Source organism: Nitrospira sp. (genome assembly GCA_029194535.1).
GTDB lineage: Bacteria > Nitrospirota > Nitrospiria > Nitrospirales > Nitrospiraceae > Nitrospira_C.
In genome coordinates this window covers 1727506-1783085 of record JARFXR010000001.1, presented here as the reverse complement: position 1 = coordinate 1783085, position 55580 = coordinate 1727506, and the positions used below count along the sequence as shown (strand labels likewise).

The window sequence follows — 55580 nt, the reverse complement described above, 5'->3', positions numbered from 1 at the left end:
GACGCTGGGCTATGTCAGTCCCATGCAGTTTGAGGCGAGGCGTCTACCTTAACTCGGTGTCCATGAAATCGGGGTCACCTCAGGCTGTCCCCTTTTAACCCTTTTAACCCTTTTAACCCACAAGTGACTTGGTATATGTTCGGCGCCTGTGGTTTCTGCAAAAGACTTCAGAGTGGGAAGGAGACTTACGGTGAACATCAGATTGCTGATCCTGTTATTGGCGCTAGGGCTACTCGCGGCTGGAGGCTGCTCGAAGCTGAAGGCGATGTACGAGGATAAACGGTACGAGATCAAGGTGCGCACGAATTTCGACGAGTCCGTTGACTTCTCTTCGTTTCATACCTTTGCCCATTCGGGGATGACGGATAGAGGGCGACAGATCGCGGCCACTGACGACAAATCGCCCTTGAGGACAAGGGTCAAGGAAATCGTCAACAAGCAACTTGTCGCCAAAGAGCTTCGGCAAGTCGGCTTGGAAGACCGCCCGGACCTGTTAGTACACTTGCAATTCGGCATGATGGATGCCGATAAGTATCAGGAAGCCACCTTGGTGGTGAATCTGGCTGAATCGTCAAAAAAAGAAGCGGGTGTGGCAGGCCGTAATCACCGAAACCGTGGGAGAGAGCCTGGAGAAGAACTTTGAATCGGTCGACAAGGGAGTCGCCAAGGCATTCAAGGACTATCCCTCGGCCAAATAAAGGGATAGGGTCAGATTGAGGTGGCCTCGGGGAAAAAACGGGGACGTTCGAAATTTCCCGGCGCCGGGCGGGCATTTCCGTTCAGGCACAATTGCGGGTGGCTAGCCCTTCGACTCGAGTGCCTTCAGCATAGTGAAGTACGATACGTCCTCTCCGTAATGCTTGCACAAGGATTCCCATAGCACCATATGGGGTTGCGCTTCTGGATGTTGATCACTAATGGTCCGAAAGGCATCAATGATGCTCAAACCCTCTTCCTGTTTTAGGGCCGCGATGGCGAACACGACTGACCGACTCTGCCCGGCACCACATGCAATCAGAACCGAGCGTCCAGCCTGTTTTTGCCGTGAAACGAACTCAAGGCCACGCGTTAAGAGGTCGCCGCCAAGTGGACAACCATCCTCAAACTTCAAATAGAGGCTCGCAATGCCAGGATAATCCATGGGCTCCGCGAATAACAGCATCGCACCCACCTTGTGGGCCTGAAACCGAGTCGATTAGTAGACCCATCAGTTGCAAGCAGAGCAAACAATGACAGCTCCTCTTCGACCTTGAGGGATATTGCCACGGCAGTCACGTCTTCCGGCTTCGAGACTATTGTGGCCGGCGGATCGATCATTCAACGCCCCTCCCCTCTGTATGCGCAAACGTCATGCCTTCCCATTCATTGAAAAAGCTCATGATTTTAATGGCGCTCCGAAACCGAAACACAGACGGGCGTCTTAAGGTGAATCCGAAGGGGTTCTAACGCGGAGCAAAATGATTCACAGAGGGATTAAACAATCGGGCACAAGGGATGTCAGGAACCCGTTCGCGGCGCGCGGCCGTTCGTACTCATGCTCACCATCCGGGAGAACGTGCAACACCGGCTCCAGTGTCAGAAACGGATCTCTCTTCGTGATGTAGGAGAGACAGCTGGGTCGGAAAGTCAGCTGGGGTGAAGCCATGCAAATCCACATTCCCGGCTCGCCGAGCCTGTCTGTGCCGAGCTTACCGACGGGATCCTGTCAAAGGGTGTCCGACTGACGTCTCCTAAAATGAGCCGCAGTTTAGGATAGGTTTTCCGCCATTCCTCCAGCTCCCTCAACTCATTCAAGCCAATTCCATTCACGGTTCCAACAACCCAATAGTGGCATTCGGTCATAGGGGGCACGACACCTCCCAAGAAGTTCGTCCCTCATGTCGCGAAGATCCATGCCATCTGGACTGGCCTCGATGAGTTCATTCGCACAGTCAAACGCGTCGTACCACAATCCGGCTTTCCTAAGCACTCGAACGTGGTCATGCGTACACGGCCCACCATAGTCATCCAGGTACTTCGGAGAAATACGTACAATGTCTCCTCCTGCGACCATTGCGACCCTTAGCATTGCTCCTAGCATCGGTCCTGTTATCTCTTTGGACAAGGCCAATTCCCAGTTCACAATTCCTGATATTGACCATTGATAGCGTGTTTCTGACTTGAGCTCGATGCCATAGTCTGCCAGGTTAATCCGCTGGAGGCCCGGGTACCCCGAGAGCTGCAAAGGAAGTTCAGCCAGTGGCTGCCCTGAACGTCCATCTGTCAAGATAAACCGAACAGAGATGAACTGGGACCAGGCGCCTAACCCGTCGTGATAGAAGTAGAGCGAGGGGGATTTCTGAACCGTCAAGCCATGCTGATCATGTAAGCCAAACTCTAACTCAAGGCTTACTCGATCCATGTGGCGATTCATTTCCTTCGAGAGAACGAGCCAGCCTGGCCATTTTTGTTTGATCTGCGCATTGCTCTCAGGTGGATCACTAGCCGAGCTGAGGCCGTGCGAAGAGGTTCGGGCGTACACTGGGAGTCGGCTGGTGCTGGCTTCACAGCCAATCATTGATAAGCATGACGCCAGCACGGTTACGAGGAGACTGAAGCTCATCGGTGACACAGAGCTTCCTCACATCTTGCAACGGTACAGCTAGATAGTGAGCAAGTGGCATACCCAGGGTGCTCGTCCGGGAAAGACCACAATATCAAGCAGGTATTGATTAAGAATGCCGAACACGATGCTGCCCTTGAATCTTATGAGGTACTAGGGGGAGGGCTAAAAGGATTCAGGCGATGGAAGATCAACCGTCACCCGGAACCATCTCGCGGCGCGTGATGGGTCGACCTAGTTTAGGACTTTTTCAACATCTTGATGATCCGTTTGGCGAGATGTTCGTTGGTCTCGGTATGGCAAGAGACGGACTGGGAAACTTTCGTGATGGGGTCGTGATACAAATCGTGCCTCCCGCTGTGGCGAAACCAATATACAGCCATCAGCTTCACGCTGTCGGATACGATCTTCGCGCTTCACTTGAGTTATGGTCGGAGAACGGACATTGTCCATTCGATGCTTCGCCGGGCGTCGAGATCATCGGGAGAAAGGTTCTCGATTTGCTGTTCAATGCCTTCTTCTTTGTTCACGTCTCACCAGGCAAGAGAAATCTCTACCCATCCCAGCCTTTTGCTAATAACCCGTCCATCTGGCCACTGAAGTCATATCACCGGTGATAGCGGCGCAAATGCGTCGTCAATAGCCACGGCATCCAGAGACTCAGATCTCCATCGCGGTAGAGCCACAGGGCGGGATGGAAATGATTTGGGATCAGACAATATCCCGGCACACGCATCGGCGTCCTTTGGGATGCGTCATCCAGTAGCGCGATGAACGCCTGGTAGTTGCATCGCCATGAAACACTTGAGCCAGACCATTACCTCAATTGATGATGTGATAGCTGTAGTCCCCAACGGAAACCCATGCAGTCGTCGGGGTATAGACCTTTCCCCCTTACTGATTGTGTCGCATTTTCGGTGCGTGCTCCTACCCGGCATCCGTCGCCCGATCGCGCAGAAAGGAGAGAAGACGAATGACAGCACTGTTGATATGCGAGCATTTCGTCCTTAATTCGAACCATACGTATGGCGAAGAAGTCGAGCCAGGGCATTCCAAGAAAATCGAGCGGCTCCGCACGGCCGGCACTGTGCAAGTTGACACAGTTCTCGTCCCGGATGTGCGTAACCAGACGCTTTACAAGTAAAGTGACATGGTACGAGGATTGCCTGCAAACTCACTATGCGAGGATGGAGATCCACAATCGGGAGGCATCTTTCCTGACGACCTGATCAAGCAAGATTCTTCGAAAAGATAGAGCAGGGTGATGGAGTTCACCGCGAACCGTCCTCCTTCGACATCGCAGGACTGATAACTCCTACTGGAAACAATCTGGTAGGAGTTTTTTATTGGGCCTGCAGCGCTACTCGCCGCCCCTCCTACCTTAACACCTGAGTTCGCGTTACCACTGGCGAGGCCTCTGTTCGCGCATGTCATAACGTCGGGCACAGTTCCAGGTGCTGCCATGTAGTTCTAGCGCACCGATGCGAGTTTGACGGATCAGAAAGGAGGACATGATGGATCTCAGAACCGTCATACTGGCCGTTACTTTAGCGGCGATATTGATTCTCTTTGGCATCGGCATGTTTGGGGTCGGTTTCGGAGAAGAGCGAACCCCCGTCGTAGGCATGCAGGAAGCCGTTCGTATCGTGCTGACCCAGTTCCCGAACGCCCGCATCAGCGAGATCGAATTGGAGACGGAAGACGGAACTAACCTCGCAGGCCGCAGCACTACTATGGATCGGCATGGCCCTGGTAGTTTCGCTTCTGTCGGTCCGGCTCGGCGGGCCGGTGGCGCTGTTTGAGATTTGCGTCGGGATCGCCGCCGGCAATCTGGGCAATCTGATGGATCCGCACGCCACCACATGGATCGACTTGCTGGCGGGTGGGTGCCTGTCGCGAAGGAAGGAGCGGTCATGAGAAATCGCATCAAGAGTGTCCACGCGCTGGAGATACTCGACTCCCGCGGGACTCCGACCCTTCGGGTCATCATCGGGCTGAACAGCGGTAGAGTCCTGACCGCCTCGGTCCCTTCAGGGGCATCCACAGGACTGCACGAAGCGGTCGAACTCAGAGACGGAGATATGGCGCGGTACGGAGGTAAGGGCGTGCTCAGGGCGGTTGCGCATGTCAATGAGCGGATTGCCCCACACCTCATCGGCCGCGACCCGACCAGTCAAGCCGATATCGACCATTTACTTCAAGAATTGGACGGTACGCAGGCGAAATCCAACCTCGGGGCTAATGCGACGCTCGGGGTATCGATGGCGGTCGCCAGGGCCGGTTCGGAGGCTACGGGTCTGCCGCTGTACCTGTATCTATCCGGCCAGAAACCAGGACCGCTGCCGGTTCCGATGATGAACATACTCAACGGAGGGCGGCATGCCGATAATACCCTCGATTTCCAGGAGTTCATGGTCATGCCGGTCGGAGCGCCTACCTTTGCTGAGGCCCTGCGATACGGTACGGAGACCTTCCACGCTCTCAAGCGAACGTTGAAGACGAAGGGATATTCAACTGCCGTCGGCGACGAGGGTGGCTTTGCGCCGGCGCTCGGGGGTCATGACGAAGCCTGCGAGCTAATCGTCGAGTCGATCGAGTCCGCCGGCTACAGGCCAGGACGGGACGTCGCGATCGCATTGGACCCGGCCGCGAGCTCCTTTTTCGATGGATCACACTATGTTCTGTCGAAGTCCGGAAGCGGGGCGAGGACGAGCGCCGAGATGACGGCGCTTTACGAACAATGGATCGCACGGTATCCCATCGTCTCCATCGAAGATGGGCTCGCAGAGACCGACTGGGACGGCTTCCGCGTCCAGACTGCGGCGCTCGGGAATCGTCTCCAGATCGTCGGCGATGACATCTATGTGACCAACACGCGCTTTCTTGCGCGGGGTATTCAGGAACGAACCACCACTGCAGCGCTGATCAAGCTCAATCAAATCGGGACGGTGACGGAGGCCGTGGAAGCGGTGGCGCTTTGTCGAAAGGCCGGGTGGAATGTCGTCGTCTCACATCGATCAGGCGAGACCGAGGATTCGTTCCTGGCCGACTTCGCCGTGGCAATGGGCAGCGGACAAATCAAGGCGGGATCGGCTTGTCGTTCCGAGCGCATCGCGAAGTATAACCGCTTGCTGGAGATCGAAGCCGAAATGGGAGAGACCGCCTGCTTTGAAAATCCGCTGGCACGCTATTAATCGCCGGCAGTTGAATGCGCGTGCTGCGACTCGGTTCGCGGGGAAAGGAGCCCGAACATGGCCTTTCTCGAGAAAGGAATCATGGATGGCGCAAGGGAGCGTGCGCTGCGCATCAATCTTCTGACGGCCACGTCTCCGGCCGCCGGTTTGAAGTTTGTCGTCCTCATCGGGATCGTCAGCCTGTTTGCAGACATGACCTACGAAGCGGCCCGAAGCATTACCGGTCCCTATCTGGCGCTCCTCGGAGCGAGCGGCACCATTGTGGGAACGGTTGCAGGATTCGGCGAACTGATCGGGTATGGTCTTCGACGGGCATGGTGCTGTGGGGGATCGGCATGGGCGCTCAGGACTCGATCATGAGGGCCGCGATAGCCGGCATGGTGTCGGCGGACCGACGCGGTTCCGCCTACGGTGTGTTCAATACCGGATTCGGTATCTTCTGGTTCTTGGGGAGCGCGACCATGGGATGGCTGTACGATCTGTCGGTACCGATGCTCGTGGCATTTTCCCTTGGTGCACAGATGCTCGCCGTCGTTCTGCTCCTCTTCATCCAGCCGCCGCGACCAAACTATAGGATATCTCATGAATCGTAGACACGAAGAACTGATTAAGAAGTGCGGGAGATTTATGCGACGGGACCGGGTCGGAACGAGTCAATTCCTGGTCGATTCATCCGACGATGCCCAAACCAACGATGTGCTTGAAGGGTGGCATGAAAGACTTGCGAAGGGAATGTTCGCCTTCGTGGGTATTCTGTGCTTTTTGGCCGGATGTGCGGCTCATCGAGATCAATCCCCGGACACCCTCATGAAACTGGCCGCCAGCGAACGTCGCTGCGATCCGCCTCAGGTGTCTCAAGCGACGACGGGCCGAGCCATCGTCCGCGATGCGGTGGACCGCACCATGTCTAAGATCCTCAACGAGGCCACGTTGCTTGAGCCAAGCGGATTTTCTCCTCAGGCCTTGGACATCGCCGAGACCATCGGAGCCAGAAATCTCGTGGCGCAGCTTCCGAGGCTGACGGAGGAGGACGCCCGGAATGCGGAAGGGGCCGCGGTCCGGCTCCTTCGGGTGCGCCAGCAACTGTCCGATCGCATCGTCATGGCCATTCTCGAAGTCGCCCGCACGGCGGCGGAAGTCGACTGCGAAGAGGAACGGGCCGACCAGTTGGCGGATCGTCTGCAGGAAGTCCGTGACCAAAAGATCCGATATCGGACGTTGATCGCGATCGTCGGAGATGCAGCGGTGGGCATCTTGGCCGGCGCCTTCGGGCTCGCATTACAGGAAACCGCGGTCGCCGCGAGCGACATTTTCGGCGGCACGATTGCCACCGTGTTCGGTGTGGCGGCGGCCTTCACCGGAGGGGAACATGAATTCCGGCATTCCCGTAATCTGTTGAAGGAGGTCTGGGAAGGTCCCGATCAGTCCGCGTTGATGCCCGCTTCGGTCTGGCGGTTTCTGAACCGGCCGTTCGCCGACGATCCCGAAGGTCGATCGTTTCGGGAGACGCTGATCTCGCGATGGTACGAGGACGGCCGGCTCGGCACGCCGGGGTCGGATGAGGAGCAGCAACGGATTGCGCTCCTGTTCGGCTCGGGAGGAACTTATGAGATCGAAGACCTGCGCGCCCGCGCCTCCATGTTGGATCTCCTGGAGGCCGATGTGAATCTCATGAACGAGCATCTTCATCTCCTCATGGAGGAAGTCATGAAGCATGAGCTTGCTCATGATCCTGCATCTTGAGATGTCATGCGTAGATGACGGCGGGGCAAGATGGAGGAAAGGCTTCTCCACCATCCTCGGCGCCGCGGCGTCCGCAGCATCGCCATATCGGATGAAGATAGACCGATGGAAGAGGAATCCATGACTCTTCAAGGACGCGAGCGCTTACGAGGGTGGCGGTTCACTGTCTTCAACATGATGCTGGGGTCGGGGCATATGGTGGTGCTGTTCAATGCCGGAGCCTACACCGCCTTGTCGCCCCATACGGCGGGGGATCTTGAAGGTGTTTCGACCAGCTTCGCGTCCTGGGCCACCACGGATTTCATGATCGCGCTAGCGTTGGGATTCCCGCCCGCGCGATGGCTCGCGCAACGGTACGGGGACCTCCGGGCCTATGTCGTCGCTTTCATCGTGTTCGCGGACGCGTCCCTGGCCTGCGCCCTGAGCGAGAGCCTCCGGCTCTTTTTGCCAGGCCGGATGGTCTTGGGATTCGCGGGCGGCCTCACTCTGCCGCTCGGGCAGTCGCTGTTCCTGGAAGAATATCCCGACCGACTCAAATCGGTCGGCTTGGGAGTCTGGGGATTCTTTGCCCTGCTGCCGTTCACTATCGGCCTTGGATTGGGCGGTTGGATTGCGGACGAGCTCGGATGGCGGTCCTTGTTTCAGCTCGACGCCGTTGCGGGGCTGGTCGTCGCGGCGATCGTGGGCGCCCTGCTGTACGGGCGCTTGTACGAGGCTCGCGAAACACCGTTTGATGTCGTGGGATTCCTCCTGTTGGGCGTCGTGCTCGTCGGGATTCAAACGATTCTCAACCAGGGGAATGATTTCGATTGGTTCGATTCTCCCTTCCTGGCGACCGTCTTGGCGATCGTGGTCGCGGCAATTCCGGTCTTCATCATCTGGGAGCTCGGAACGCCGTTCCCAGCGGTCGATCTCCATCTGTTCCGGCGACGAAACTTTGCGATCGGGACGTTGGTCCTCTGTGCGGGCTTCTTTTGCTTTCAGGGCCTGCTCTCGATGTTCGTCGTCCAATTGCAAATCTTGCTGGACTATTCGGCCTGGCTCGCCGGCAAGGAGTTCTTCTCGATGATGCTCCTCGGGATACCGATGCTGGTCCTGACGCACATCTACTCCGTCTCGCATGGATTCGACGCGCGAATATTCGCCTCCGTGACCTGTCTCGGCTTTGCCGGGACGTTCTATTGGCTGGGTCTGTTCGACGAGTCCCATTCCTTCGATCAGTTGTTCTGGCCGATGGTGGTGGAAGGACTATTTCTTGGTTCGTTCTTCATCCCGTTGAATATGCTTACGCTTCATGGTGTACCGGAAGAGCAGGTTCTCCAAGGGGCGGAAACCGCGACTCTATTCCGTATTGCGGCAGGGGGATTGGGCATCAGCGGGCAAGGGGTCGTCGTGTTTCGTCGTACGCCGTTTCACCAGCTTCATTTAGCGGATCATTTCGGCGGACGCGTGTCGGCGTCCTTTGACCCCCTCCACGAGGCCGCGGCGGCTCTGCGAGAGACGGGATTTGATCAGACGACGCTTCCAGCGAAGCTCGTCGGATTGATCAAGCAACAATCCGCCATCTTGTCCATGAACGATGCGTTCCTGTTCTCCGCATATGTTTTTCTGACGTTGACGGCCCTGGTTTGGTGCGCGGCTCCGACGCGCTTGGGCGGCACAACTGGTCGCGACGACTGGCGCGGGCGCCAGGCAGAAGAGCTCATGGAAGAAGTATGAATCACCACATTCTCCGGACAGCGTTCGTTTCCATTTCGGTGTGCTTGCTGTTCTGGAGTAGTTGCGCCTGGATTCCGCCGCGGGAACATCAGACAGAATTTCTGGAACCTCCACGGATGGCGGAAACGCTCGCGGAAGTCAAGGATCGGTTGGCCCATTGGCCGGACGAACAATGGTGGGAACAGTTCGGCAGCCCGGAGCTGAATCACATCATGACGGTGGCGCTTAGGGACAATCCCAACCTCCACATTGCAACTGCGCGGTTGCGGGAGGCTCAAAGCATCGTACGTGTCGAGGGGGCGCGGTTGCTGCCGTTTTTAGACGCCGACGCGTCGCTGACGAATGAACGGATCTCGCAACACGGGGTCTTCGATGCACTCAGCCATGGAACGATCTCAGGCGCGAACGTGCTGTTGGGCATTATCAATCCCCTGAGCTTTCGATACGAGTTCGATTTTTGGGGAAAGAACCGCGCCTTGTTGCATGCGGCGCTGGGACAAGCCGCCGCCGAGGAGGCTGAACGAGCTGAGGTGCGGCTCCGCCTGACCGCCGCTGTGGCCCGGGCCTATTTCCGCGCCCTGGCTTTCCAGCAGCAGTTGGATCTGGCCGGAGAGATGGTCCGCATCCGTCAAGACCTGCTGCGGCTGGTCGAGATTCGATTCCGATTCGGCCTGGACGATGAGCTGGCGGTGCAGCAAGCGGAGGTAGACCTGGAGGCGGCCAACAAGCGGGCGGCCGGCGTTCGTGATCAATTCGATGTACACCGGTACCTGTTGGGCCGACTCAGCGGCGCCGGCCCGGATGCCGTCCGACGGCTGATCATCCCAACGACGGCGATTCGAGTCGGGATTCCGTTGCCCGAGCATCTGCCGATCGGATTGCTGGCGCATCGGCCCGATCTCGCGGCGAGCCTCTATCGAGCGCAGGCGGCGGCACAACGGGAGAAAGTGGCCAGGACTCAGTTCTTGCCCAGCATCGACCTGACCGGCTTCGTCGGCTTCAATGCGGTGGTGTTCACGAAAGGTGCGAATCAACTGGCTAATCTGCTCTTTTCAGGACAGAGCTTCGCTTATGGCATCGCGCCGGGCCTCCGCCTACCGTGGTTTGAAGGGGGACGATTGCGCGGCGAGTTGGCGGCGCGGCGTGCCGAGTATGAAGGGGCGGTTGACTTGTACAACCAAACACTGTTGGACGCGATGCGCGAAGTGGCCGCCAGTTTGAGCGCCTGGCAGGCAGCGCGGGATATCGTGGCCGCCCATCAACGACTCCTGGCGTCGGCCGGTAGGGATTGGCGCTTGACCAAGGTTCGTCTCGTCGGCGGCCTGGACGACAACCGCGACCTGTTGAAGCACCACCATCCCGTGATCGAGCAGGAATACGCTCTGAGGATTCTCGAAAGCGACCAACTGGTCGCGATGGTGGACCTCATCGAGGCCTTGGGGGGCGGCTATCAGAACCACGATGTCAAGGTAGACCGGAAGACCTATGACCAGTGAAGAACAAACGATTCCGTCCGATCCGACCCGCGCGCGCCGCAATCGATGGCTCCTGCTCTGGGGACTCGTCTTTTCCCTGATGATGGTTTCTTACGGAGTCCATTGGTGGATGGTGGGTCGGTTCCGGGTGGAAACCCACAACGCGTTTGTCGCCGGCAATTTGGTGCCGGTCACCGCTCAGGTCTCCGGGATCATTACCAACGTACTCGCCGAAGAGACGCAATTCGTCAACAAGGGCGATTTGGTGATGACATTGGAGGCCAACGAAGCGGCTGCGAAACTCGGGCAGGCGAGAGGCCATCTTGGGGAGACGGTGCGGCGCATTGCGGCCCTCTTTATCACCAAGCTTCAGCTCACGGAAAGACTGGAGGCCCGCCGCGCCCGTCTGGACATCGTTCGCCACGATATGGATCGTTACCGGCACGTGTCGCCCCATGGCGGGGTCGCCAAGCAAATCGTTCAAAATGCGGAAGATGAGTTGCGAGCGCTGGAAGCGGAGGTGCGGGAATCGCAAGCCGAGGCCGACACAATTGAGGTGCAGGTCGGGAGCACCACGGTCATGGAGCATCCGGCCGTCGAGTTGGCCAAGCATGAATTCATTGAGGCGCACCTCTATTACAGCCGGCAGCAAATCCGTGCTCCGGTCTCAGGCTCTGTGGCCAAGCGAAAAGGCCAAGTCGGGGATCGTGTTGCACCGGGCTTCACCTTAATGACGGTGGTTTCGTTGGAGCACCTCTGGGTGGAGGCCAACCTGCGGGAGACGGAACTGGCCCATGTTCGCCCCGGTCAGCAGGCCTTAATCTCAGTCGATATGTATGGAAGGCAGTACATTTATCATGGCACCGTGGAGGGGCTGGTCCCAGGAGCCGGCAGCGTCTTCGCGACCCTGCCGCCCGACAATGCCACGGGGAATTTCATCCATATCGTGCAACGGGTCCCGGTCCGGATCGCCCTTCCCAAAGAAGAACTCCTGGCGCAACCGATTCGGCCCGGCCTTTCGACGGTGACTCGGATCGATATCCGCGAGATCGGACAATCCATGTGGACCTCGCTCACGGAGACCGCTTCCGAGGAATATCACACAGATCTCTTTGAGGACGAGCTGCAAGAGGCAGAGGCGCAGGCTCAAGAGGTGATCCGGAAGAATCTGCCTCATGGACAGCGCGACCGCCTCGTGCCCGAATGAGAGAAATTAGTGGCAAGGTCGTGCGCGTCCACAGACCGGACGTATTTCATGGGAGTCGTTGCCGGTTCCATTGCACAAATCCTGGTCCTGATTGATCGCGCGGACTTCGCGCGCGTCGCGCGGTAGCCTGCCGCCGAGCAAGTCGCCAAAGAGTTCAGCTGCAGGGATCACTCGGTAGCCATGCTGTTCTGTCAGATGGGCAGCGCGCACTCGCTCCGAGAAATCTGCGGCGGCCTGGCCATGCCTGAGTCGCGTGGGGGCGCCGCCTCCCTGTTGCGAATCCGACGCCATGGAGCCTAGAATTAGACTCCCTGCAAAGCGTTCATGCCCTGATGTGAGACCACGCGTACACTCCGCGACGACACGCAGGAGCAATGATGACAAGAAAAGCGCTCATCCTGGTTCTCTGCCTGGTCGGTTCGTTCGTACTCCTCTCATTCAATCTGATGCGAAGCCAAGCCCACGCCGCAGGCGGAGGTCAGACGAAGTTCCAACGCAAATCAACGCAGTTCATCGCGGCGTTAGGCGATCCAGGTGCGACCTCCGGGAGAGGCGCGCAATCGTGGGGGCTGTGGCCTCTGGACCCGGGTCCCCGGGGCGTCGAGTTGAAGAACTATCAACGGTTGAAGGATGCAGGTGGAATCGCCCCGGCGCGCTGGAAATTCGACGGTGCGGACTGGTGGCTGGAGGAACACGGCTTGATCATGGAGCAGCCGACCTTTCCGCTCCCTCCCGGCACATACCTGGTCACGGGTAACCGCAAGGTGACGGCTGCGCTGACCATTCATCCCCCCGACAAAAATGGCGACAGGCGCTGGGAGCTCGATAAGGGCGCGACCCTCTACGACGTGACGCATCTGGCCTGCCGCTCCGGGCGCTATACACCGGCAGCCGTTGATACTTCATGCTCGCCGGCCAACGCGCCGAAGAGTGCGTTTCCGGTTGCGCCAGGGGGAACGATGCCCCCGGTCGAGGGCTGCACGAAGCGGGATTATGCGGTTCTCATCGTGATCGGCGTGGGCGTGGAAGACTGAACGCCGGTGATGACGGACGACAAGGAATGCCACAACACCTCCACGGGTGATTGTCCCCTTTTTGAGGTGTCCACGAAAGTGGGGCTAGCTCAGCCTGTCCCACTTTCCATTCCCAGGAGGCACCGTGAAAGAAGGACGGATCGAAATTCAAGGTGATCACCGTGACACCGTCGCGAGGATCTTGGCCAACGCGGGCTTCCGTCCTGTCTTCGCCGGTGGCTGAATCGCTATCCCCTACTCCTCTCGCGAGCCAGAACCCAGGACAGGCCGGTTTCCAAGCTCCTTCGCCCTGCTTGCCGGACAGAAATTTTCCTAAACGACACCGCCGACCATCAGTTTCCTTCTATTGACTCACACAGATTAAGCGCTTACGCTTCCCTCCCCACACACTTGCATAACGAAAGGAGTGATCATGATCCAACGGAACTTCGATTGGGTGCGGGGATTAGGTTTGGTAGCGACAGCGTTTGCCCTGTCTGCTCTGGTGATCGCGAATGGCCTGCAATGGACGTCGGCGCCGGCCTATGCCACCGATCGCGGTGAGGAGCGGAGAGATAAGCGGGATGACCGACACGATGACCGGAGAGATGCGCGGGACACGCGACAAGAGGGCCGTGAGGCAGCCAGGGAGGCAAAGGAAGAGTGCAAGAAAGCAGAGGGTAAGAGTAATGCAGAATGTCGGCGGGAAAAGCGAGATGCCAAGGACGATGCACGCGACGCCGCCAGGGACATTAAGCGGGACTAAGTACAACGTTGGACGAAGGAACGCAATTTACAAAAGAGCGTACGAGAGCGGTTTCCTCCTGAGTCAGTGCTTCGAAATTCTGGGGCGTAGGGTTTTACGCATTCCCTACGCCCCTACCACTGGACTAGGAACTATCTCACTCGATCGGACGCTACCGCAGCCGTGAGCCGTCGTGAGGGTTTCCACAGCCGCACCGCCTCGACTTTGAACTCGTTCGTGAAGTGCTGTCGCTTCGCCATCGGACAACTCCTGTGCACCAGTTCCCCTTTTTGAAGGGTTCATGAAATCAGGCCCGGCTCATCCCGCCTCCCCGTTTTCGGCTCGGACATCCCCGCCTTTCACGCGATCCGGATCCGTCTCGTGATCTGCCCGTTGCTTTCCCAGTAGGTGTGCTTTTTCGTCAACAGCGGGTCATCCGCCCCAGGCTGTATCCCTCCTCCCGTGGCGACCGCGCGCGACGTGATCGTATGCTCGCCCGGCGTGGCATCCGTCCAGTCGAGGGTCCAGAATTTCCACGCAAAGCGCTGCTCCTTGCCGCGGGTGATGGTCGCCGGTCTCCAGGGTCCGTCATCCACGCGGACCTCGATTCGTTCGATTGGTCCTCCCCAGGCCGCGCCTTCGATCTGATAACGGCCGCCTCGCGAGACGACCCGCGCCGTCAAAGACTTGAGGCGCGCCGGTCCCACGACTTTTTGCGCCCAGACCGTCCTTCCGTCGGGTTGCGCCTCCTCACGAATCGTCACATAGTCGCGCGTCATGAACCGGCCGGCCCACCGCCTGTCCGTTACGTCTATTTGTGACAACCACTTGACGTTCGCCACGCCGTACCAGCCCGGTACGATGAGCCGAATCGGAAACCCGTGCTCCTGCGGCAGCGGTTCGCCGTTCATTTCGTAGCAGAGGAGCACTTCGGGACGCATGGCGTCAGGCACCGACAGGCTGCGGCTGAACTGCTGACTCATCTTGATGTTCCGAACTTCCTCTTCTCCCGCATCGGCTCCAAAGAAGACCGCTTCGATACCCTCTGGTCTGAGACCGGCTTCCTGGAGCAGCGGGGCAAGCGGCGTCCCGGCCCATTTCGCCGTGCCGATGCCGCCCGTAAACCAGTCGAACCCGTGGTTCCCTGCACATTCGATGGTGAACACCACTTCCTGACGAGGCCGCCGCTTCAGGTCGGCCAAAGTGTAGACCTTCGGATTTCGGACCAGTCCGGTGATCTCAAGTCTGTACTCCTCGGGGCGGATCACCGGACGATTGTAGTGGCTCACACTGAAAAACTGATCGTTCGGCGTGATCCAGTTATTCAGGTCCTGCCAATCCATCCGGTTCAGCTCCCCGTATGCTTTGACCGCCGCTTCCGGCGGAGCGGGCGGCCGATCCAGGAACGGGATGACCTGCCCATCTTCAGCCGCACCGGCCATTCGCGCGAAGCGCACAGGATCCATCATCGCCAGAAGGACCAGAGCGGATCCTCCCTTGATCAGAAAATCCCGGCGAGACAGGCCGGCGCCACGTAGCGGTTCCTGATTTCTGTCGCGTTCATTTTCTAGTGCCATGGTTTCCTCCCTTTGAGATGCGGTTTTGTTGAGACTTGCCAAATCGTTCACTGTCACGGTCTGCTGGTACGTTGTGTGAGAACGTTTAGTCATGATCTTCCTCCTGATGATGCCGACTACCGCGTCCTGTCTGCCCTCACTATACGGAATAGACCTGCCGGCGTCTTATCCGCGCGTCTGGCTCTCTTATCAGGAGGATGAGCGAGAATGGCGAGTGGCGGCGAGGAACAAACCGGGAGACCTATGAAAAAGGCTGTCAAATTGCACGACGACGCTCTCCAGTCGAACGAAATCCAAGGCGGCAGGCACCGGAGGGGGAACACCGCCAAAGGTCTTTGCCAAAACCGCCAACGAGGCGACGTCGAGAAACTCGCCGTAAGGATGACACCCCGGCATGTCCGCGAGCCATTGACGAGATCTGCCACTCGGCGTAGCGTACGGAGGGCGACTCGATGGCAAGTCCTGTGTCGCGGCCTCGAAGGGAGGACCTCATGATGCGAGCGGCTGGTACGCTGTGCGGGGTGTCTCTGCTGGTTCTGTTGGGAGTCCGGCCTGTGGCTCCCACCGTCTGGGCCGGCTCGGTCTCTCCTGTACTTCCCGTCGCTTCGGCGCCGGATTGCAAGAGTCTGGACAATGCAGCGGCCAGCTTCGCGCCACGCGCCTACACCCTGACGTCCATGTATGTTCGTGCGAAGGCGCCGGAATACTCTTTCGTCAAGGGAAATTGGGTCCTGGGCGAAACGCAGGGAATCCTGCCACCGAACAGCTGCTTGGATATTCTCAAACGGGAAGAGATCGGGGTCATTCAGATCTGGTTTTGGGTCCGGTACCTCGACGCTGCGAGGCAGATTCGCACCGGCTGGGTCTGGGGAGGGACGAAGAATAAGGACGAGGGCAGCTATGTCGGTGGAGATACGGCGCCGCATGCGACCAGCCGGCACTTCCCGGACACCCCGCCCGTCACCGATCCACTCGCTCTGCTTGCGTCAGCGGCCTACGCCCAAGGAGACACCCTGCCCCCGCCCGCGACAGCGCGCGATGAGAGCGAGGTCGCCCTCCCCAAACCTCCGGTAGTGGATATGGACTATTTAGTCGCGCTTCCGATCCTCAACTTCCAAATGACCGTCGGGACAATCTCCGCCTTGGTGCTGTTTGCGGTCATGCTGATGGGAATGATGGCCAAAGCCGTCTGGGACCAAATCGACACCGACGGAATGTTGCAGCCGACCAGGGGAAGGATCGTCCGCCCGCTGCTCGTCTCGCCGATCGCGTTTTCAGCGTTCTGGGGGCCGATGTACGTGCAGCAAGGAGGAGGGGGGTTGTCCCTCACCATGGCCCTCTACGCCTTTCAAATCGGTTTCATGTGGCAACATGTGCTTGAAAAGAAGGCACCCGGAGGAGGGAAGGGTTAGTCCGTGGATCTGTCGTCAGTGTGGGCAAGGGAGGGCGGGAGGGGGAACGAGGTATCCAGTTCGTTCATTCCTCCCAGAAGAACTTTTCCCAATCTACGGTCTTGTCCCACCATTGTTTATGCCGCTTCACGTCGTGTAAGGCGGGCGGGGTGACTTCATAGCAGAATTCCCACGTCGCATCGGCGGCCTTGGCCGGGATGCCTCCCTCGCGGACCTCCAGTAGATCCATGAAACGGTTCATAGCCGCGTACGTCCCTCTCCAATCGCCGCGATCGTAGAGGCTCCGAACAAGAAGGATCTGGCCGACATAGGGATCGAACGAGCCCGCCTCGCCTTTGGCCGAGGCGAGCCCTTCTTGCACAATAACGAATCCCGTTAATTGCTGCTCCCAGCCGTCGGAGCCGCTGTACATGGCGACCAAGGTGGCGACTCTCCAGGTGACATCGTGAGGACGATCCACCCAATTCTCTGGGATACCATTCCTGGCGGTGGCGGCGCATGGAATCGACGCCACGATCAGTACACACAGCACCAGCACGATCGCCTGTCGGAAGCGAATAATCTGGTTCATGGTTTCCCCCTGTTCGCTCTACGTCAGGGCACCACCCGAATTGTGCTCCGCAACGCCTGCTCAGCCCCGTGCAACGGACAGAAGAACGGGCAAGTTTGAGTGCCCGACACATCCGGTTCCGGCTCGCCCCTCAGCTGTTCTGTGCTCACGTGAACCCGTACGGTTTCCTCTGGCGCGACATAGACCCGTAGCGGTTTCACGGTCGGAGCCTCGGCTCCCTCCATAATCTGCTCGAACAGACCTGGAGCTTCAAACACATGGGTACGCGACGTCGGATTCTCCAAGACAAAGATCAATCCTCCATCGAGATCGCTGCGCTTGTGAATGACCACCTCGCGCGGAGACCAGGCTGCCGCATCGCTTTCCAGATCCTGGATGACAAAGTGGAACTCTCCACCGAGACCCGTTGGAGGCGTCGCACCGCTCATCGCGATCAACAGGAGCAGACCGATTACTGATTTCGACATTCGGCAGTGACTTCTCATCATGCTGCTCATCTCTTGTGTCATCGTCCATCCGGCTTCACACTGATCGAACCTACGGCACCACGCGGATCATCCCCCCCGCGTGGGCATCTCCCTTGTGAAGGGGACAGAAGAATGGAAACTCTTCGCTTGCCTCATCCGTGCGTCGCTCAAATTGCGCCGTGCCTATCTCTACTCGGACCGTATCGTCCGACGTCACATTGACCCGTAACGGCTTCCTGACGACTTCCCCGCCCGCACTCACCGCCTCCTCGAACAGTCCGTAGGCCGCAAACGCATGGGTACGATCCGTCGGGTTCTCCAGAATGAACGCCAACCCGTCCTGCATTTCGGTGCTGCGGTGAATCACCACCTCCTGCGGCACCCATAGGGCCCGCTTGTCTCCGAGGTCTTGCACCACAAAGTGAAACTCCGCAGCCCCGACCGGAATCCAGTAAATCAGCGCACCGATCAAGGCTGCGGTCGCCAGCGCACTCACACGGTGGGACCGCTTCCTGCTGCTCATCATGTTAGGCCTTCCGGATTCGGCAGAACGGCGCGATCATCGATTCGATGTCAACTGCCCGGTTACCCGCCTCGGCACTCGGTGATGAAGCACTTCCCTTTTACGGCTGGGTGCAGGTCTCACCACATGACATGCTGCATGAGCAGACTCATCATCGTGAGCGCGACTTCCCCCCGCCTCGTATGAACTCGTATGCAATGGCCCGTCATGGTCCTGCCCGAAGCCACGCGAAACGCTGGGCCAGCGCCGCCTCATGTCGCCTACGGCCCACATCGAGTCCTCCGCTCAAGTCCTGCGCGTACCGTTTTCATCACGCCATCTGCTGCGTTACCCTCAGCAATGTCCAGTGCGCCATCCATTTCCCTGCTTGCATTTCCCTAGTTGAACGTTACTCCCCCCGACACCCTCGAACAATGAGTTGGATGCATCATTTTGGCGGTGGGTTAGTCTCACCAGGGCGAGCCGTGGGATTCGCTTCAACGCCGCTGAAACAACGAGCTGAGCGGGAGGCGTGCCGAGATAGTCGAATCGCTGATGGAGAGAGGTCCGAACCTCGCTGACGGAGAACGGCTCTCACCCCATCCGGGGCCTACTTCTGAGGAGAAAATCCACCAGGAGGAAATGCGAGGGCGAGGGCCTGGAGGCGGCTATGCGCTCCGAGCTTTTCGAGAATATGCTGGATATGATTCCGTACCGTTACGGCGCTGATATACAGCATGTCGGCGATGTCTTTCGCAGTCTTCCCTGCGGCCAGCAGGCGCAGCACTTCTTTTTCTCGAAGACTCAAGGGCAGGGTGCTGGAAATGGTTGGAAGCTCGCCGGTCTCCTTTGGAGTCGACCGTCTCCGTGTGGTTTCAGAGACCGGTTTCCCTCCAGGGATCGACAGCAGGGCGTGGAGATCGTCGGCCAGCCGCGCCATCTTGAGCTGTTTCGTGATGTCGCGAAAGAGATGCATAGCCAGAAACCTGTGCTTTTTCCGAGAAGGAACGGGAAGCGAACTGATATTGATCCAGACGACACGGCCGGATTTCGTGTGAGTTTGCATATCGTGGTTGCGCACCCCAACACCGCCGGCCAGCTTGCTGCCGATCGCGCAGGAGGGCGAGCACAGCGGTTGGCCGCCCAATGTGTCGCCACACAGAACCTCGCGGCAAGGACGCCCGATCACGTCCTGAGCGCGAAATCCCAATAAGCGCTCGGCAGCCTTGTTCCAGAAGATCACCTTGCCGTCTTCATTCACCAGCATGGCGCCATCAGCAGTTCGGGACAGCATCATCATGACCGTGCGGTCCATACGTCCTCACTGGTGTCCTATCCCGCTTGCCGGCACATTATAATACCGATTGTCCGCGGAAAAGAATGTCCGGGAGTGGCTCAGACAAAGAAGGTGAGCTGCCGAAGGAGTGTGATCTGGGCCTCTTAAAAAAATCCTTGGATCAACACCCTAGAGTTTGTGACGTCCATGGGGAAGATACTCCCTGGCAGGTCGTTCGACTTATCCCAACACCCAGATAGCGACTCCAGTCATTTCCCGCAGCAAGCGATCGACGATACTGTTACCGAGGAACCGCCTGGTGCTTGCAGTCCCATGACGAGTGACCACAATGGTGCCATACCCTCCGGACTTGCCCTCATCGATAATGGTGTCTGCAATATCACGTTCATGGCCGAACTTGAGCGTCACGCGATCAAGAGGAAACCCCGCCTGTCCGAGCGGCCCCAGCGCTTTCTGGAGGATGGGATATTCGATGGCTGACTCGGTCCGCACCCACTCCTCCTGGTCTTTCCGCAACTGCGCTTCGAGACGGTCCTCAATCTTCGGATCCTCGGAGCCGCCGTGCTCCATCAACTCACGAGGCATGGGCTTCAACACATGAAACAGAGTCACGCTGATGTCGTGGGTGTCGCGCAGCAAGGATCCCACGTATGTCGCGGCCTGAGTAGCCTGATCCGAGTCTTCCACGACGATAAGAATCTTCTTCGGAATCACTCTGGTTGTGGAAACCTGTTCGCCTGTGGAAGTCAATATGGCACCCCTCCTGTCCGAACAATGTGCGCTCGACCGGACATGGCACGGCATTAAGCCTATTCCCGAGGGGGGAAGTAAGTCAACGCTCCGGGAGGGACGGAAGTGGGTCGGCTGGCCATCAGAATCACTGATGGTTGTTATCTGGCGAAGGAGAAAAGGCTAGCGGCCTGAGCCTGGTGAGCCCTCACTGTCTGTCCGATGAGGTCCTGACCTATACAACTCAGCAGACACGGGGACCAATCTCACAACTCGTTGCCCATTCGCTTTTGGTCGGCCTGGTGCCGCTCAGCGAGCTTCTTAGCGACTCGTACGATGTGGTCGTGCGTCGTGTGCGGACGTCGTGCGCAAGCCGAGGCGCGTATTTTTCTGAATACACCCCTACAGGGCGCCGAAACACCGTCCATTCAAGTTTCAAGAACTTGCGAACCAATTCGCCGGCGGATGAACGGCATGAGGTTTGCTGTTTTGTGTCTCTTCACCACAGAGCACGACTCTCGACGCGCGTTGGGACACGGCCAAGGCTCGCTGCCTCTGGACGGAGTACGTGCGAGCTTGATTGTATCGAATGGATGAACATGCCACCTTCAGCCTCGGAGGTTTTTATGAAATGTCCTGACTGTATGATGGATAACGCGAAGGAAGCGAGATTCTGCAGGTATTGCAACCTGCATTTTGCGACACGCACCAGGTCCAAGCCGCCCGGTGCCGGCTCGGTCGGGAATTACTTTGGGTTCAGGCAGATGGTCACGCCATTTTGGATCCAAATCTCCTATGTTCTTGGAATCACCATCATCGTGACAGTGGCGGCGGTGGCCATCGCCTTTCCGTACCTCTTTGCCACTGCCTCCGTCGAAGACCTGTGGGTTCGGGCGGGCGGGGTTCTCCTCTTGTTGGTAGGGAATCTGATCTGGCGGGTGTTGTGTGAGGGGGCGATTGTCGTCTTTCGGATGTATTCGCTCTTGATGAGCCTAGACGATCGGGCCCGCTGGATCGGTGAAATGGAGGCGGTGCAACAGTATCGGAGATGAAGTGGAGGGAACTACAAGCGAGAGCGGGATAGAGAGCGGCGCTGACCGGCGCCCCTCGTGCTCGACAACCACGCATCCGAATGTGCGACAATCGCACATAGTTGATTCCCCACGTGCCGCGCAGCCACCTCAGAGGGAGGCGCGTATGTTGGTCCACATTGTCGCCGATTACGGAATGGGAGATTTCGCCTTTGCCGAAGTCGTGCAACGGACCAAGGTGCATCCGCCGGACGTGGAACCGCTATCAACGCCGGCACCGGCAGGTCGCCTTCTCATTCACCTGCTCTCCACTCGGGAACCGGCTGGTGACGCGCCTCGCCGAATGCATCTCAGAACGGAGAGGCACGGATTCAATCCATTGACAGAAGGGATTGAGAATTGAAAGGAGAAGAGGCATGCCATTCGTGAATGTCGGAAAAGAAAACTCCGGAGACATCGAGCTGTACTACGAAGACCACGGCGCCGGCAAGCCGGTGGTGTTGATCCATGGATATCCGTTGAGCGGCGCATCGTGGGAGAAGCAGGTTCCGGCGCTGCTGAAGGCTGGATACCGCGTCATCACGTATGATCGGAGAGGTTTCGGCAAGTCCAGCCAGCCGACCGAGGGCTACAACTACGATAGGTTCGCCGAAGACCTTCACAAGCTCATTACGCACCTCAAGTTACAAGGCTTCGCGCTGGTGGGATTCTCGATGGGCGGCGGTGAGATCGCCCGCTACTTCGGGAAATACCGCTCGAACGGCGCGAGCCAGGCGGTGATCATCGGCGGCATTCCTCCGTTCTTGCTGAAGACGGACGACAACCCCGAAGGCGTGGACGCGAGCGTCTTCGAAGGCATACAGAAAGCGGTGGCCGCAGACCGCTACGCCTTTTTCACCGAGTTCTTCAAGAACTTCTACAACACCGACCTGCTTCTCGGGAAGCGCATCAGCGAGGATGCCGTGCGCGCCAGTTGGCAGATCGCTACCGGCGCATCCGCGACGGCGAGTCTGGCATGCGTTCCAACCTGGCACGAAGACTTCCGACAAGATCTTACTCATCTGAACGTGCCGACCCTTGTCATCCACGGTGACAGTGATCGCATAGTCCCGATCGAGGTCGCAGGACGACGAACAGCCAAACTCGTCAAAGGGGCTCGGCTGGTGGTGGTGAAAGGAGGCCCCCACTGCATCACCTGGACCCATGCAGAGGAAGTCACTGCCGAACTGCTGAGCTTCCTTGGCGGACAGGCCAACCGCAGCACCTAGCGGACTCGCCTAAGACCCGGCGGTCAGCTCCATTCAGTCGGAATGCCTGCTCCATGTCGGGCCGATCAGTCGGTGGATCAGACGCCAGCCACCCCTGCCTGATGGGACTCACTCGTTGGGTGGTAGCGGGTCAGTTTCCTCTTCCGTCATGCCTGCGAAGGCGAGCGTCCACTCCTTGATTCAGACTCCATGCTGAGGAGAAGGGCGGGACCGGATTCCCGCTTCCGCGCGAGTGACAGACTGCAGTGCTGCTGATGGCAATCTGACCCACGATCCGTTGGTTCTGCGTTGGGTTTAAGGTCAACCCTGTAGCCGGCCACCTCTCATGACATTTGCCGCAAGCTGGATGACATCCCCAAGAACGAGATTTCCAACCATCCACCAGGACATCCCGGCGCCAATTGCCAGTGCTGCCTCAAGAAGAACCTGCAAGAGATTGTGCGTCTTTTCTAGTTTCATCGGGTCGCCTTCGTACGCTGCTGTGTGATCCTCAATGGCTTCTCACTTCCTACACAGTGCATAAGCATCACTCATGCCATAGCTGGGTCCACCTCTTCGCATCCTCCAAACCTTCTGAAGCGTTTGATTCGAGGGAGAATTGTCTTTCTACAGGCAATGAGACTCACAGAGATCTTGATTTGCTGGGCGGGACGAACGGAATAGAAGAGATGCGCAGAGGAATCTAATTGGATTCACCCAATACCTTACCTCTTCTATGGCCATGGGTTAGGGCTTTTCGCTGTGGACTTTTGTTCAAGGCCGCGGCGGCCGGAATGACAAACCTCAGTGCCTCTCCGGGCAAACTGACCCACTACTCCAGACTTTGATAAATGGACATGCCTGTATCAACAACGTAACATGGGTGGACTCCTCATTCGACACCGCGAGGTGTTACCTGATGCCCCTTGTTGTCGGCGTTCTCCTCGCGATTGCCATCGCCGCCCTTGCCAAGTTCACACGCTTCGATGAGGAACGCAGCTTCTATTCCACTGTACTCGTCATTATCGCGTCATATTATGTGCTGTTCGCTGTTTTAGGCGGTTCCAGTCACGCGTTGGTCTGGGAGTTGGTCATCGCCGTCGCGTTTTCAACAGTCGCGATCATTGGAGCACTTTTTTATCCCACGCTCGTGGGGACTGGGATTGTTGCACATGGTCTCTTTGATCTTGTGCATGACAGTCTCATTGAGAACGCTGGCGTCCCGACATGGTGGCCGACCTTTTGCGGCAGCATTGATGTCTTGTTGGGGCTGTGGGTGATTGCCCTTACCCGTTCCCGACCGAATGGTATGTTCCGACTACAGTGATCTCCCATGTTCAAGGCGCTGGAACTGAAAGTACCCCCGTTGGCGCTCGTCTTTCTCTTCGGCGCTGTGATGCGGCTCGTCTCTGCCTATTCTGCGTTCACCCTCTCACTGCCGTGGCGTGCGGCGTTCGCTCGTACTGTTTTCACCGTGGGGCTCGCGATCGCAATTGCCGGCGTCTTGGCGTTTCGACGGGCGAAGACCACCGTCAATCCGCTTACACCGGACGCGACCACGGCGATGGTCACCTCGGGGATTTACCGCTTCACCCGTAATCCGATGTATCTTGGCTTCCTCCTTGTTCTTGCCGGATGGGCGGTGTATCTCTCCGATTTGCTGGCCTTCGCACTCCTTCCCCTGTTCGTCTGGTACATGAATCGATTTCAAATCGTACCTGAGGAGAGAGCCTTGTCGGCCAAATTTCCGGAGGCATTTACGGCATACAAGCGTTCGGTTCGCCGGTGGTTATGATCACGGGGCGTGGCGGGCCCGGCGAACCATCCATTCCACCGCGCCCCGCGATAGACCACGCCGGCGATACACAGTACAATGGCCTCGGTTCTTCGTTTTCAGTTTCATGAAGTCGTCATCGGTCTGTGAGTGCCGCCTCGACGAGCGAGGAGAGACCGGTACCACGAGGAGCACGCATGCAAAAGACTCGGATTATCTGCACGATCGGCCCGGCTACGGAATCCTTTGAGATGTTGCAGAAGATGTACGAGGCCGGGATGACTATTGCGCGACTGAACATGTCCCATGGCGACCACGACTCCCACGCCAAGGTCATTCAGCACATCAAGACCCTCAACAAGAAGGTCAAGTTTCCCATCCCCATCCTACTGGATACACAAGGCCCGGCCATCCGCACCGGGAACCTCTCCAACGAACTCGATCTGCGCCAGGACGCCATCGTATCCGTTACCACGCGCGGACAGCTGGACGTTGAAGAGAGCTCCATCCACATCGACTATGAGGACTTGCTTGAGCAGGTCAACGTTGGGGACAAGATCACCGTGGATAACGGGCTGATCAATTTGGAGGTGCTGGAGAAGCACGAGCGCGTGATGCGGTGCCGCGTCTTGGACGGCGGGCTCTTGAAGAGCAAACGGCACGTCAATCTTCCGGGTATCCGTGTCAATCTTCCGGCGATCACCCAAAAGGACACCAAGGATATCCTGTTCGGCCTGGAACGGGATGTGGACTTCATCGCGCTGTCTTTCGTCCGTGAAGCCGCGGATATTCAGCAACTCAAAGCACTCATGGGTGAAAAGGTCGGGCGGGTGAAGATTATCGCAAAGATCGAGGACCAGGAAGGCGTTCGAAATCTGGAAGAGATCATCAAGGAATCGGACGGCATTATGGTCGCGCGGGGGGATCTGGGAGTGGAAATCAACATCGAGGATCTCCCGAATGTCCAGCGCAGGATCGTCCAACTCTGTGCCGAGCACGGAAAGCGGGTGATCGTCGCAACCCACCTGCTCGAATCCATGATTCACAATCCGCACCCCACGCGTGCCGAGGTCACCGACGTCGCCAACGCGATCTATGAAGAAGTCGACGCCGTCATGCTGTCCGGCGAAACCACGGTCGGGAAGTATCCGGAGAAGTGTGTCGAATACCTGCGCAAGATCGCGCTGAAATCCGAGACGATCCCCGGATTGCGATTTGCAAAACAACTGCGCGATGCGGGCAATAAACAACAATTAGCGGCGGCGGCCGTTCAGCTCGCCGAGGGAGTCAACGCCAAGGGAATCGTCGTGATCACCAGACGAGGACTCATGGCGGATCTCGTCGCAAACTGCCGTCCCTTCTCTACCAATATCTACGCCTTTACGAACATGAGCCAACCGCGACGGACCATGATGCTCAATCGTGGAGTTTTCCCTTTCAAGATCGATTTCAGTTCCGACCCTGAAAAGACACTGCAGACGGCGTTCCGCATCCTGAAGGACCGAGAACAGTTTCAAGTCGGCGACAAAGTCGTGATCATCTCGGATGTTCTGGCTCAACAACGAGTCGACTCGATTCAGATTCGCGACGTCCCCTCCGACGACATTGTGTCCGACACAGCTCCCGCCGCAGGTGCGGTCTCCTCATCGCTCGGGTAAGCCATCTGGAATCGTCCGGAATTTCTGGATATTGACGACATCGGCCTGTCGGTTCTGCTGAAGGAGGAGGATTTCTACGATCTCACATGGGCATATCTGCCGCGGGCGCGTCAGGACAAGGTGGTGCATGAGGAAATGTTCATTGATCCGTATCCACATCTCGCGCGAGGGAGTCAGTCTGAACGGCTTCGGGCTGGATTTTTCGGAGATGGGCCACCTGCCGAAACAGTTCGCTCGGGTGTTCGCCAAATGCAAGGAACTGCCCATCACCCGGAAACACCTCTACGACTTGGTACACAATGCCTTTGAAGAGGTCTGGGTGAGTCAAGTGGTGCAGGCCCGATACCTGAGCGGACTCAAGCGACCGTTTGCGCAGTCAGAGCCTTCCTCTCGTGTCCATGGGCGAACCACCATTTCGGCGCAATGCCCGGTGGCCCGTCCCCTCTTCTCCCCTTCTTCAGCATAGACGGCATGCCGTGGACTCAGTAGAATGTGCCGCGCTGCTTTCAGACTGAAATCAAGGGCCTGCCATGATGACCGCCTACAACCGTCTTCAGCGATGGACTGGGTCTCTGGTATTGGCAGGCTGCTGTACATGCGAGGCTGAGAGACGAGCGGGAAACATCGCATTTGGGAGAACATCAATCCTCAATATGTCCCGTCGGTTCCGGTGTCCGTCCACTGAAGCATTGTGATGATCGGGCTGTCAGCAAGGCTGCTGGCCAGATGCGGCGTCCACTTCACTCAAGAAAGGGAACAGTCCCATGAATCCAAATCAAGCACTCTGGGAAAAGGGCGACTTTACTCGGATCGCGGCAAGCATGCGCGAGAGCGGCGATGCGCTCGTGAAGGGCCTCGGCGTCACGAAGGGTGTGAAGGTCTTGGATCTGGGCTGCGGCGACGGTACAACGGCATTACCCGCGGCAAAACTCGGCGCGGAAGTGTTGGGCGTCGATATTGCGCGCAATTTGGTTGAGGCCGGAAACAGGCGTGCCCAGCGGGAGGGACTCACCAACTGCCGGTTCCAGGAAGGGGACGCATCCGCGCTACGCGAGTTGAAAGACCAGTCGTTTGATCTGGTCGTGAGTATGTTTGGAGCCATGTTTGCCCCCAAGCCGTTTGACGTGGCCAAAGAAATGGTGCGCGTGACCAGGGCAGGCGGTCGGATCGTGATGGGGAACTGGATCCCCAACGATCCCACGCTGGTCGCACAAATTCTGAAAATCAGCTCGGCCTACTCGCCGCCACCACCCGAAGGCTTCGTGAGTCCGATGACATGGGGGATCGAGAACAACGTGATCGAGCGGTTTGCCAAGGCAGGGATTGCTCCGGAGAAAATTTCCTTCGCCCGAGACACATATGCCTTCAACTATCCCGGCACGCCCTCGGAGTTCGTCGAGGCATTCAGACAATACTACGGGCCCACCATGAACGCCTTTGAAGCGGCGGAGAAGAACGGCCGAGCCGGCGATCTATTGAAGGAGCTCACCGCCCTGTTCAACAGCCACAACACGAGTCCGGGCCGGGAGGTCACCTCCATTCCTGCAACCTTCTTGCGTGTGACGGTGTCGATGTAAGGCCCGACGACCCAGCCGGATTCGGACAAACACAGGAGGAGAAGAATAGGTCGCGACACAACACGCAAGAAGGTTGCTTCTGCTTTGCGGATGACATGAGGTGCGATGTGTAGCGATTACATTCCTCACGACCTCAACACCCATGCCTGGGGGAAGCAACATGGTACGATCATGGTCTTGGCGTCGCTTTAGAAGCTTCCGGCGATGGAAGAAATGCACCACCCCCATGTTAATCAATGTCGAGACAGTCGAACTGATCTCGTTCTCCAGCGATACCGCGCGCCCGAACGGCAAGTGGATGCTTCGCCGTCCACTGACATTGCCGGGCAGTCCAGTGCCTCTATTCCTCGAAGCTACTGGGATCCCTTCGCGGACCGAATGCAGCAACGCCAAATCAGCCGCGCCAAACGCTGAGCCCACGGCATAGCACAGAGACTCTCTCCTCTACTCTGCCCTACGACCTCTCACCGACGTTAGTTCCAATTGTCGATCTTGATGTCGTATGGCGAGGGCTTCCCTTTCCCTGTCTCAACCAGATCTCTCAGACTCAATAGGAACGTGGCCCATTTCATGCTGCAATGGGCGGTGAATGGGCCTGCCTCGCGCCAGTTCTTGTGTGCGAAGAGCACGATCGTGCAATCGCCTTCCTGGGACAGGTTGAAAATCACGTCGGTCCCCATCCATTCCTCTGGACCTGACACCACGCGCCAACGCACTGCCTTGTCGGCATCGAGCGCTGTAACTTCCATGACCATGCCACCGATCTGTTTTCCATCCGTAGAACGGAAGCGCGCTTCAATCGTTCCTCCGATTTTGGATGAGCCGGACGTATGTGTTGTCCACCAACCGGCGACGCCATCGACCGTCGATAACGCTGCGTACACTTTCGCAACCGGCGCCTTGATTCCAACCCTGTGCATGATGTCGACCATCGCGGCCTCCATTCAGTTGTGACAAATTTTCACGTCGTCCCCATAGCCGATCCATCGGCAAGGACTCCCGTCGGCTTTCGCTATTTAGTCGTTCAGAGACGTCAAAATCGACAATTCGGAGGTGCGGACAAGACAAGGACACAGTCGCTCCTACCCAGGTGTATCACCTGCTCGACTTGCAACCGAGCCAGAAGCATGCTGTTGAGAGGGCGCCGAAGATGGCGAAGAAGACCATCGGTTGCCACGTCCCGTGGAGAAGGCTGAGGGCGGCAAGGGCAACGACGAGCGACCAGCCTTTGCCGAATTTGAATAGACGCGCTTGTACTGAGGCCTCCCCCGGCTTTCCCGATGTCCGTCCTACCGCCAGCGAAGCGACTAGTCCAATGACGACCGCTACGTACAACCACTCCTCGATCTCTGACATCATCGAGAAAATGAGGACGAGGGCGATTCCCAAGGGGGTCCATACCATCAGTCGGGCAGGACTTACCCCTGTTTGCTCTGTCATCTGCATCTCGGTTCACACCCTTCTGCCACGAACCATGTGCGGGGTGACGTCCGCTCACCTGATCGGCCCGTACCATAGAGGTCGGAACAAGAAAAGGGTAAGATCTTGACCCTCACGAAGGAGTGATCATGCCATACGTCAATATCCAGATTACAAAGGGAGCCACGAGAGCGCAGAAAGCCCGACTTGTGAGAGAAGTGACCGGTTCGCTCGTCCGAATCCTGGGAAAGAAGCCGGAACACACGCACATCGTGATTCAAGAAATCGCCGAAGGAGACTGGGGATTCTCGGGACTGTTGACGGACGACTGGAAGAAACGTCAGAGGACCAGGGAAGGCGCACCCTCCGCAGGACATGGTAAAGAACACAGCCGGAAGCGATCTGTTTGGGGAAGCCGTGCCAGACAACGGGGAGCGACGGAATAACATGAGAGTGTCTCGTTCACCAAGGAGGCCGCCATCGGACGAGCAAGCAAGACGACGCTCGCAAACAGGCGATCGCGAGAAGGCGTTCCGGATGCAGCGCAAGAAATAGGAAGCCCCGTGCACGCCACTAGCTATTCCGCTCGTCACCTGCTATGATGCCCCTGTTTCATCGCGGCGGGCCTCGCATGAAACCTTGGATTGATACGGCCTATCACCGATATTGTTGTCACCGAGAATCTGATCGGAAGCCTGACCTAAGCCGCCTCATGTAATTGCGTCTTCGGCCCTCTCCTTCCCCTCGTACATGTCTCGCGTTTCAGACAATGTCACTTTCAGAAGGAGGAACCCTCATGGGTTCAAAACTATATGTCGGCGGCTTGCCCTATGCGGCAACCGAGACGCAACTCACCACCCTGTTTGCCGCCCACGGCACCGTCGAATCGGCGCGCGTGATCGCAGACAAGTTTACGGGACAGTCGCGCGGCTTCGGCTTCGTTGAAATGTCCACGCCGGAGGAAGCCCAGGCGGCCATCGCCGCCTTGAACGGCTCGCAAATGGACGGCCGCTCGTTGACCGTGAACGAAGCGAAGCCGCAAGAACCCCGCGGCGGCGGGCGCGGGAATAGCTTCGGCGGCGGTCGCAACAATCGGTTCTAGCTGCGACGATCCGAACACAGGGGCGCCTGCATAAGGCGCCCCTCCTCATCCTCTCCCTTAATCCGGGCGTTCATCCCCGCTTCCTACGGTTTCCATCCGGAGAGTATGCACCGCTGAGCGATCAACGGCGCGAAGCTCGGCACGTCCTGCGACACGGCCGTCATGACCTCGCCGGCGAGTTGGGAGTCCTCAAAACACTCGTAGACGTCGTCGAGGAACCCGCCCCGCAGCAACGGATCTTGCAGAAACGCGGGCCCGTGTCCGGCGGCAACTTCTAAGGGCTCCTCGCTCACGACGATACGTTCGAAACCGAGCTGGTGGAGCCACCCACGGCCCTCCTCCGCGGACGGTCGTTCAGCGACATAGGCATCGAGCCTACGTCGTTCCTTCCGCAAATGTCGGACCGCCATTTCTTGATCCACTCGCCGCCACAGAGAATCGAACGTGCCTAGGGAGGGAAACGTCAGGACAATCTGTCCACCCGGCTTCAGGTGCGCCGACAAACCCTGAAGCGCCGCGAACCGATCGGGTCGAAAGAACATGACCGACAGATTCCCGGTGATGCGATCGAAACTCGGCAGGTCCGACGGCAGCGCGCGCATATCCAGACACTCGAATCGTAACCAAGGAAGCTGTCGCCCTTGAATCATCCTCGCACGCATCACCTGATTCGCATTGAGATCGATCCCGAGTACCCGTCCGGTCCGGCCTACCTGCTCGGCAAGATAGAAGGCAGGAATCCCATGCCCGGAAGCCACATCCAGAATCGTGGCTCCCGGAAAGAGCTGGAGGTGCGCGAGCAAGGATTCGGCGAACGGAGTCGACCAATAATCATGCTTGGGGAGAGGCCAAGACGACACGGCACACCTTTCATAGGATGATCCGGCTCGGCCGACGTGCGAGTCGGCCCCCAACCGGGCGGTCCAGACTATCCAACAGGATGATGCACCGATGCCGGTTTGCGATGCAACAGACCCGCAGAGGCGCTGCTCCGAGCCGAACATGACGCCCGGAACTACCGCTTCCCGTCGTACCCGCGGTCGCGCCACCGCTGCAATAGTTGGATCCGCTTTTCGAGCTGTTCTACGGTCGCCTGGTCCACGCGGCTGCCGGTGCGGGAAATGAGTTCGGCATTCAAGCGCCGGTGGTCGATGCCGACCTTGCGCGCCACGCTTCCCACCAGCAGGCGATGAAGGTCCCGCAGATCCCGTTTCCGGTCGTGCAACGGAATCTCGGAGGCCGGGGTGGCGACCTCGTCCGGCCTCGCCTCGTCATCCCCGATGAGCGAATCGACGCGGGCGACGGCATGTAGCGGGATAAACTCGTTGACCGACACTGTGACACGCCCGAAGAGATCCCGCTGACCGGCAGGCAGGATGTCTTCGAGGACATGATCGCGCTCCGCTTTGATCTGTCTCGCGTACCGGACCAACACCGGATCCTTGGGTAAATAGAGCCAGGCCCGCTGAGGTGTGGGTACGTCAGGCTGCATGCGGACAAATCGCCCGACCACCTGACGGAAATACATCTCGGTGAGCACGTTGGTTCCGTACACCCCGACCCGTAACCGCGGAATATCGACGCCTTCGCTCACCATGTTCACGGCCACGAGCCACTGCTGCTGCCGCTGCTCGGCAAAGGCCTTGATGGTCCGGCTGGCCGCAGGATCATCCGAGACCGCGACGGAGGCCGTTGCTCCGGTCCACTTGCCCACGAGCGCCGCCACCCAGCGCGCGTGATCTTGATCCATGGCGACGATGAGGCCCGCCGCGTCCGGCTGCTCCTGCTTCCGAAGCAGCGTCAGCTGCCGGTGGGCGTCGGTCACCACGGGACCCAGCCAGGTCTCCTGAAGCAGCGCGGTCTTCAAGCGTTCGCGCTGGCGCTCGAAGGTGAGACCGTCTTCAAACGTCGCCCGGTGCTCGCGCCCTTCCGAAAGCCAGCTGAGCTCCCCTTCATAGCTGGGAAAGAGAATAGGACGACACACCCGGTCTCTGATCGCGTCGGTATAGCCGTAGGCGAAGTCCGCCCGGCTTTCGCCCTGTTCGTATCGAACAAAGGGAATGGGATGATTGTCGGAGCGGAACGGCGTGCCCGACAAGACGAGGCGAAACACCGCGCGATCGAACGCCTCACGCAACGCCCTGCCCCAATGCCGGCCATCGGCGGCATGATGCAGTTCGTCCAGAATCACGAGGGTGGTCCGTGCGACGCAGCCTTGGTGGAACATCTTCGGCGCCAGAGCCACCTGCTGATATGTAACGACCGCCCCGTGGTAATCCGACGCCTCCCGTGACTGCTCGTTGGTCAGCGCAGGATCCAGATGCAGACCCACGGTTCCAGCCGCGTCGGCCCACTGGATTCGCAGGTGATTCGTGGGGCACACGACCAACAGTCGTTGCGCCCTGCTCGTTCGCACATAGTCGTGCGCGACGCGAAGTGCAAAGCGAGTCTTGCCCGCTGCGGGGGTCGCCATGGCCAGAAAATCCGCATCCGGATGTGCCTGCACGGCTGTAACGGCGCGCGCCTGCCAGTCTCGCATGGCCGCCGTCCATGGAGACAAGGGCGGGCTTGCTCTCGGCCGCCTCGACGTATTTTGTTTCACGCGTAATCCTCGTTGCTGAACGATGACGGGCAGGACCGAGTTCCTGTTCGGCCATGACGCCGCAAACCGAGCCGGGCATTGTAGCGATTTGGCGCAAAGGTGCAAGGGGCCGAATGGGGAAACGATCGCATCACGCCGGCACGAGTCACACCAGGGCCCTGTCGGTACTCTCGTTCGGCGCTGTTGAAGGAGTGGCTGGGGACAAATAGGACACAATAGGGGTATTCGGCCTCGCAAATCCTGACAACCGATAGACCTCGACCCGAATCTAGATGTGCGTGAACTCGTCGTCCTGCTTCTCCGGACGTAACCGTCGCTCCAGCGCGTCCTTGGCGATGTTGCGACCTCCCAACCCCAAGGCGATGGCCATTGCCAATACGATCCCGCCGAATATGATGGAAAACGCAGCCACGACGATCTCTTTCGCGATTCCCAGTTGGGTCAAAACCATTGCGCTGGTAAAGATCACCACACCCCACCACACCATATTTGCAATCAGACGGGCCCCTTGAATTTGCGCATTGACTGCCGCAATCAACACCGCTTCGCTGCTGAAATTTCCCAGTAGCATACCCACGAGCGCGACGAGGATTGCGGCGACCACATGAGGCAGGAATCCCAGTATGGCTCTCATAAGATTGGCGGTGGCTGGAAGATCCAGGGCATCGACGCCCATGAACGCAAAAAACAGAAACGCGACCCAAAACGAGACTCGACCGAGCAAGTGAGAGACCGGCTGCTTCATGCCGGCCTTCCCCAAGGTGGGAGTCACACCCATTCGCTCGCACAAGGCGTCGAATCGCACCGCCTTGAGAATGCGCATCAGCAGAAGCTTTACGAGCCATCCTATAGCCGCACCGAGCATCAGAAACGTGACGAGCGCCATCAGTTTTGGAAAGAAGAGCGCGGTTCGTTTCATCATTTCTCGAAATGCCTCAACCATTGCTTCTTGCCACATTTCACTCATTGGAACCTCCATCGCTCGACCAGATAGGGTTTCATGCTCTCAAAGATTTGACATCCCTGTTCGATCGTTTGTTCCACCTCGGCCTGGCCGCGATCTTTGGTTTCAAGAACCAATGATGCGGTACGTCCGAGGTACAGCGGCGTCAACGACCTGAGCAGATGCTCTCGATGGATGAGTTTCTCGTGATACGCGATGGCAAAGTCATAAACGGTCTGAACCCAGAGCGGCAGCGGAAAAGTGAACTCATCCTCTTGGCTCAAGCCCAGTGGAAGGATCCCGGCCAACGTGTCGGGGGCGAGAATGATCTCCCAGATGGGAAGCAGGTCTCTCAGGCCTTGTCGAAACCCCTTCACCATCCGGTCGACGTTGACGGCATGGGCCTCCGGCTCACCCTCCGTCGGCTGACCCACCTGGGGCACGATACTCGAACCGGACTGTCTTTCCCATATGTCTGCGTAACCTTCCATGCAATGGAACGCGGCTCCTACTGCCTGCGCCAGCACTCCGGCAACATCGGTTCCGGTCGCTTTCCCCTCCTGAATCTTGGCCCCCAGGAACGCTTGCCATATCTGGTAACCCTCGGCCACTGCCACGGTCGTCAGCCAGCTATCGATCCCGAAACGAGCGCCGTCTCCTTCCCAGAGATCTTTCTGCAAATAGAGGCTCGCCAGCCTTCCAGAAAACCCGTAGCCCCCGCCGGTCTGACAGGCCACACGCTTCCCATAGAGCGCCCGAGTCAATGGCGCAATCAGGTTATTGGTCAAACTGCCCTCATATCGTTGGCGCCGAAACATCGGCGCCACATAGTCTGCGCCTCTCTCCAACACCACTCGGCTCAACAAGGGCATCCATTCCGGGGCCACTGATCGAAGATTCGCGTCGACGACGACGCAAGCCCTCGCTTGGAGCCGTTCGGTAATCGTGAACAAGGAGCGAAACGCCTCCTCCCGACCGGGCATACCGGAGTATGACGCTCGATTAACGGCAAAAGGGTTTACACGCATATCGTCCGTGAGATGTTGGACCACCGCGAGAGGGACAACATTCCCTACGACGCGCTGGATGATGTCGCAGGTTCCATCCTGCGATCCGACATCGACGTTCACAATCAAGGGCGAGATACTTGGAAGCGACTCCTTCAGGCCTGCGAGGATCGCTTTCGTTACGGACTCCACATTCGGCGCCTGATTGAACGTGGGAAGACCGACGAGCAGATCGGCCTTGTGCAGGTGAGGACATTGCTCACGGACTTGCTCCCACCCCGTGTCCGGCATCGCGGATCTCTTCACGAGTCCTTCGTACGCTTTTCGAACAGCTTCATGAGGGTCAAAAACTCACTCAAGTGACGCGTGACAAGAAAGTTCCTCCTCACGTGCTCTCGACCGGCACCCCCCATGCGTTGGATGAGGCTGGGATTGTTGAGGAGCAGTCGCGTTCTGAAGGCCATGCCTTCGACGGAATGCACGGTATGTCCCGTCACTCCGTCCACGATCTGGGCGGCTATTCCACCCGCTGTGCTTCCGATCACGGGCTTTCCCTTCCACATGGCTTCGGCCACGGCGACATTGAACCCTTCCCTGATCGACTTCTGTAAAACAATCGTCGCCGCCCGTTGAAGCGCATTGATTTCCAGGTCCGCCTCGGGGGGCAACTGCAGGACATGAATATCCGGATCACTGCCGGCAGTCTCCAGTACCTGCGCCAACACCGCTTCACCTTCCGAATCGTGCGTCACACCGGAGCCGGCCAAGATTAGTCGGCAATCGTGGTGCTTCTTGACCAAGCGATACGCTTTGATCACGCCGATCGGATCTTTCGACCACTCAAAACGCGCCAACTGCAACAGAATCGGCTTATCGCGCGGGATCTCGAGCCGAAGAAGGACCTGGTTGATTTCCAGGCGCGCCAATTCACGGTTTTTTGTGCTCAAAGGATCAATCGACGGAGAAATAAGAAACTGCGGAATTGGAAGTCGATGGGCGAAACCGGGAAGTGAAAAAATCGTCGCATCGTATCCCACGATGAAGCGACGGAGAAAACTCCAGCTCTCTTGGCGAGGTTTGGCCACGTCGAGGTAACAGCGCCAAAACCATGTCCCTCCCTTGCGATGCTCGATCAACGCAGCCGGCGGCGGATCATGTACCATCACGAGATCCGCGTCCAGCTTCAGGGTATTGGCGGTGCGCTGATTGATCTTGAGATAGACGCTTTGCATGTGCTCGGTAAGGTGTTCGTCCTGGCCTTGCAGGGCATTGGTCAATCGTTTCGTGACTTGGAAGAATTCCTGATCGCCCGCGAGAACTTCCCAGCGAGCGTCAACGCCCAAGGTGTTCATCATGGGTACCAGCCGGCGCAGCACCTCGGCCATACCACCGCCGTATCGACCGGCGCTCACGTGCAGGAAACTGCGCCCCGCAACCTGGTCGCTCAATCTGTGGAGAAAGTCCACTGTGCCTTTCGGCGCGATATCTCGATACTCGTCCAATCCTGGAGTCATCTCCGGTCTCCCTGGTCTCTCGGCATTGCGTTATATGACGCTCTCTTCGAATCCGTAGGACGCATCGTCACCCCATGCGCGCTGCAGCTTGAACCAGTAGAACCCATAGGGAGCCAAACTCAATGCATAGGAGCGCTTGCCGATCGTCGGAAATCGCGAATCGCCGAATATCTCGATCGGGATCGCGCCTTCGAATCGTGCGAGGTCCAACTCCACCGCTTGAGCCGATCCGGCGAGGTTGTGTACCAACAGGAGGGTTTCCCCGCGATACTCACGCAGATACGCGAGGACTTTGTCTGTTTGAGGACGAAGGAAGACGATGGTGCCATGCCCGAACGCAAGGTGCCTTTTTCGTCCTGCAATCATGCGTTTCATCCAATGCAACAGTGAATGCGGCGACTGCCGCTGAGAATCCACGTTGATGGCTTGAAACCCGTACACCGAATCGGTGATGGCCGGCAGGTAGAGTTTCGTCGGATCGGCTTTGGAAAATCCCCCGTTCCGGTCTGCCGTCCACTGCATCGGCGTCCGAACACCGTTACGATCCCCGAGATGGACGTTGTCGCCCATGCCGATTTCATCGCCGTAATAGATAATCGGACTGCCTGGAAGGGTGAACACAAGACTGTTGAGCAGCTCGATCTTTCGGCGATCGTTATCCAACAAAGGAGCCAGTCGGCGAGCGATGCCGATATTGCGCCGCATCTGAGGATCTCGCGCATAGGCGTAGTACATATAATCACGCTCTTCCCCGGCACACATTTCCAAGGTCAATTCGTCATGGTTTCGGAGAAAGAGGCACCATTGGCAGCTGTCCGGGATTGGAGGCGTGTGCGTGAACATGTCCACGATGGGATGCCAATCCTCGCTACGGAGTCCCATGAACAGCCTCGGCATGAGTGGAAAATGAAAGGCCATGTGGCACTCATCTCCCTCGCCAAAGTAGGGCCGTACGTCGGCGGGCCATTGGTTGGCTTCTGCCAGCAGGATACGCCCTTGATAGCGTTCGTCGATCCGCTTTCGTACTTCCTTCAAATAGGCATGAGTCTCAGGAAGGTTCTCGCAAATGGTGCCCTCTCGCTCAAACAGATACGGCACCGCATCGCAGCGAAATCCATCAAGTCCTTGTTCCAGCCAGAAGGACATGATGTCCAGCATGGCCTTCTGCAGATCTGGATTGTCATAGTTGAGATCAGGCTGATGACTGAAAAACCGATGCCAGTAATAGGCGTTTGCGGTCGGATCCCAGGTCCAATTCGACTTTTCTGTGTCAATAAAGATGACTCGGGCCTTGTCGTATCGCTTGTCGCTCTGACTCCAGACATAGTACTCGCGCTTCGATGCATGCGGTGAGCTTCTCGCATCCTGGAACCACGGATGTTGGTCGGAGGTGTGATTGAGGACAAGATCGGAAATTACGCGCATCCCGCGGCGATGCGACTCGTCCATAAACCGGCGAAACTCTTCCATCGAGCCGTAGTTGGACGATATGCGCTGATAATCCGCGACATCGTAGCCGTCATCGCGCAAGGGAGACGGAAAGAACGGAAGCAGCCAGAGACAGTCGATTCCCAGCCATTCGAGGTAATCCAGCTTGTCGATCAGACCTCGAAAATCTCCGATGCCGTCATCATTTCCATCGCAAAAGGCTTTGACGGGAAGCTCGTAAAACACCGCCTCCTTGAACCACAGTGGGTTTGTCATCAATACGGCGTCCCTCCTTCCTCGCGAATGCCGCGGCGTTTCAGAAAGTCGTCGCACACCGTCAGCAGCGCGGACCGCACCCGTTCAAGGCTCCCGAGATATGGATTGATGGCCTGCAGCTGCTGCGCGAGTTCCGGCATGCCGAGACTCTGCTCAATCCATGCTGCGAAATCGCTTTCTTCCTGCTTGAGATGATGGCGCGCTTCGAAGACGTGGAAATAGATTGCACTCACTTCGACCTCACTCAACGCGCTCCGAAACTCCTGCAGCGTCCGAACCTCCATGCCGGTGGGTACTTGCAGGATCCGAGACCTATTGAAATGGAACGGCTGGCCGAAGATGACTCGCGGCACGATCGGCATCTTGGACAGATGATCGTCGATAATCGAAATGAGTTCCCCGCGAAATGCTTCAAGCTCTCTGAATTCGAATGGATCCATTACCGCCAGGCGTTCCCCTAACTCGAGATCCCGCACCTCCATCGCGACCCATTGAGCAAAATCGTTGGGATATACGCGCTCAACATGACTATGCCGAAGAAAATAGCTATGCGTATGAAAGTAGATCGAATCCAAGGGCACAGACTCGAGCAACTCCACCAGTCTTCTTTCGTCCTCCGCCGCTTCGCCGAGAATTTCTCGCAACTCGCTACATTCCATGAACAAGAACGGACGATTGGTCGCGGGCATGTACTCTCCTTGGCATGTTTCGGCCCAGGAAGAGTATCAGCTGAATGCAGCAGTAGGATCTGGGGTATTTACTAGTGGTTCCCGGCCCCATATTGGCATTTCTAAGGGTAGGAGATACGGGAATCCCGTGGAGGACAGCTGCATGGAATATAAGGGGTACCGCATCGAATCGTGCCCGTCCCAACATTCTGCGACGGACACGTGGAGGGCGCGCATCTACATCTCGTGGGAGCCGCATGACGCCAATTCGACCCGTTCCTTTTCGCCCAATGAGGTCTATCAGACCCAGGAAGAGGCTGATCGCCAGGGCCTCGCTCTTGGTGAATTGATCGTGGACGGGAAGATTCCGGGGTTATCGAGAGACTAGCGCGAGGGTCCAGGTTCTTGCGTGCCGGCCGACCAGGGAAACACCCGGTTTCTCCTGCTGCCTGGAATTTTCAACGACAAATCGTCTCTGTTAGGTATGGCCTACAAATCTACGACGTTCGTACACACGGGGCACGTCACCAGCCGCTGGCAAGACGGATCTGCCTATTACAATCAACATACGCTGTTCTTTTTTGTCACTTTTGGAGGGACCGACCTGGTTCAGGCTCCCGCACTCCGATGACGTGACGAACGATCGCGTGAAGTTACCATTCCGCCGGATGGTACTTGTAGGGATTCGCCTGGCTTGACCTGTTGCTCGCGATTGTCTGGGTTGACCTGTCCTCTGCGACGACGTGGCTCGACTCGTTGACCACGATGACCTTGCTGGTCTGTTCCACCCGCATATCTTGCCACACCATCTTCACAAGCGAGCGAATCACCTCCATCAAGGATCGGACACTGTCGACAACAACCGGCGTATCCATAACAAAACCTCTCTTACAAAGTGCCGCTTGATCAACCGCAATGGATCGTCGCCGTAGGTTACCCTGCGAGACTTCCCTTCGATATACCTAGATCGCACGGATCCTCCCCTCGGAGGGGGGGCTGGCAAGACCTGACGTCGCGATGTCTTGAAGATCTTGAGATCATTAACGCGATGCACGGCAGGCAAGCGTCCAACGCGTCTCGATCAGGTGCTTGCACAGCAAGACCGGCAGCCGCGCTCGGCATGGATCGCTAGAATAGACTTCAGATCAGAGAGAGATGGCCGCATGACACATCTCCCAATGAGCCAGGCGATCAGCTCCTCTATCGACAACGAGGATCGGAGTTTTCTGCCGCATCTCGCTTTATGAGGTCTCTTGGTTCCGGCGAGAGGTACGCCGTTTCCCTCTGAAGTACGCGTACCTGAGAGACAGGGCGGAGCTAACCCAGGAAAGAGCACTTCGAAAGCGGTGAGAACCAGCAGGGATGGCGGAGAAGGGCTAGGCTCCGGAGGATCAAGTAGGTTGTTTCAGCAGCCACACGTTCTCTTTAGCGGGACATTTCCCCTTCAAGCCGCCCGATACGTCGGTGCCGGCAAGCAGCCTGACATCATAGTGACTTGCGTAATGCCTTTCCACTTCCTCATCACTCACTGAAAAAGGAGGCCCTTCCATCAGACGTTGGTCGTAGGAATAACAGATCAGCAACTGCGGAGCCTTACCGGTCATCTCCATGAGGTGCGTTGCATATCGATTTCGCATGGCTTCGGGGAGAGCCACTAATGCCGCCCTGTCGTAGACGGCATCGGCCGATCCCAGCACCGCTCTCGATAAGGCAAAAATATCGCCGACGAAAATGTCGAGGTGCTTTGCGCTCCACCGCTCGACCTCGCCGATCGTGGATATTTCCGGTTGCGCGGCAAGTTCCATGAAGAGTTGCTCGATGGCGAGGCGACTCAACTCAGCTCCAACCACTTGATAATCCTTGGAGAGAAGCCAAGCAATATCGAGACTTTTCCCGCACAAGGGTACGAAGACACGCCTGCCCTTGCCCAAAGACAGCTCGTTGAAATGCCTCACCAGCAGTGGGTTGACCTTGCTTTCATGGAAAGCAATTTCATTCTTCTCCCACCGCTGATGCCAAAAGCTTGGGTCCATGATCAACGCTCCTGACCCCTGACGACTGAAGTCTGCCGATCGGCACGGTACGCATGACTGCGTGCCGGCGTGAGATTCTTAAGGTTGCCGGCTCCATTGTCAAGGGCCTCCCGGCTCGGCCCAGCATTAATTCACAGAGATGGTGGCGATCCGTCCAACCATGTGACTCTGTTGGGCTATGCCTTCGTGTTGACACATTCAAACTCTGGGCAGTAGCCTACGGGCGTCTTGACGTTCTCATGTACGCCCAACCCGGTCATTCATGATGCTGCACATTCATGATTCTGCACATTGACCATGTGACCGTGGTAGTCCGGGACGTCGCCAAGGCCAAAGCCTTTTTCGGCCTGCTGGGATTTGTCGAGGACAAATCCGTCGTCATTGCCGGTGATCAGTTTGCCCGCTACATGGGTGTGCCGGGGATCGAAGCGGAGCACGTCACGCTGGTGTCGAACCAGACGCCTCGGTTTGAAATTCAGCTACTGCGATATATCCGCCCAGATCACCTGCCCGACGCGGATGTCGCGAACCTGGCAAAGCCCGGCTTCAATCACCTCTGTTTCGCTGTGACGGATTTGGATGGGGAGGTACGGCGGTTGGTCGGTCAGGGTGTGACGCTGCGGAACGAGGTCATGGACTTTCATGCCCGGAAGCTGGTGTTTCTTTCCGGTCCCGAGGATATTACGGTCGAATTAGCCGAATGGCATGCCTGAGCCCCTTCTACAGTACGTTCTGACTCCAAGCGTTTTACATCCTTTCCGAACGGGGCGTATAGGCGCGACCTGGCCGGCTTCGAGTTGAACATCCCAATGATCGGCGTCAGGCCGCTCGATCGCTGACACGGCGACAGAGTTCCTTGGTTTCAGTCGTCGTCGCCCAGCGGTCTCGCACCGCCGCCCGCACGTGGATGAACCGTGAAAGGGCGGTGGCCAGGACAGCGGTGGCCAACATGACGAAGCCGATCCCGATCACGCCGGCCACCTCGCCGAAGCGCTGCGTAATCAGGCCGAAGACCGTCATGCCGCCAATGGCCATCGTCATCGCGGCAGTCGTGTAAATCGCCAAGACCCGTCCCACCATGTGCCCTGGAGCAATTTCCTGCAACACTCCCCAAGCAATCGGGGTCAACGTGCCCACGCCGGCACCAATCAGCACCATGCACACCGCAGCGGTCCGGAACTCGTCCGCCATTACCAACCCCCACATCGCCACCCCGCTCAGCGCGCTCGAGGCGGAAATCATGAGGAACCGCTTGCGCAGCTCCCAGTCCGTCACCTTCACGAGGCCGACGGATACTGCCAGCAACCCGGCTCCGAAGGACGACCACAGGTAGCCGACCTCCGCCGGTCCAAGATCGAGCAAGTTGCGTGCAAAAACCGGCAGCAATGTAGAAAACGCTGCGGTTCCGAATGTGTACAGGGAGGCGGCCAGGATCAGCACAAGAATCCGGCGCTGCGTCACCAACGAGAACCGGAGGCCCTCCACGAGATCGCGAACCAGGGACGAAGCTGCTCCTCGACTGTGCTGGACACGTGCCTCGGCCGACATGTGAATCGGCAGGAGACAGGCAGCGGACCCTAGATACGTAATCGCGTTGATGCACAACACCTCTTGCGATCCGATAGACGCGATGCCGATGCCGCTCAACGCCGGCCCAAGAATGACCCCCAGGCTGGTGGTCGTCTGCAACATCGCGTTGGCGGCGGTGAGTTGACTCCGCCCCACGAGAAACGGCACAGCGCTCGTCATCGCCGGCCCAAAGGCGGCTGAGGCGATCGCGTGCAGAAGGACCAGCGCGTAAAGCCGCTCGACGGTGAACGACTCAACGGAGACCATGCAGGGAACGACGCCGATCAACAGCGCCCTCGCGACATCGCTGCCGATCATGATCCATTTCTTCGACAGGCGGTCCACACAGACGCCGAACAACGGACCCAGCAAGACCGGCGGCAGCGTCTGCAGCAGACCGATGACCGTGGTCTTCATCGGCGAGCCGGTGACCGAGTAGACAAACCACAGCAGAGCGAGTTTGGTCACACCGTCGCCGACCTGGGCGATGATTTGGCTCCACCACACCAAACTGAAGTCACGCGTCAGCAGCCATTGCGCCTCGCCGGTTCGAGCAGACATCGCGGCCCGAGCCGGCACAATCGGCTCTGCCTGCGCTCCAATGGAACGGCACTCATGGAGTTTCACGTCGGTTCCAACCTCAGAGGAGACTACGATCCATCAGCTTCCATCGCATCAAAGTATAGTTGAGGGGGTCGAAGCTGCCTATCTTTCTTCTCTTCTCAGAAGTGCAGCGAGGCGCCGGGAATGAGGAGCATATCGACCGATCCCAAGGGCCGTGTATTAGCGGTTGAAACCGGATCAACGGCGCCGTAAAAATAATCGACATGAGACCCGTCCGTCCCCGCTATATCCCCCCGTTGATGACCGATCGCACGGAATCCGGCTCGCTGATCCTGCGCGATGGAACGGCTGCGGCGACCCGCCTTTCCGATCCGTCGGATGCCGTCTCGATGAGACAGTTCATCGAACGCTTGTCGCCGGAGTCGAGACGGCACAGGTTCTTCTCGGAGGGAATTCCACAGCCAGATCTCATTGCGGCGTTGTGCGACTCCTCCACTCCCCGTTCGCAGCTCACGCTGATCGTCGTGCGTCACTGGGAAGGCGCGCTGCGCATCATTGCCGCCGGCTCATACTGGGCGAAGGACGAGCGCACCGCGGAAGTGGCGATGGCCGTGCTTGACGAATTTCACGGCAAAGGCCTGGGAACCTTGCTTCTCGAACGGCTCGCCTTGCTGGCCATTCGGCAGGGATTCGTCCGCATCTGGGCGGTCACCCATACGGACAATCTGGCCATGCGGGAGGTGTTCCGGGAATCGGGATTGACGAGCCGGGAAACCTACGAGCGCGGCGACATGGAGGTCGAGTTGTCGCTGATTCCGACGGAGAAGACCGTATCCCGGGCTGAGCTACGGGAGCGTCTCGCCGCCGCCGCGTCGCTCAGGCCGTTTTTCCATCCACGATCGGTGGCCGTCATCGGCGCGTCGCGAGATCCGCAGAGCATCGGGTTCCGGCTGCTTGACGCGCTGGTCACCAATCAGTTTCGCGGTGCCGTCTACCCGGTGAATCCGAGTGCAATCGAGATCGCGGGAATTCCAGTCTTTCCATCCGTTCGTGCCGTCGCCGACCCGATCGATTTGGCCGTCGTGATCGTGCCGCGAGACAGCGTCTTGTCCGTCGTCGAAGATTGCGCGGCCAGCGGCGTCCGTGCGCTGGTCGTCATCACGGCCGGATTTGCGGAGATCGGAGCGCAGGGCGCGGCGCTCGAGGCCAAACTGGTGGAGAAGGTCCGCCGGCACGGCATGCGCATGATCGGCCCCAACTGCTTCGGCCTATTGAATACGGACCCGACCATCCGGCTGAATGCCACGTTCACGTCGCTGTTCCCCCCTCCGGGCCGCGTGGCCTTGTCGTCGCAAAGCGGAGCCATCGGTATCGCCACCCTGGCCGGGGCGCGGCGGTTTCATGTCGGGCTTTCTGCTTTCGTCAGCATAGGGAACAAAGCCGATGTCTCCACCAACGATCTCCTGCAATATTGGGAGGAGGACCAAGCCACCGACGTGATCCTCCTCTACATGGAATCCTTCGGCAACCCCCGACGCTTCGCGCGCATCGCGCGGCGTGTCGGCCGCCGCAAACCGATTGTGGCCGTGAAGGCCGGCCGGACACAGTCAGGCCGGCGCGCGGCCTTGTCCCATACCGCCTCGCTTGCCGCCAGCGATACCGCCGTCGACGCCTTGTTTCATCAGGCCGGGGTGATACGCGCCGAGACGCTCGACGAAATGTTGATGCTGGCCGGCGGTCTGGTCGCGCAACCGCTGCCGGCTGGACCGCGGGTCGGCATCATCACGAACGCGGGGGGACCGGCCGTCCTCTGCACCGATGCCTGTGAGGCGGGCGGATTGGCCGTTCCGGAGTTGTCCGACCGTACCAAGAGGCGACTTGCGGCGTTTCTCCCGGAGGCCGCCGCCCTCAACAATCCGGTCGATCTCATCGCCTCGGCCACACCGGCCCAGTATGCCGAGGCGATCGACGCGGTACTGTCTGCCGACGAGATCGACGCCCTGATCGTCCTCTATGTCTCGGTGACCGTAGCCGATACGGCTGGAATCGCTCAGGGCATCCAAACTGGAATCGCGAACGCACGCAGGACCGGCACGACAAAACCCGTGCTCATCGGATGGATGGCGGATGGAGATTCCGACCGCGCCTTTTCCGCATCTACGGAAACGATTCCGGCCTACGCCTTGCCGGAAAGCCCCGCGCGCGTCCTCGGTAAGGCTGCCGCATATGCGGAGTGGCGGCAACGGCCGGACGGTATGGTTCCGGATTTCGACGACCTCGATCTGTCAACCGCGCGGCATATCTGTGCCGACGCATTGGCGAAACGCGGAACCGGCTGGCTGACGACGGAAGAGACCAGAAACGTGCTGGCCGCCATGAAACTTCCCGTCCAGCCGGGCGGGATCGCCCGTACGGCCGACGAGGCGGTGGTGCTGGCGGAACAAGTCGGCTATCCGGTCGCCGTCAAACTCTCCTCGCGTCACATCGTGCACAAGACGGAGATCGGAGGCGTCAAGCTGAACCTTTTCGACGCAGGGGCGGTCCGCGCTGCCTTTGACGAGATCAGCGCGCGCGCCGCTCAATCGGGTCGGTCGGACGCGATGGAGGGAGCCTTGGTGCAACCCATGATAGTCGGCGGTGTGGAAGTGATGGTCGGCGTAGTGGACGATCCGCTGTTCGGGCCCTTGGTCGCCTTCGGTCTCGGCGGCATTCACGTCGAAATTCTCGGAGACGTCCGATTCCGCATCACCCCCCTGACCGATCGCGACGCCGCCGAGATGGTACGCGGCATCAAAGGCTATCGGCTGCTCACCGGCTATCGGAGTCATTCGGCAGCCGATCTGCAAGCCATCGAGGAGGTCTTGCTGCGTGTCTCACGGTTGGTCGAAGAGGTTCCGGAGATCAGCGATCTCGACCTGAATCCGATCTTCGCCTTGCCGCCTGGGCAAGGCTGCCGAATCGCGGATGCACGGATTCGAGTGAAACCCGAGCACCGGCAAGCAACAGCATAGCTGACTATTGTTGCGACTCGTCACATCCCAGCCGCGTGACCGATGATCACCAGCGGTCGTCGAACAAAGTCGAAGACTTTTCTCGCTTTCATCGGCTCTCTGACAGGATTTCCAACACCGGTTGCTCGACGCGCATCCGTTCCCGACGTGACGGGTAGCACGCACGATTCTCGGGACATGATCCTCGAGTCACTCCCAATAGCCCTTGTGCTCGATCACCACGTCAGAGTCTGACCTTCCGTCATGGGCAGCCGTCCTTCCATCTCCGTGCACTTCGTCCAAGGATGCAGGGCGGCCCCCACCCCGGCCCCCAGCATCCCGAACGGAAGCGCCACGACGAACAGAGGCAGCCCGATCCCATAGCCGACCCATTGCAACGCGGCGTTCTCCCGCTTCGCACCGGCTTCGACCACGGCTTCCGCCGGATAGAGCGGAAACGTACCGTATTCGCTGCCCAAACTGACACTCTCGCCCACGGTCCGGCAGCGTGCGTCACTCAACGCGGGCAATAGGACTATCGCAAACATCAGAACGAGCGCACCGAGCTTCATGCTGCACCTCCAATCTTGCCGTCCGAAGCCATCCCCGGCGGATCAATGAATGATAGACGGTGTTTCAGTCACCCGGCAACAGTGAACGAGGACAGACCCATGTCTCCTTCCCTCGTCCGTCACCGAGCGTCTGGTTCTCCTTGCGGCAGCATGGTAAGCTTCGCGTCGCCCATCGGCGCGTCAGGTCCATGTCGGCCGGTTTCGATCCTTCCCAAGTGGAGCCAGTATGTATGGATGTCCTGTCTGAAGTGCTGAAAGCCGTCAAGCTCGACGGCGCCGTCTTTTACAACGGAGAGTTTTCAGCCCCCTGGTGCGCCCGAGAGCCCGATTCCGGCACCATGGCTTCGTATCTCTCCGTCCCTACCAAACACACGATCATCTTTCATCTCGTCACCGAAGGACGCGCCTATGCTCGCGTCGAGCAAGACGGCAGCCGGCTGTCCGTTGCAGCCGGGGACATCGTGATGTTCCCGCATGGCGATGCGCACCTCATGGGGAACGGCCCTCCGGTCACACCCACGGATAGTTCGGCACAACTGCTTCGAGTCCTATCCGAAGGACTCACCCTCTCTCGGGCCGGGGGAGGAGGAGAACTGACGAAGCTGATCTGTGGGTACATGACTTGCGACCCGCAACTGAGTCAACTATTCCTGAGCGGCCTTCCCTCGATCGTGAAAGTCAACATCCGCGACCATGCATCGGGGCAATGGCTGGAAGATACGCTGCGCTATTCGGTCGATCAGGCCGGGGCATCCGGCCCGGGCGGCGCAGCCGTCGTCGCCAAATTGTCCGAGGCCTTGTTCGTCGAAACGCTTCGACGGTACATCGCGCGGCTGCCCAAAGCCCAAACAGGCTGGCTCGCCGGTGTGCGCGATCCGCAGGTCGGAAAAGCGCTGGCGCTCCTTCATCGAGAGCCGGCTCACCCGTGGACCATTGCCACGCTCGCAAATGAAGCTGGTGTGTCCCGTTCCGTGCTCGCCGAACGATTCAAGCATTATCTCTCGGAAACACCCATCGGCTATCTCACGCGCTGGAGACTGCAACTCGCCGCACAACTGTTGGCGTCGACATCCAAGAGCGTAGCCGAAGTGGCAGGCGAGGTCGGGTACGAATCCGAACCCTCGTTCAACAGAGCATTCAAACGAGAGTTCGGTCTCCCGCCCGCACGGTTCCGCACTCAAGGGAAGCCGCCTCGTACCCTCCCCGTCGGCCCCGCATCAGCGAACCCTCGGTCGTAGCGCTCACCTCAGCGGAGCTGCTTGGTTGAAGCATCGAGCGGCGTCAGGGGGTGGCCTTTCCGGCCGATGGCGATGGCCTCCAACGCGCGCCCATAGCTGGTGATCGTGCCGTAGCCTTCGACGACCACTTCCATGTTCCGTTGCAACGATGCGGACAATTGCGCTCCGACATCGGGCGGCAAACGGATCTGTGTCTCGTCGGACAAGACCATGCCGTTGACGACGCCCTTGATGTAATCATAGAGCAGGACTTGAATGGTGCCGGCGGCTTTCATCTCATTGGCCCCCGGGCGCACCTCCGGAGGAGGAATGGGAAGATCAAGCCGGTCGGGAATGGTGAACGACTTGCCGTCCGTCACATTCACGATGACGTCGGGGGTCACGAGTGGCGAGTCCGCGCTGCGCCTCCCGTGCACACGTACATGATCGCCCGGTTGAATACTTTGTATGAGCCCATCAGCAGCGCGGTAGGTGACATGTACTTGCGATCCGTCACGCAGCAGCAGTCCGTTCACGACCCCGCGAGGGTGCAGCAGATAGCGATCCACGACCCCGTCGGCAACCGGGGGTTGGTTCATGGAGGGCGGCGTTTCGTCGGCAACGTGAACGGCACGTCCCTGAGAAGTGGCCGGATCTTGCTCCGTTGCGGCGGTCGAGGATGCGGAAGCCATGCCGACACCTACCGATACGACAAGAAATCCTGTTGCGATCATGCTCCGGAGTCGCGGGCATCGCAGCATAGCCGGCCTCGGCAAGCTTCGCGCAAGAAAACACTATCGAGGTTCCATTCTGACGCAAGTCCTGGTGAAGCTTCAAGCCGCGGGGGCTGGCTCCGGCGCAGCCGCTGCCTGCCCCAGTTCCCAGCAACGGGGACACCGCGAAATGGTTTTCGCCGGCCTGTTAGGATAGTATCCGATCCACTTAACCTTGCTCGACACTCTTACCATCAGAGAGGAGCTGTACATGAGCCGATCTGAAGAATTCCATTCCCGATTCGCCGCTGCGTTCAACTCCGGGAACGTCGAGGCAGTCATGGCGCTGTACGAACCGGAGGCCACCCTCGTTCCACAGCCGGGTCAGGTCGTGCAAGGGCGAGAAGCTATCCGCCAAACCCTGCTTCAATTTCTGGCGCTAAAAGGGACGATGGAGGTGAAGAGCATCTTCACAGTCCAGGGTTCCGGTGTGGTGTTGACGCGAGGCCAGTGGAAGCTGACCGGGACCGGGCCTGACGGAAAGCCAATCGAAATGACAGGCCGGAGCGTGGAAGTTCTTCGTCAACAACCCAACGGTGAATGGCTGCTTGCGGTCGATCATCCGTTCGGAGCGGATTGAAGGAGCGAACCGGTGTGACAGAAACAATTCCATCATCTTAGTCCACCATTTCAAGCTCTTCATTTGAATCTGTTCCGACTCAGATTGGATCTCTTCCGCTTCGTACTGCCGTCGGAAAGGCGGACGGCGATCAGCCTAATCGTGCGAATTGCCCCTCCTAAAATCAGAAGTTAATCATCAAATCACAACCTGGCGCATCAGGCACCTGATTTGCACTCATAGCAAATAGATCGATCAGTAAAGCGTCTCTGCGCATGGCACAGGGTGGGTCAGTCAAGCAGCCGTAACGGCGAGTCTTGTATGAGCGACTCGCAGGAGGTGGGTATGAGAACTCAAATGCCCAGCATGAAGAGTCCCCATGCCGTTTCCATCATAATACTCTTGCTCTTGGCGGTCAGCCTCTTATCCTCAGGCTGTTCGGTTCTCATGGTGGCCAATAGATCGAGTTATAGGGGTGATGTGAACGTCATGCAACTCGGCGTTCCGCGATCGGCCGTAATTGCCGAACTCGGACAACCCGACAACTTCACCACACTCGACAATGGTGGCTATGATGATCGGTATGTTCTAGATCCCGATGCACATCGGGGCTCGACGCGATTCTTGACGGGGCTATTTTACTTGGGAGGCGACATCTTCACAGTCGGTCTCACCGAGCTCATATTTACTCCGGCTGAAATCGCCATGAAGGATAGGCTCGTCGTCTATCATCTCACGTATGGTGCCGACCAAAAATTGGTAGGACTCGAAAAGCAAAAGTCGTAAGGAAAAGGGACAGGCTGGTCTTTTTCGCAGCCTCGCGCGTTGAGGCGTTATCAACAAGCGGCCTATCCCGTTCTATCCGCCGCGCTCGTACAAGCTCCTTCGAGTTTGAGCAGCCTCGCTTTGGTCTCGATTCCTCCCGCGAAGCCCGTCAGTTTTCCCGTCGCGCCGATCACGCGATGGCAGGGCACGATGATGGACAAGGGATTCCTGCTGTTGGCCAGACCGACCGCCCGCGACGCGGATCTCTTTCCGATCGCGCGTGCCAGCTCACCATAGCTCCGAGTCTGACCGTAGGGGATCCGGAGCAGCTCTTGCCATACTCGCTTCTGAAACTCTGTGCCGTGCATGCGAATCGGCAGGTCAAACGTCGTCCGCTTACCCTCGAAGTACTCAGCCAATTGGCGTTCGACCTCGGCGAACACAGTATGCTGCGCGTCTTCGCACAGAGCCTCGAGTCTGACTCTGGTCGCCCGATCGCTCGGCCACAGCACCGCGAGCAGACTCGACTCATCCGCCACCAGCCTGAGCCGACCCACCGCAGTCTCCACGTGCTTATACCGCAGCATGTCCTTTCTTCCTTTCTTTGACGGGCGCCCGAGCCTGTTCGTTCCAGAGACCGACCGCCGCGTAGCTGCGCCAGGGCCTGACGGCACCCGAGTCGAATTGCGGATTGACCTTCAAGAATCGACGTATGATCAGATCCGTCGCCGGAAAGGCGTCCGTGTCGCCGAGGGCTCTGAGCGCCATATATTCGGCGCTCCATGCCCCGATGCCCTTCACGGTCCGAACGGTGCGTTTGAATTCCTCCGGATCCTGCGCCGGTTCGAGCCGGATGGTTCCTTCGGCGACCCGCGCCGAGAATTCGCGAATCGTCGAACGCTTTTGGTCCGTGATGGCCAGGCTGCGCAGATCAGACTCTGCGAGAATGCCCGGCCTGGGAAATACCCGAACTTGCTCTCCGGAAACGGGATGACGGATCTCTTCGCCATAGTGCGCCGCGAGTCGACTCATGAGCCGCGAAGCATGGGCGACGGAGATCACCTGACCGAGGATCGTCGCGATCGCGGTTTCAAATGGATCAAACCCCCGAGCCAGCCTGGTTCCCGGATACTTGCGCGGAAGCGCCGCGAAGACGCTCGACTGCTCAAACACCTTCGCGATCACGGTCGGATCGGCATCCAAGTCGAACATGTGCCGGATGCGCTGCACAACCCTCAACAGGGGTCGCGTATCCGACAGAGAGACCTCAAGGATCAATTCAGGCTCCTCGCCGCTCGGTCTCGCTCGAAAGAAGCCGACTGTTTCCTGGTCGTCCAGCCTGAACACACGCGCATACCCTTCTCCCTCGATGGTTTCAACACCGGAGACTCGATGGTTCCGATAGTAATTGAGCAGAGCCTGCCAATCCAGCGGAGGTCGGTAGGGAAGAGTCAGCCGGAGCTGGGGCGTCGCCCGCACAGCCTTGCACGAGGATCGAAGCGCGGAAGGCGGCCGATGGAACCGTTTCTTGACGACATCGTTGAATCGGCGCAGCGAGCGAAAACCCGCGGAGAAGGCGATCTCCGTGAATGGAAGCGACGTTTCCACAATCAACTTCCGAGCGAAGTCGAGTCTGGTGCCGTCGTGAAGCTGCTTGGGAGTTTGCCCGAGTTCCTTCTCAAACAGCCGTCTCAAATGCCGCGCCGTCACTCCCAGCCGATCGGCGAACACCTCTTCGGTTTGCTCTTCAAGCGCGCCTTGAGCGATGAGTTTGAGCGCCCGCTCGATGGTGGTCTGTTTGCCGTTCCACGCAGGAGATCCCGGCGCCGACTCTGGACGGCACCGCAGGCATGGTCGATAGCCGGCTCGTTCCGCCGCGTGAGCCGTCTTGAAGAACTCGACGTTCTCCCGCTTGGGACGGGCCGGACAGATCGGCCGACAATAGATGCCCGTCGTCTTCACTGCGACGAAAAACCTTCCGTCGAATCGGTGATCTCTCGCCAGTACGGCCTGGTAGAAGGGATCGTGGCCACTCATGTCTCACGTCTCACACATCCGTCGGCCTCCATCGCACATGACTATAGGCCGACGGCCGTTCGCCTACTCGCCGGATTCGGACCTGTGCGTCGGCCGGATTATTTAAGCTTACGCAGCCGGTCCTTTGCTACCCTCGTACCCTTCTTTACAAACGCCGGTCGTCTCCATTCTGCGTAATCGCGGCCGTCGCTTATCATCCGAGACGTGGGTGACGCACAGCGTGCATGACGCAGTCCATATGAAGGATCCGGTTGGCTCGAGATGATCTTGCCTCTCGAACTGCCGCAAGAGCATACTGGCACGGTATGTATCACGCGAAGGCATACGGAGCGGCCGGCGCGGCATCCTCCTTGGCCGCCACCACAATCTTGCGGCGCGATCCCGATGAACAGGACGTCCAGATCGACATCCTCTACTGCGGGATCTGCCACTCGGATCTCCACCAGGTCCGCAACGAGTGGAAACGCGCGGCGCCGACCGTTTACCCTTGCGTCCCAGGCCATGAGATCGTCGGCCGTGTCACAAGAGTCGGTTCTGCCGTCACGACATTCAAGCCCGGCGATCTGGCCGCCGTCGGCTGCATGGTCGATTCCGACAAGACCTGCCAGGAGTGCCGAGCCGGTCTTGAGCAATTCTGTGCGAATATGACTCTGACCTACAATTCGACGGACAAGCACCTCGGCGGCGTCACCTATGGCGGCTACTCTGAGAGCATGGTCGTCGACCAACGATTTGTCCTGCGCGTCCCGCCCAACCTCGATCTCGCCGAAACCGCGCCGCTCCTCTGCGCCGGTATCACCACGTACTCGCCGATGCGCCATTGGGGCGTGACCAAGGGCAAGAAGATCGGGGTGGTCGGGCTCGGAGGGTTGGGTCATATGGCCGTGAAGTTCGCTCACGCGTTCGGAGCCCATGTGGTGGTCTTCACCACGTCGCCCAACAAGAAGGACGATGCGCTCCGTCTCGGCGCCCGCGAGGTCGTCATCTCCCGCAACGCCGACGAAATGAAAAAGCAGATCGGCAGCTTCGACTTCATCCTCGACACCCTGCCCGCCGACCATGACATCAACGCGTACATCGAGCTGCTCCGACGCGACGGCACCATCACCCTGGTCGGCGCGCCGGAGAAACCCCTTGCCGTTGTCGCTTTCAGCGTCATATTCGGACGCCGCAGCCTCTCCGGTTCTCCCATCGGCGGCGTTTCGGAAACGCAAGAGATGCTCGATTTTTGCGCCGCCCACCACATTACCGCCGACGTGGAAGTCATCCCCATCCAGCGGGTGAACGAAGCGTACGACAGACTGCTCAAGTCCGACGTGAAGTATCGCTTCTCGATCGATATGGCGTCTCTGAACGCCTAGTGTTGCGTCCCAGAGGTTCGTTCGTGGTGGGCCCTTCGACTGGCTCAGGACAGGCCTGTCGAACCATGAACAAAACTCTTTGAACGTGTGCGCCCTTCGACCGGCTCAGGGTGAACGGATGATTACAGGAACTTAAAGGACACCACACTAGCGGCGAAGAGGGTCGTAGGAGCGGGAAACCAGCAAGGAAGGGGCGCTGATCGAGCCGCACTGCTGTGCACGCGGCTTTGTCGATGCGAATCTGCGGGGGAACAAAGGAGTCACGATCACGATGATTCGGTTCTGGCTCTGCCTGTGGTTGGGGCTCAGCCTTTCTCTTGCCGGCTGCGAATCGGAGCGAGGCCGGTTGATGACGGAGAAGTACCCGACCTACCCCGATCACATCAAACGGGCTATCGACCGCGGCTATGCCGTGCGCGGAATGGATCACGACCAGATCTATCTGGCGTTCGGAGAGCCGATGTGCAAAAAGACCATCGAGCACAAGGGAAGATCGATCGAAGTGTGGTTGTATCCTCCCGGCGGTCGCGACCCCTGTCTCACCGCCGAGCTTCGCGTGTTTTTCGAAAGCGGTGTGGTATCGGACTGGTCCAAATCGACGCAAGTGCCCCGCTTCGCCGATCCTCCAGAAGGACTTCCGCCGTGACGCATTCTCCGGCAGACACTCGAGATGAGGTACGAGGAGGAACCAGCCATCCGGCCTCGCCGGTCATTGGATTTTCGTCATCTTTTCCGGAAAGAAATACTTCTCGAACCGTTCCCGCGCTTTTCTGTAGTCGTTGTCCGTCGCGTACTGCAGCCGGTAATTGAATCGGCACTTGCGGTCCTTTTCATATTGATAGACGTCCTGCACGAAGGGGACGATCTGATCGAGATCCGAGGTGAACTCCCCCTTCGCCAGGTTGGTGTCCAGGTCGGACGGCACCTCTCCGATCACGCGGATGGATTCCTCTCCGTGTTGAATGCTGGCCTCGATCAAGACATTGTCCTTCTGGCACAGCACATACCCGCGCTTCAAGGTCTCCACCGCCTCGTGAAATCCGTCTCGTGACGCGGCCTTCGCGCCGACCATGCCTTTCACGTCATCGACCAGCCCGGTCATCTCGGTGAGGCGCTTCTCCAACTGCCGGTTGTGCTCCGCGGCCTCGTCAAGCTTCGCCTGAAGGCCCGAGTCGTCGCGCATGGGCGCCGTCGCCGGCTGAGCGGCGGCCTGGGAAGCCTCAAGCTGCGCAGGCTCAGATTGACGCGCCTCCTGTTGCCCGCTTGCGCCCTTGTCCGTGACGTGGATCAACAGAACCGCAAAGACAAGCAGGAGAACCACCTGCACCAGCGACAGCCCAAGGACCGGATCCGTGCGGGACTCAGTTCTTATCACCGGAATGTTCCTCGGTCACACGCACCCTCAGAAACGACATGACGTCGCGCATGGTGGCCTCGATCGTTCTGCTGGCCTCGAGACTCGACTGAATGGCCTTCTGGACGTTGAGCAGGCCGTTTTTGACGTCGGCCGACATCGAGATGGCCGAGATGTCCTTCAACTCCGTTTCGAACGCGGACAGTCTCGCGGAGACTGAGCTGAACGACGAGCGCAACGACTGTAGCCCGTCGAGTTGACCGTCCAATTCAGCACGACTCCGCTCGAAGGCGGTCGTCATCGCGAGAAATTGCTCCGTTCGCTCTTTGAGCGTTCCGGATAATTCCTGCACCGCCGCTTCGACCTGTCCGACGCCTTCCGCTCCGTACAAGGATTCCCCGAACGACGTCACCGTCTCGGCGGTTCGAGCCAAGCCTTCCTCCAGCTTCTGCGCCGCCGCCTCGAAACTTTCTCCCCGCTTCCCCAGCGCGGCGACGAGTTTACTCACCTCCGCCGTGAGAATTTCCTGCGGCATCTGCATGGTCGAAAGCCGGCTCAGAATATCCTTCACGGAAGATTCCAGTCCCGCTATCATCGTCTTGCTCATCGTGTGCTGCTGTTCGGCAAGCTTTTCGCGCGCTTCCGATAACGACCGTACCAGATCGTGCAGTGCGCCGCGCAGATCATTGGCGGCGAGAGCTCTGAACGACGAGATTTCCATCTTCGCTTCCGTGATCTCGTGCAACAGCTTCGACACGCGTTGATCGATGGTATCCTGAACGTCGAGAAGCCGGTCGGAGGGCGTGTCCTGAAAATAGAGAGTCGCAAGGCGAAGCAGCATGCCGCAACAGGTCGTGACCAGCGCGTAGCCGAACGCGGCAAGGACGGCTTCCGTAGTCAACTTGGGAGCCGGCCACAGTATGAAGGCCCCGATGAGGGCAAACAGCGCCCACAGAAAGCCCATGTAATAGAGGGAATCCGCGAACTGAGTCGCATTCTTCTTTGCAACGGAATACCCATAGCCTGCGTAGCCGACGAGGAGCCCGGTCAGCACGAAGAGCGTGACGGTTGGGGAATACTGCGCCGCAGCCGAGTACCAGAGGGCGGTAGCCCCCACGAGTGTCGCGCAGACCCAGGCGACGGCGAGCTTTCGATTGCCCTGCAGCGTCGGATGAGCATCGGGATGTCCAGGCTCCTCCGCCTCGTCAAGCTGGGACGGCTGATCCTCGAGCGGCATGCCTGGCCGTCTTCTTATCATCATCCTCTCCCTCTCACTTCTTAACCGGT

The 55580-nt window shown here is 58.6% G+C and carries 63 protein-coding genes and 1 riboswitch (1 of these 64 running past the window's edge); of the genes, 35 read left to right on the top strand and 28 right to left on the bottom strand.

The genetic code is table 11. From position 1 onward, the window contains the following. Together P0111_08135 and P0111_08130 are read left to right on the top strand one after the other, a co-directional pair. On the top strand, positions 1-52 hold the 3' portion of the coding sequence (locus tag P0111_08135) for an IS3 family transposase (GenBank protein MDF0643986.1). The gene continues 809 nt to the left of window position 1, outside the view; only the last 52 of its 861 coding nucleotides appear in the window; its start codon lies off the left edge, out of view; its stop codon occupies positions 50-52. Positions 53-190: 138 nt separating this feature from the next. Then, positions 191-643 (top strand): DUF4136 domain-containing protein, encoded by a 453-nt coding sequence (locus P0111_08130; protein MDF0643985.1) that lies wholly within the window; start codon positions 191-193, stop codon positions 641-643. A 156-nt stretch (positions 644-799) separates the two neighbouring features. Here P0111_08130 and P0111_08125 read toward each other — a convergent pair whose 3' ends face one another. Both P0111_08125 and P0111_08120 read right to left on the bottom strand, forming a co-directional pair. Further along, positions 800-1162: a dual specificity protein phosphatase family protein gene (locus P0111_08125; protein ID MDF0643984.1), complete on the bottom strand. Its 363-nt coding sequence runs from the start codon at positions 1160-1162 to the stop codon at positions 800-802. Between the two features lie 624 nt (positions 1163-1786). After that, positions 1787-2401: a DUF928 domain-containing protein gene (locus tag P0111_08120; GenBank protein ID MDF0643983.1), complete on the bottom strand. Its 615-nt coding sequence runs from the start codon at positions 2399-2401 to the stop codon at positions 1787-1789. A gap of 383 nt (positions 2402-2784) precedes the next feature. On the opposite strand from P0111_08120, the gene P0111_08115 reads away from it, so the two are divergent. Together P0111_08115 and P0111_08110 are read left to right on the top strand one after the other, a co-directional pair. After that, positions 2785-3219: a hypothetical protein gene (locus P0111_08115; GenBank protein ID MDF0643982.1), complete on the top strand. Its 435-nt coding sequence runs from the start codon at positions 2785-2787 to the stop codon at positions 3217-3219. A 356-nt stretch (positions 3220-3575) separates the two neighbouring features. Continuing rightward, the gene (locus P0111_08110) at positions 3576-3746 is read left to right on the top strand and encodes a hypothetical protein (protein MDF0643981.1); all 171 of its coding nucleotides are present in this window, start codon (positions 3576-3578) and stop codon (positions 3744-3746) included. A 107-nt stretch (positions 3747-3853) separates the two neighbouring features. Beyond that, positions 3854-3927, top strand: a riboswitch (Fluoride riboswitch). 222 nt (positions 3928-4149) lie between these two features. Here P0111_08110 and P0111_08105 read toward each other — a convergent pair. Then, positions 4150-4347 carry a hypothetical protein gene (locus P0111_08105; protein ID MDF0643980.1) on the bottom strand — a complete coding sequence of 66 codons (198 nt, stop codon included), beginning with the start codon at positions 4345-4347 and terminating at the stop codon, positions 4150-4152. On the opposite strand from P0111_08105, the gene P0111_08100 reads away from it, so the two are divergent. The 10 genes from P0111_08100 (at position 4346) to P0111_08055 (ending at position 13719) form a co-directional block, all read left to right on the top strand. Further along, on the top strand, positions 4346-4519 hold the full coding sequence (locus P0111_08100; protein MDF0643979.1) for a hypothetical protein: 174 nt from the start codon (positions 4346-4348) through the stop codon (positions 4517-4519). The two genes, P0111_08105 and P0111_08100, sit on opposite strands and share 2 nt — an antisense overlap. Continuing rightward, complete coding sequence (gene eno / locus P0111_08095) at positions 4516-5796, top strand: phosphopyruvate hydratase (protein ID MDF0643978.1); 1281 nt, start codon at positions 4516-4518, stop codon at positions 5794-5796. The genes P0111_08100 and eno overlap by 4 nt, the downstream gene beginning before the upstream one ends. 57 nt (positions 5797-5853) lie before the next feature. Then, positions 5854-6156, top strand: a complete 303-nt coding sequence (locus tag P0111_08090) for a hypothetical protein (GenBank protein MDF0643977.1) — start codon at positions 5854-5856, stop codon at positions 6154-6156. Beyond that, positions 6153-6389, top strand: coding sequence for a hypothetical protein (locus tag P0111_08085; protein MDF0643976.1), 237 nt, complete (start codon positions 6153-6155; stop codon positions 6387-6389). The genes P0111_08090 and P0111_08085 overlap by 4 nt, the downstream gene beginning before the upstream one ends. Beyond that, complete coding sequence (locus tag P0111_08080; protein MDF0643975.1) at positions 6379-7539, top strand: hypothetical protein; 1161 nt, start codon at positions 6379-6381, stop codon at positions 7537-7539. The genes P0111_08085 and P0111_08080 overlap by 11 nt, the downstream gene beginning before the upstream one ends. Positions 7540-7659: 120 nt before the next feature. Further along, positions 7660-9258: a DHA2 family efflux MFS transporter permease subunit gene (locus P0111_08075; protein MDF0643974.1), complete on the top strand. Its 1599-nt coding sequence runs from the start codon at positions 7660-7662 to the stop codon at positions 9256-9258. Continuing rightward, positions 9255-10754: an efflux transporter outer membrane subunit gene (locus tag P0111_08070; protein ID MDF0643973.1), complete on the top strand. Its 1500-nt coding sequence runs from the start codon at positions 9255-9257 to the stop codon at positions 10752-10754. The genes P0111_08075 and P0111_08070 overlap by 4 nt, the downstream gene beginning before the upstream one ends. Continuing rightward, positions 10744-11940 carry an HlyD family secretion protein gene (locus tag P0111_08065; protein MDF0643972.1) on the top strand — a complete coding sequence of 399 codons (1197 nt, stop codon included), beginning with the start codon at positions 10744-10746 and terminating at the stop codon, positions 11938-11940. Before P0111_08070 ends, P0111_08065 begins: the two co-directional genes overlap by 11 nt. A 374-nt stretch (positions 11941-12314) precedes the next feature. Then, positions 12315-12974 carry a hypothetical protein gene (locus P0111_08060; protein ID MDF0643971.1) on the top strand — a complete coding sequence of 220 codons (660 nt, stop codon included), beginning with the start codon at positions 12315-12317 and terminating at the stop codon, positions 12972-12974. Positions 12975-13386: 412 nt separating this feature from the next. Further along, a complete protein-coding gene (locus P0111_08055) occupies positions 13387-13719 on the top strand; it encodes a hypothetical protein (protein ID MDF0643970.1) in 333 nt (110 codons plus the stop codon). 338 nt (positions 13720-14057) lie between these two features. Here P0111_08055 and P0111_08050 read toward each other — a convergent pair whose 3' ends face one another. Continuing rightward, positions 14058-15275: a sulfite oxidase gene (locus P0111_08050; GenBank protein MDF0643969.1), complete on the bottom strand. Its 1218-nt coding sequence runs from the start codon at positions 15273-15275 to the stop codon at positions 14058-14060. A 491-nt stretch (positions 15276-15766) separates the two neighbouring features. On the opposite strand from P0111_08050, the gene P0111_08045 reads away from it, so the two are divergent. Beyond that, positions 15767-16687: a hypothetical protein gene (locus P0111_08045; protein ID MDF0643968.1), complete on the top strand. Its 921-nt coding sequence runs from the start codon at positions 15767-15769 to the stop codon at positions 16685-16687. Positions 16688-16751: 64 nt separating this feature from the next. On the opposite strand, the gene P0111_08040 is transcribed toward P0111_08045, so the two are convergent. From P0111_08040 to P0111_08020, 5 genes are all read right to left on the bottom strand, one after another. After that, positions 16752-17258, bottom strand: coding sequence for a hypothetical protein (locus P0111_08040; GenBank protein ID MDF0643967.1), 507 nt, complete (start codon positions 17256-17258; stop codon positions 16752-16754). Between the two features lie 23 nt (positions 17259-17281). Next, positions 17282-17725, bottom strand: coding sequence for a hypothetical protein (locus P0111_08035; protein ID MDF0643966.1), 444 nt, complete (start codon positions 17723-17725; stop codon positions 17282-17284). A 70-nt stretch (positions 17726-17795) separates the two neighbouring features. Continuing rightward, on the bottom strand, positions 17796-18251 hold the full coding sequence (locus tag P0111_08030) for a hypothetical protein (GenBank protein ID MDF0643965.1): 456 nt from the start codon (positions 18249-18251) through the stop codon (positions 17796-17798). Between the two features lie 586 nt (positions 18252-18837). Continuing rightward, complete coding sequence (locus P0111_08025; GenBank protein MDF0643964.1) at positions 18838-19542, bottom strand: PAS and helix-turn-helix domain-containing protein; 705 nt, start codon at positions 19540-19542, stop codon at positions 18838-18840. Between the two features lie 201 nt (positions 19543-19743). Continuing rightward, positions 19744-20274 carry a universal stress protein gene (locus tag P0111_08020; GenBank protein ID MDF0643963.1) on the bottom strand — a complete coding sequence of 177 codons (531 nt, stop codon included), beginning with the start codon at positions 20272-20274 and terminating at the stop codon, positions 19744-19746. Between the two features lie 623 nt (positions 20275-20897). Between P0111_08020 and P0111_08015 the strand changes: the two genes are divergently transcribed. The 3 genes from P0111_08015 to P0111_08005 all read left to right on the top strand — a co-directional run bounded on the left by P0111_08015 (position 20898) and on the right by P0111_08005 (position 22552). Continuing rightward, on the top strand, positions 20898-21305 hold the full coding sequence (locus P0111_08015; protein MDF0643962.1) for a DUF4282 domain-containing protein: 408 nt from the start codon (positions 20898-20900) through the stop codon (positions 21303-21305). A 145-nt stretch (positions 21306-21450) separates the two neighbouring features. Next, complete coding sequence (locus P0111_08010; GenBank protein ID MDF0643961.1) at positions 21451-21687, top strand: hypothetical protein; 237 nt, start codon at positions 21451-21453, stop codon at positions 21685-21687. A gap of 13 nt (positions 21688-21700) precedes the next feature. Then, positions 21701-22552: an alpha/beta hydrolase gene (locus tag P0111_08005; protein MDF0643960.1), complete on the top strand. Its 852-nt coding sequence runs from the start codon at positions 21701-21703 to the stop codon at positions 22550-22552. A gap of 300 nt (positions 22553-22852) precedes the next feature. On the opposite strand, the gene P0111_08000 is transcribed toward P0111_08005, so the two are convergent. Continuing rightward, positions 22853-23011 carry a hypothetical protein gene (locus P0111_08000; GenBank protein ID MDF0643959.1) on the bottom strand — a complete coding sequence of 53 codons (159 nt, stop codon included), beginning with the start codon at positions 23009-23011 and terminating at the stop codon, positions 22853-22855. Between the two features lie 439 nt (positions 23012-23450). Between P0111_08000 and P0111_07995 the strand changes: the two genes are divergently transcribed. The 5 genes from P0111_07995 to P0111_07975 all read left to right on the top strand — a co-directional run bounded on the left by P0111_07995 (position 23451) and on the right by P0111_07975 (position 27540). After that, a complete protein-coding gene (locus P0111_07995; GenBank protein MDF0643958.1) occupies positions 23451-23858 on the top strand; it encodes a hypothetical protein in 408 nt (135 codons plus the stop codon). 6 nt (positions 23859-23864) lie between these two features. Continuing rightward, positions 23865-24326: an isoprenylcysteine carboxylmethyltransferase family protein gene (locus P0111_07990; protein MDF0643957.1), complete on the top strand. Its 462-nt coding sequence runs from the start codon at positions 23865-23867 to the stop codon at positions 24324-24326. Positions 24327-24502: 176 nt separating this feature from the next. Then, positions 24503-25963, top strand: coding sequence for a pyruvate kinase (gene pyk, locus P0111_07985; protein MDF0643956.1), 1461 nt, complete (start codon positions 24503-24505; stop codon positions 25961-25963). A gap of 127 nt (positions 25964-26090) precedes the next feature. Next, complete coding sequence (locus P0111_07980; protein ID MDF0643955.1) at positions 26091-26429, top strand: hypothetical protein; 339 nt, start codon at positions 26091-26093, stop codon at positions 26427-26429. Between the two features lie 298 nt (positions 26430-26727). Then, positions 26728-27540, top strand: a complete 813-nt coding sequence (locus tag P0111_07975; protein MDF0643954.1) for a class I SAM-dependent methyltransferase — start codon at positions 26728-26730, stop codon at positions 27538-27540. A gap of 473 nt (positions 27541-28013) precedes the next feature. On the opposite strand, the gene P0111_07970 is transcribed toward P0111_07975, so the two are convergent. Beyond that, entirely contained in the window at positions 28014-28472 is a 459-nt protein-coding gene (locus tag P0111_07970) for an SRPBCC domain-containing protein (GenBank protein ID MDF0643953.1), read from the bottom strand. 163 nt (positions 28473-28635) lie between these two features. Further along, entirely contained in the window at positions 28636-28980 is a 345-nt protein-coding gene (locus tag P0111_07965; protein ID MDF0643952.1) for a hypothetical protein, read from the bottom strand. A 128-nt stretch (positions 28981-29108) separates the two neighbouring features. Between P0111_07965 and P0111_07960 the strand changes: the two genes are divergently transcribed. Together P0111_07960 and P0111_07955 are read left to right on the top strand one after the other, a co-directional pair. Further along, positions 29109-29405, top strand: a complete 297-nt coding sequence (locus P0111_07960; protein MDF0643951.1) for a 4-oxalocrotonate tautomerase family protein — start codon at positions 29109-29111, stop codon at positions 29403-29405. Positions 29406-29755: 350 nt separating this feature from the next. Next, a complete protein-coding gene (locus P0111_07955; protein MDF0643950.1) occupies positions 29756-30061 on the top strand; it encodes an RNA-binding protein in 306 nt (101 codons plus the stop codon). An 83-nt stretch (positions 30062-30144) separates the two neighbouring features. Here P0111_07955 and P0111_07950 read toward each other — a convergent pair whose 3' ends face one another. The 7 genes from P0111_07950 to P0111_07920 form a co-directional block, all read right to left on the bottom strand. Continuing rightward, positions 30145-30921, bottom strand: a complete 777-nt coding sequence (locus tag P0111_07950; GenBank protein ID MDF0643949.1) for a class I SAM-dependent methyltransferase — start codon at positions 30919-30921, stop codon at positions 30145-30147. A 155-nt stretch (positions 30922-31076) separates the two neighbouring features. Then, positions 31077-32600: a DEAD/DEAH box helicase family protein gene (locus P0111_07945; GenBank protein ID MDF0643948.1), complete on the bottom strand. Its 1524-nt coding sequence runs from the start codon at positions 32598-32600 to the stop codon at positions 31077-31079. 331 nt (positions 32601-32931) lie between these two features. Beyond that, positions 32932-33630, bottom strand: coding sequence for a hypothetical protein (locus tag P0111_07940; GenBank protein ID MDF0643947.1), 699 nt, complete (start codon positions 33628-33630; stop codon positions 32932-32934). Next, positions 33627-34919, bottom strand: a complete 1293-nt coding sequence (locus tag P0111_07935; GenBank protein ID MDF0643946.1) for a glycosyl transferase family 2 — start codon at positions 34917-34919, stop codon at positions 33627-33629. Before P0111_07935 ends, P0111_07940 begins: the two co-directional genes overlap by 4 nt. Continuing rightward, on the bottom strand, positions 34916-36127 hold the full coding sequence (locus tag P0111_07930; GenBank protein MDF0643945.1) for a glycosyltransferase: 1212 nt from the start codon (positions 36125-36127) through the stop codon (positions 34916-34918). Before P0111_07930 ends, P0111_07935 begins: the two co-directional genes overlap by 4 nt. 30 nt (positions 36128-36157) lie before the next feature. Continuing rightward, the gene (gene treS / locus P0111_07925; protein MDF0643944.1) at positions 36158-37831 is read right to left on the bottom strand and encodes a maltose alpha-D-glucosyltransferase; all 1674 of its coding nucleotides are present in this window, start codon (positions 37829-37831) and stop codon (positions 36158-36160) included. Beyond that, the gene (locus tag P0111_07920) at positions 37831-38520 is read right to left on the bottom strand and encodes a DUF5752 family protein (GenBank protein ID MDF0643943.1); all 690 of its coding nucleotides are present in this window, start codon (positions 38518-38520) and stop codon (positions 37831-37833) included. Before P0111_07920 ends, treS begins: the two co-directional genes overlap by 1 nt. Before the next feature lie 142 nt (positions 38521-38662). Here P0111_07920 and P0111_07915 point away from each other — a divergent pair, with 142 nt between their 5' ends. Then, on the top strand, positions 38663-38887 hold the full coding sequence (locus tag P0111_07915; protein MDF0643942.1) for a hypothetical protein: 225 nt from the start codon (positions 38663-38665) through the stop codon (positions 38885-38887). Between the two features lie 21 nt (positions 38888-38908). Then, positions 38909-39130, top strand: a complete 222-nt coding sequence (locus P0111_07910) for a hypothetical protein (GenBank protein MDF0643941.1) — start codon at positions 38909-38911, stop codon at positions 39128-39130. 22 nt (positions 39131-39152) lie between these two features. Here P0111_07910 and P0111_07905 read toward each other — a convergent pair whose 3' ends face one another. Both P0111_07905 and tmpT read right to left on the bottom strand, forming a co-directional pair. Next, positions 39153-39374, bottom strand: a complete 222-nt coding sequence (locus P0111_07905; GenBank protein MDF0643940.1) for a hypothetical protein — start codon at positions 39372-39374, stop codon at positions 39153-39155. Positions 39375-39890: 516 nt separating this feature from the next. Then, complete coding sequence (gene tmpT, locus P0111_07900; protein ID MDF0643939.1) at positions 39891-40532, bottom strand: thiopurine S-methyltransferase; 642 nt, start codon at positions 40530-40532, stop codon at positions 39891-39893. A 278-nt stretch (positions 40533-40810) separates the two neighbouring features. Between tmpT and P0111_07895 the strand changes: the two genes are divergently transcribed. Further along, positions 40811-41245 carry a VOC family protein gene (locus tag P0111_07895; GenBank protein ID MDF0643938.1) on the top strand — a complete coding sequence of 145 codons (435 nt, stop codon included), beginning with the start codon at positions 40811-40813 and terminating at the stop codon, positions 41243-41245. Between the two features lie 106 nt (positions 41246-41351). Here the strand turns inward: P0111_07895 and P0111_07890 are convergent, their stop codons facing one another. Next, on the bottom strand, positions 41352-42728 hold the full coding sequence (locus P0111_07890; protein MDF0643937.1) for an MFS transporter: 1377 nt from the start codon (positions 42726-42728) through the stop codon (positions 41352-41354). A gap of 200 nt (positions 42729-42928) precedes the next feature. On the opposite strand from P0111_07890, the gene P0111_07885 reads away from it, so the two are divergent. Continuing rightward, entirely contained in the window at positions 42929-45676 is a 2748-nt protein-coding gene (locus P0111_07885) for a GNAT family N-acetyltransferase (protein MDF0643936.1), read from the top strand. Positions 45677-45891: 215 nt separating this feature from the next. On the opposite strand, the gene P0111_07880 is transcribed toward P0111_07885, so the two are convergent. Next, positions 45892-46227 carry a hypothetical protein gene (locus P0111_07880; GenBank protein MDF0643935.1) on the bottom strand — a complete coding sequence of 112 codons (336 nt, stop codon included), beginning with the start codon at positions 46225-46227 and terminating at the stop codon, positions 45892-45894. A 230-nt stretch (positions 46228-46457) separates the two neighbouring features. Between P0111_07880 and P0111_07875 the strand changes: the two genes are divergently transcribed. Further along, positions 46458-47465, top strand: coding sequence for an AraC family transcriptional regulator (locus tag P0111_07875; GenBank protein ID MDF0643934.1), 1008 nt, complete (start codon positions 46458-46460; stop codon positions 47463-47465). 8 nt (positions 47466-47473) lie between these two features. Here the strand turns inward: P0111_07875 and P0111_07870 are convergent, their stop codons facing one another. Further along, a complete protein-coding gene (locus P0111_07870) occupies positions 47474-48136 on the bottom strand; it encodes a hypothetical protein (protein ID MDF0643933.1) in 663 nt (220 codons plus the stop codon). Here P0111_07870 and P0111_07865 point away from each other — a divergent pair. From P0111_07865 to P0111_07855, 3 genes are all read left to right on the top strand, one after another. Continuing rightward, complete coding sequence (locus P0111_07865) at positions 48135-48374, top strand: hypothetical protein (protein MDF0643932.1); 240 nt, start codon at positions 48135-48137, stop codon at positions 48372-48374. The genes P0111_07870 and P0111_07865 overlap by 2 nt on opposite strands. Positions 48375-48428: 54 nt before the next feature. Next, the gene (locus tag P0111_07860; protein MDF0643931.1) at positions 48429-48797 is read left to right on the top strand and encodes an SgcJ/EcaC family oxidoreductase; all 369 of its coding nucleotides are present in this window, start codon (positions 48429-48431) and stop codon (positions 48795-48797) included. 324 nt (positions 48798-49121) lie between these two features. Then, positions 49122-49562: a hypothetical protein gene (locus P0111_07855; GenBank protein MDF0643930.1), complete on the top strand. Its 441-nt coding sequence runs from the start codon at positions 49122-49124 to the stop codon at positions 49560-49562. 62 nt (positions 49563-49624) lie between these two features. Here P0111_07855 and P0111_07850 read toward each other — a convergent pair whose 3' ends face one another. Together P0111_07850 and P0111_07845 are read right to left on the bottom strand one after the other, a co-directional pair. Then, the gene (locus P0111_07850) at positions 49625-50128 is read right to left on the bottom strand and encodes a methylated-DNA--[protein]-cysteine S-methyltransferase (GenBank protein ID MDF0643929.1); all 504 of its coding nucleotides are present in this window, start codon (positions 50126-50128) and stop codon (positions 49625-49627) included. Beyond that, the gene (locus P0111_07845; protein MDF0643928.1) at positions 50115-51578 is read right to left on the bottom strand and encodes an Ada metal-binding domain-containing protein; all 1464 of its coding nucleotides are present in this window, start codon (positions 51576-51578) and stop codon (positions 50115-50117) included. The genes P0111_07850 and P0111_07845 overlap by 14 nt, the downstream gene beginning before the upstream one ends. Positions 51579-51883: 305 nt before the next feature. On the opposite strand from P0111_07845, the gene P0111_07840 reads away from it, so the two are divergent. Together P0111_07840 and P0111_07835 are read left to right on the top strand one after the other, a co-directional pair. Beyond that, the gene (locus P0111_07840; GenBank protein ID MDF0643927.1) at positions 51884-52939 is read left to right on the top strand and encodes an NAD(P)-dependent alcohol dehydrogenase; all 1056 of its coding nucleotides are present in this window, start codon (positions 51884-51886) and stop codon (positions 52937-52939) included. A 271-nt stretch (positions 52940-53210) separates the two neighbouring features. Next, a complete protein-coding gene (locus tag P0111_07835) occupies positions 53211-53585 on the top strand; it encodes a hypothetical protein (protein ID MDF0643926.1) in 375 nt (124 codons plus the stop codon). Between the two features lie 63 nt (positions 53586-53648). Here the strand turns inward: P0111_07835 and P0111_07830 are convergent, their stop codons facing one another. Together P0111_07830 and P0111_07825 are read right to left on the bottom strand one after the other, a co-directional pair. Continuing rightward, positions 53649-54314 carry a hypothetical protein gene (locus P0111_07830; GenBank protein MDF0643925.1) on the bottom strand — a complete coding sequence of 222 codons (666 nt, stop codon included), beginning with the start codon at positions 54312-54314 and terminating at the stop codon, positions 53649-53651. Then, entirely contained in the window at positions 54301-55530 is a 1230-nt protein-coding gene (locus P0111_07825) for a hypothetical protein (protein MDF0643924.1), read from the bottom strand. Before P0111_07825 ends, P0111_07830 begins: the two co-directional genes overlap by 14 nt. Between the last annotated feature and the right edge of the window lie 50 nt (positions 55531-55580).

What these genes read in the sequence shown, in the direction of transcription:
- P0111_07880 (MDF0643935.1), bottom strand. Translation starts at nt 46,227, where the DNA reads ATGAAGCTCGGTGCGCTCGTTCTGATGTTTGCGATAGTCCTATTGCCC.
- P0111_07965 (MDF0643952.1), bottom strand. Translation starts at nt 28,980, where the DNA reads ATGACAGAGCAAACAGGGGTAAGTCCTGCCCGACTGATGGTATGGACC.
- P0111_07845 (MDF0643928.1), bottom strand. Translation starts at nt 51,578, where the DNA reads ATGAGTGGCCACGATCCCTTCTACCAGGCCGTACTGGCGAGAGATCAC.
- P0111_07855 (MDF0643930.1), top strand. Translation starts at nt 49,122, where the DNA reads ATGAGAACTCAAATGCCCAGCATGAAGAGTCCCCATGCCGTTTCCATC.
- P0111_07875 (MDF0643934.1), top strand. Translation starts at nt 46,458, where the DNA reads ATGGATGTCCTGTCTGAAGTGCTGAAAGCCGTCAAGCTCGACGGCGCC.
- P0111_08060 (MDF0643971.1), top strand. Translation starts at nt 12,315, where the DNA reads ATGATGACAAGAAAAGCGCTCATCCTGGTTCTCTGCCTGGTCGGTTCG.
- P0111_07920 (MDF0643943.1), bottom strand. Translation starts at nt 38,520, where the DNA reads ATGCCCGCGACCAATCGTCCGTTCTTGTTCATGGAATGTAGCGAGTTG.
- P0111_08005 (MDF0643960.1), top strand. Translation starts at nt 21,701, where the DNA reads ATGCCATTCGTGAATGTCGGAAAAGAAAACTCCGGAGACATCGAGCTG.
- P0111_07980 (MDF0643955.1), top strand. Translation starts at nt 26,091, where the DNA reads ATGAGGAAATGTTCATTGATCCGTATCCACATCTCGCGCGAGGGAGTC.
- P0111_07905 (MDF0643940.1), bottom strand. Translation starts at nt 39,374, where the DNA reads ATGGATACGCCGGTTGTTGTCGACAGTGTCCGATCCTTGATGGAGGTG.
- pyk (MDF0643956.1), top strand. Translation starts at nt 24,503, where the DNA reads ATGCAAAAGACTCGGATTATCTGCACGATCGGCCCGGCTACGGAATCC.
- P0111_08090 (MDF0643977.1), top strand. Translation starts at nt 5,854, where the DNA reads ATGGCCTTTCTCGAGAAAGGAATCATGGATGGCGCAAGGGAGCGTGCG.
- P0111_07885 (MDF0643936.1), top strand. Translation starts at nt 42,929, where the DNA reads ATGAGACCCGTCCGTCCCCGCTATATCCCCCCGTTGATGACCGATCGC.
- P0111_08075 (MDF0643974.1), top strand. Translation starts at nt 7,660, where the DNA reads ATGACTCTTCAAGGACGCGAGCGCTTACGAGGGTGGCGGTTCACTGTC.
- P0111_07940 (MDF0643947.1), bottom strand. Translation starts at nt 33,630, where the DNA reads ATGAGTGAAATGTGGCAAGAAGCAATGGTTGAGGCATTTCGAGAAATG.
- P0111_07990 (MDF0643957.1), top strand. Translation starts at nt 23,865, where the DNA reads ATGTTCAAGGCGCTGGAACTGAAAGTACCCCCGTTGGCGCTCGTCTTT.
- P0111_08030 (MDF0643965.1), bottom strand. Translation starts at nt 18,251, where the DNA reads ATGATGAGCAGCAGGAAGCGGTCCCACCGTGTGAGTGCGCTGGCGACC.
- P0111_08100 (MDF0643979.1), top strand. Translation starts at nt 4,346, where the DNA reads ATGGCCCTGGTAGTTTCGCTTCTGTCGGTCCGGCTCGGCGGGCCGGTG.
- P0111_07945 (MDF0643948.1), bottom strand. Translation starts at nt 32,600, where the DNA reads ATGCGAGACTGGCAGGCGCGCGCCGTTACAGCCGTGCAGGCACATCCG.
- P0111_08015 (MDF0643962.1), top strand. Translation starts at nt 20,898, where the DNA reads ATGATGGATAACGCGAAGGAAGCGAGATTCTGCAGGTATTGCAACCTG.
- P0111_08025 (MDF0643964.1), bottom strand. Translation starts at nt 19,542, where the DNA reads ATGGACCGCACGGTCATGATGATGCTGTCCCGAACTGCTGATGGCGCC.
- P0111_08050 (MDF0643969.1), bottom strand. Translation starts at nt 15,275, where the DNA reads ATGGCACTAGAAAATGAACGCGACAGAAATCAGGAACCGCTACGTGGC.
- P0111_07995 (MDF0643958.1), top strand. Translation starts at nt 23,451, where the DNA reads ATGCCCCTTGTTGTCGGCGTTCTCCTCGCGATTGCCATCGCCGCCCTT.
- P0111_07930 (MDF0643945.1), bottom strand. Translation starts at nt 36,127, where the DNA reads ATGACTCCAGGATTGGACGAGTATCGAGATATCGCGCCGAAAGGCACA.
- P0111_07970 (MDF0643953.1), bottom strand. Translation starts at nt 28,472, where the DNA reads ATGGTCGACATCATGCACAGGGTTGGAATCAAGGCGCCGGTTGCGAAA.
- P0111_08035 (MDF0643966.1), bottom strand. Translation starts at nt 17,725, where the DNA reads ATGTCGAAATCAGTAATCGGTCTGCTCCTGTTGATCGCGATGAGCGGT.
- eno (MDF0643978.1), top strand. Translation starts at nt 4,516, where the DNA reads ATGAGAAATCGCATCAAGAGTGTCCACGCGCTGGAGATACTCGACTCC.
- P0111_07865 (MDF0643932.1), top strand. Translation starts at nt 48,135, where the DNA reads ATGCCGACACCTACCGATACGACAAGAAATCCTGTTGCGATCATGCTC.
- P0111_07960 (MDF0643951.1), top strand. Translation starts at nt 29,109, where the DNA reads ATGCCATACGTCAATATCCAGATTACAAAGGGAGCCACGAGAGCGCAG.
- tmpT (MDF0643939.1), bottom strand. Translation starts at nt 40,532, where the DNA reads ATGGACCCAAGCTTTTGGCATCAGCGGTGGGAGAAGAATGAAATTGCT.
- P0111_08115 (MDF0643982.1), top strand. Translation starts at nt 2,785, where the DNA reads ATGGAAGATCAACCGTCACCCGGAACCATCTCGCGGCGCGTGATGGGT.
- P0111_08045 (MDF0643968.1), top strand. Translation starts at nt 15,767, where the DNA reads ATGATGCGAGCGGCTGGTACGCTGTGCGGGGTGTCTCTGCTGGTTCTG.
- treS (MDF0643944.1), bottom strand. Translation starts at nt 37,831, where the DNA reads ATGACAAACCCACTGTGGTTCAAGGAGGCGGTGTTTTACGAGCTTCCC.
- P0111_08085 (MDF0643976.1), top strand. Translation starts at nt 6,153, where the DNA reads ATGAGGGCCGCGATAGCCGGCATGGTGTCGGCGGACCGACGCGGTTCC.
- P0111_07915 (MDF0643942.1), top strand. Translation starts at nt 38,663, where the DNA reads ATGGAATATAAGGGGTACCGCATCGAATCGTGCCCGTCCCAACATTCT.
- P0111_07850 (MDF0643929.1), bottom strand. Translation starts at nt 50,128, where the DNA reads ATGCTGCGGTATAAGCACGTGGAGACTGCGGTGGGTCGGCTCAGGCTG.
- P0111_08070 (MDF0643973.1), top strand. Translation starts at nt 9,255, where the DNA reads ATGAATCACCACATTCTCCGGACAGCGTTCGTTTCCATTTCGGTGTGC.
- P0111_07860 (MDF0643931.1), top strand. Translation starts at nt 48,429, where the DNA reads ATGAGCCGATCTGAAGAATTCCATTCCCGATTCGCCGCTGCGTTCAAC.
- P0111_08065 (MDF0643972.1), top strand. Translation starts at nt 10,744, where the DNA reads ATGACCAGTGAAGAACAAACGATTCCGTCCGATCCGACCCGCGCGCGC.
- P0111_08010 (MDF0643961.1), top strand. Translation starts at nt 21,451, where the DNA reads ATGTTGGTCCACATTGTCGCCGATTACGGAATGGGAGATTTCGCCTTT.
- P0111_07825 (MDF0643924.1), bottom strand. Translation starts at nt 55,530, where the DNA reads ATGCCGCTCGAGGATCAGCCGTCCCAGCTTGACGAGGCGGAGGAGCCT.
- P0111_07840 (MDF0643927.1), top strand. Translation starts at nt 51,884, where the DNA reads ATGTATCACGCGAAGGCATACGGAGCGGCCGGCGCGGCATCCTCCTTG.
- P0111_07835 (MDF0643926.1), top strand. Translation starts at nt 53,211, where the DNA reads ATGATTCGGTTCTGGCTCTGCCTGTGGTTGGGGCTCAGCCTTTCTCTT.
- P0111_08120 (MDF0643983.1), bottom strand. Translation starts at nt 2,401, where the DNA reads ATGGATCGAGTAAGCCTTGAGTTAGAGTTTGGCTTACATGATCAGCAT.
- P0111_08110 (MDF0643981.1), top strand. Translation starts at nt 3,576, where the DNA reads ATGACAGCACTGTTGATATGCGAGCATTTCGTCCTTAATTCGAACCAT.
- P0111_07895 (MDF0643938.1), top strand. Translation starts at nt 40,811, where the DNA reads ATGATTCTGCACATTGACCATGTGACCGTGGTAGTCCGGGACGTCGCC.
- P0111_08105 (MDF0643980.1), bottom strand. Translation starts at nt 4,347, where the DNA reads ATGCCGATCCATAGTAGTGCTGCGGCCTGCGAGGTTAGTTCCGTCTTC.
- P0111_07975 (MDF0643954.1), top strand. Translation starts at nt 26,728, where the DNA reads ATGAATCCAAATCAAGCACTCTGGGAAAAGGGCGACTTTACTCGGATC.
- P0111_08040 (MDF0643967.1), bottom strand. Translation starts at nt 17,258, where the DNA reads ATGAACCAGATTATTCGCTTCCGACAGGCGATCGTGCTGGTGCTGTGT.
- P0111_07870 (MDF0643933.1), bottom strand. Translation starts at nt 48,136, where the DNA reads ATGGCTTCCGCATCCTCGACCGCCGCAACGGAGCAAGATCCGGCCACT.
- P0111_08000 (MDF0643959.1), bottom strand. Translation starts at nt 23,011, where the DNA reads ATGAAACTAGAAAAGACGCACAATCTCTTGCAGGTTCTTCTTGAGGCA.
- P0111_07955 (MDF0643950.1), top strand. Translation starts at nt 29,756, where the DNA reads ATGGGTTCAAAACTATATGTCGGCGGCTTGCCCTATGCGGCAACCGAG.
- P0111_08125 (MDF0643984.1), bottom strand. Translation starts at nt 1,162, where the DNA reads ATGCTGTTATTCGCGGAGCCCATGGATTATCCTGGCATTGCGAGCCTC.
- P0111_08055 (MDF0643970.1), top strand. Translation starts at nt 13,387, where the DNA reads ATGATCCAACGGAACTTCGATTGGGTGCGGGGATTAGGTTTGGTAGCG.
- P0111_08080 (MDF0643975.1), top strand. Translation starts at nt 6,379, where the DNA reads ATGAATCGTAGACACGAAGAACTGATTAAGAAGTGCGGGAGATTTATG.